This is a genomic window from Gilvimarinus chinensis DSM 19667 (genome assembly GCF_000377745.1).
In the GTDB taxonomy this organism is placed as follows: domain Bacteria; phylum Pseudomonadota; class Gammaproteobacteria; order Pseudomonadales; family Cellvibrionaceae; genus Gilvimarinus; species Gilvimarinus chinensis.
The window spans coordinates 178,015-235,685 of the sequence record NZ_KB898709.1; the positions used below are offsets into that span (position 1 = coordinate 178,015).

A 57,671-nucleotide genomic window follows, 5' to 3' on the forward strand; every position below is an offset into this window, starting at 1 on the left:
AGTGGGTCCAGCTCGGCAAGGCTTTCCAGTAAGCGTTTTACGGGTGCAGCCAAGCCGACATTTTCGGGTTGGCGCACGTTATACCAAAGTGCGCCGCCCGCTTCCATTACCGAATGAGGCGTATCGCCCAACTGCACCAGCACCGGCGTAATATCCAAGTGGTAATGACTAAAGGTGTGGCGATAACTATCCCAGTACTCCACCCATTGCGGGGCGGCGTAATGGTCGGAGCAATAGCTGCTCACATTCGCCCCCAGCGCTAATTCGGGGAAGCTCCACAGCCCCCCCCAAATACCGGTAGACGGCCTCTGCTGCAACAATAACTCCCCCACGGGCGAGCGTAGCATCAGCAGGTAAGTGGTTTTTACCGGTTTTTCCTTTTTCGGCTTTTTGCCCGGGTATGCCAACTGTTGCCCCGTCGCACGGGCAACGCAACCATCGCCCACTGGGCATACATCGCAAGCGGGGCGGGTGCGAGTACACAGCATCGCCCCCAAATCCATCATCGCCTGAGTGTAATGATTGCACCGCCGCTCTGGCGTATGTAAACGGGCTTTTTGCCAAAGATTTTTTAACGTGGTGGTGTGCCCTGGCCAACCTTCGATGGCGTGATAGCGGGCAAGCACCCGTTTAACATTGCCATCCAATATCGCGGCGTGCTTTTTAAACGCAATACTGACAATGGCACCCGCGGTAGACTCGCCAATACCGGGCAGCTCGGCAAGCTGCGCCACGGTATCGGGAAATTCGCCGCCGTGCTCGCTCACCACACGCTGCGCGCATTTGTGCAAATTGCGCGCACGAGCGTAGTAACCCAGGCCCGTCCACAGGTGCAGCACATCGTCGATAGGTGCGGCCGCCAGATCTTGCACCGAAGGGAATGCCTCGGTAAAACGCTCGAAGTAAGGGATTACCGTAGTCACTTGAGTTTGCTGCAGCATGATTTCCGACAGCCAAACCCGGTAGGGGGTAATATTTTTTTGCCAGGGAAGGTGTTTGCGGCCGTGCTCATCAAACCAGCGGAGCACGGCCGCCGCAAATGCATCTGTCATTCTTTGTCTTGATTCAGCAGGCGGTTGAGTATGTCCTCTACCGCCTTGGTTTTATCGTCTTTTTCGCCGTTGGCATCGTCGCCACCGAGTTTACGGGTCAGCTCTTTTTGCAGCTTGTACTTGGCGTAATCGCCGGTGAGCGACTCTAGCGCTTTGCTGTCCAGGCCGCAATCTTTGAGCGGCGAAAGGTTGTTCAGCGACCCCTTGCAGCGCAGCAGCGAAAGACTGCGATTAAGCCAGTAATTACTTTTTACCGTACACCCCTCGGCGCTAGTGGATTGTTCCTGCAGGGTGAGGGGTAGGCGAAAATCGTAAGTTTCAGCCGCCAGATTAAGCTGCCCCTGAGTGGCCAGTAATAATTGCTCTACCCCTGCCTCAAAGTTTTCCACCGTTAACACTTGGTTGCTGAGGCGAATGGTGCCTTCCAGCGCGCTCATTTCCGTAAACTCGGGCCAGCTGCGCTGCTCGCTGGTTTTGCCATCCGCGCTTTTGGCTTCATCTTGCGCCAAAGAGACAATTTTGCAAAAGTATTTTTCGACGTTAAGCGGCGCAACGGTTACCTCGGCCCCACTCAACTGCGCTTCGGCGTTCAGCTGTTTGAATAAATCAGAGGCAAATGCGCCGCTGGTATTGCCTTTGGCTTTCATGTTCAAGCCGCCGGTCAGTTGAATGTCTTGCTCTAGCTGCAAATCGTTCAGCAGCGGCTCAAGCTGTACCCCCGTCATATCGGCGGTAAACGACGCCTTGGCACGCTGGCCTCGGGCATCCAGCTGCCCCTGCGCCAGCAATTGGCCCTGATAAGTGTTTAAACTTGCTTCACTCAGCTGTACCACACCATTTTTCGCGGTGACGCGCAGGCGCAAGTTCTCAACGGTCAGTTTATTAACAATGGCCTTGCCAAAATCAAACTGCACAGTGGCATTCAGCGCACGAATGGCATCCAGGGGTAAAGGTTCTTCTTGCGCCTGGGGTTTCGTTTTGCCACCGCCGGGCGTCGTTGTAGCAGGTACCGAGCTTGCCACTTCATTCTCGGGCGCGGGTGGCGGCAGGTAATCGTCAATGTTAATGCTGTCACCCACCAAGGTTAGCTGTAGCGCTTGGGTGCTGATATCGGTAATCGACAGCTCACCGTTTAAATGGGTTTGGTCCAAGGTTGCCTCAATTGGCGCTAGCGTAAATGAATTCGGGCCACCGGTTACGTTTGCGTTCAGAGACAACTGAGTAAGTGCGTCAGGGTTTGCAGTTTCTGGGGCAGTAATACCCAAGCCTGCCAGCAGCTCTTTCAGGTTAAAGGGCTTTACAGCGAGCGATGCGCCGTAGCTCATTTCGCCCTGCAGACCTTGAGCGCTCGCGCTAAATTCACTGATCACGGTTGTTTTGTCCTGTCCCACCAACAGCTCTAGCTTGCCGTCTCGTAATTCAAATTGATCCAGGCTTTCATCCACCCGCATAGTAGCCACCAACTCGATATCCACGGGCAGAGTGCCGCCGGGGGCGGAAGCCGATTGCAACGTGAGAGTCGCTTCGGTGCTGAGGGCAAAAGGGTTATTGGCAAAGTTAAACCCTGTTAACTCGGCCGTTTTCAGCTGCGCACGAACCTCTTGCTCGGCCGCTAAGTCTTTGTAGTAGAAATCGCTATTGGTAATACTGATTTTATCCACCGCCAGTGACAGCGAGCGGCCCTCTTCGCTGGCCTCAGCGGGTGAGCTGTCAGCTTGCGCCTGCTGGGCTTTCAGGTCGCTTATTTGCTGCTCGGTTAATTCACCTGCTGCCTTGCGCTCTTGGGGCGTAAACTTCTGCCAGTTTTTACTGCCGGCCTTATCCGCCGTGAGAGTTACCTTGGCACCATCAACCAGTAAATGCTGCACCTGCAACTCGCCATTAAACAGCGGTTTGGTGGCCACCAAAAGACTGGCACTGTTTAAGCTCGCCAGAGGCTCGTCCGGGGTCTGCACGCTGGCAACACTAATGTCGTTGATATCGATACCCACACTCGGCCAGAAGCGCCAGCCAAGATCTCCGGCGATATCCAGGTGCACACCCTGCTGCGCCGCCAGTTTTTCAATGCGCGGCTTAAACACGTTCGGATCGAGGAACAACAACACAAACGCTACCGCCAAAATCACCAACAGCAGCAACAACATAAACAACTTTACAATCAGCTTCACAGCGCAGACTCCGTGTCGAGTGGATATTCAGCATAGCATGCCAAAGTCATGGAGACTGCCAAGCAAATTACAAGTTCAACGGGCAAATATTTAGGCCACCCTGGCACTGGTTATCCGGCGGCCGGTCGCCTAAAATGTCGCCTTTTGACCGGACGCACGTTATGGGACACAAAACACCGCTTTACCAAAGCCACATCGATGCCGGCGGCAAGATGGTGGACTTTGGCGGCTGGGATATGCCAATCAACTACGGCTCGCAAATCGAGGAGCACCACAAGGTGCGCCACAGCGCCGGGATGTTTGACGTATCCCACATGACCGTGGTTGACGTTACCGGAGCCGACGCCCGCGCTTATCTGCGCGCACTGCTGGCGAACGATGTGGCCAAACTTGATGGCAAACCCGGTAAAGCCTTGTACAGCGGCATGCTGAATGAAAAAGGCGGTGTTATTGACGATTTGATCGTCTACAACCTAGAGAGCGGGTACCGTGTGGTGGTCAACTGCGCCACCCGCGACAAAGACCTGGCGTGGATGGAAAAACAGGCTGCAGGTTTCGACATCAGCCTGACGGAGCAAGCCTCCCTCGCAATGATCGCCATCCAGGGCCCCGAGGCGATAGAGCGAACCAAACAGGCCGCTACCCCAGCACAAGCTGCCGTGATTGATGCATTAGCCGTATTTACCGGCCAGCCAACGGATGAGTGGTTTATCGGCCGCACCGGCTACACCGGTGAAGACGGCCTGGAAATTATGCTGCCGGGCGATCAGGCTCCCGCTTTTTGGCAAGCCCTGCTCGCCTCTGGCGTTGCCCCCTGTGGCTTGGGCGCACGAGACACTTTACGCCTTGAGGCAGGCATGAACCTGTACGGTCACGAAATGGATGAGACGACCCTGCCGCTGGCCGCCAACATGGGCTGGACCATCGCCTGGGAGCCGGCCGACCGCGACTTTATCGGCCGCGCTGCGCTTGCAAGTGCTCGCACTGCAGGCACCGATAAACTTGTGGGCTTAGTACTCAAAGAGCGCGGTGTACTGCGCGCCGGACAAACCGTTGTTATTCCCGGCTGCGATCAAGCCGGCGTTATTACCAGCGGGACATTTTCACCCACTTTGGGCTACTCTATTGCCATGGCCCGCGTTCCCGCTGCGGCAGGCAGCGACGCCACCGTCGAAGTACGTAACAAGCAGCTGCCAGTCAGCATCGTAAAACCTAATTTTGTCCGCCACGGACAGTCACTCATTTAAATTTTTACAGGACACAACCATGAGCGAAATTCGCAGCGAACTGAAATATCTGCCCAGCCACGAGTGGGCCCGTGTGGAAGAAGACGGTACCGTCACCATCGGCATTACCGACCACGCGCAAAGCAGTCTGGGCGATGTGGTTTACGTTGAGACACCGGAAGTGGGTGCCAGCGTATCGGCCGGCGAAGAAGCTGGTGTGGTTGAATCGGTAAAAGCCGCTTCCGACATTTACTCACCGGTATCCGGAGAGGTAATTGCCATCAATGATGCACTGGAAGACGAGCCCGAGCAGGTTAACAGCTCACCGTTCGACGACGGCTGGTTCTTTAAAGTCAAACCCAGCGACCTGTCCGAACTGGACGACGCCCTGGACGCCGACGGTTACCAAGCCGCCATCGAGGCAGACGAGTAAGTTTTGAAAAACGCCCTACGCAAGCTCGCCCGCCCGCTGCTCGCCCCGCTTGAGGCGGGCAGGGAGCCCTACCACTACAAACCGTTAAGCCGAAAAATTCTGATTTTTTTCGGCGCGGTGTTTACCTTCTTAGGCCTGTTGGCCGCCTGGTTAATTCCGCCGGGCGCCGACCCCGGCTATTATTTCCCGGTGGTCGTTTTCACTCTCGCAGGACTCTACGGATTGATTGTGGGCGCACTTGGCGCAGACCGCGCAGTAGCGCGGATTTGGGGGAATAAATAAAAGCCCTGGCACGTGCAAAAAGTAAAACCTAATAAAGGCGGGAAGTGGCCGGAGCCACACAAACACGCTCCGGCCCATTACTGAAATGAGCTTTAACCGCCGAAGAAAATTATGCCGAGAAAGTACCGCGAATGGGGTAATTATTTTCCGGGTCACGAATAAACTTTAACCCAGAGATAACCGATTTCAGATCCGGCCGGGAAAATGGCGCATTTGAAATATCAATAATCTGAATATTTCCTTCAGCATTAATCACAAAAAGCGCGGGCTCTGCAAAATTATGGTCTGTCTCTTCGGCATTGCGTGGAGTTGAAATATACAATCCTAATTGTAACATTTGCTCCTGAGAGAGCCCGTAAGCAATCGGGAAGTTAATATCCAACTTATCCATGTGCGCTTTTAGCTGTGCCTCACTATCGGCCGAAACAGCCACCAAGTCCACGCCCAGTTTTTTGAGATCACTTACGTAAGTTTCCAGCTCATTCAAGTACTTAGTACAAATGGGGCAGTGTTTGCCGCGATAAACGACTACCATTTTCCAGTCAGAGTCGCTATCCGTGGAGGCAAGATTCACGGTGTCCCCTGCTAAATTTTTTACTTGCAAAGCAGGAAATTCGCTACCAGCGTGCAGTTTCTGAGTGTACATAGATACTCCTTAATCAGGTTCAATAACTTGTATCGGTACAACTGCAGTTCCTGTTCCATCTTTGCACTAATCACATTTTAATTCGTAAGAGCATTCAGCCACATCAAAGCGAAAAGTGTTTGTATCCGAAATATTTCAGCGACCCACTGTAGCGAGGACGCATACATAACTAATTAAAAAAGGGAGAGGTCTTGTGGGGCTGATGAAGAACAAGCAACGAGTGCGCGCGCTGCAGTTGATATTTTAAAACGGTAGTGATACTTCGTGTCAGCTGCGTTCACACTGCAAGGTTGAAGAAACCGTATCGATAGGCTCAGTTTTATTCAGCGGAGTTTCAAACGATTGACGCAGCCATTTATCTCCAATTATACCGGCTTCAGCGGCAATTCTTACCGCGTTGCGAGTTCTTCTGAAGCAACAACCACACGCTAACCTGCTCAAGCGCCCATCAGGGCGCTGCACTCGCAACTTCGTTTACCGTCCCATTTGCACAATATCGTCGGCCATTAACTGCGCCAGGCGTTTTATATCGGCAAGCTCTTCATCGTTACCGCGCTTAAAGCCGGCAATTTTCATTTGATCGTAAATGCCGTACTCCAGAGTATAACTTTCAAGACCAAACACCGCCAATTCCTGCTCGCCGCGAGAAGCGATAACCTTATGGCTTACCTGGGGCGTGTTTAACGCTTTGCCACCCGTGTTGTACTTGCGCACAAAATCCACCACGATATTTAAATCGGCGTCCGCTGCTTCGGCATCGGCTAACGCACCATATTCTTGTAACGCCTGCGTTAGGGCTTGAGTGAACGTCTCGGTAATTTTCGCTTCAGTGTTAAAGCGGGTATCACCCTCGCGCGCACCATGGCCCAGAATCAAATTCACTTCTACCGACTCAATAGCATACTGGGTGCTTTCGGCTTTCAAGGGTGTGGGCTCTACCGCGTACTGGTATTTGGGGGCGCTGGCACAAGCGACCATAAGCGAGGCGAATAACATCAACAGACAAATGCGCATAACTGACTCCATTCAAACAAGGGGGTTTTGCAATCTACCCCATTCCTTCAACCGGCGCAAAACAAGGGGTTAATAAGGACATAAAAAAAAGAGCCGACACAAAGTGTCGGCTCTTTTTTCACAGCGAATAATATTTAACGATTATTCGAAGCTTTGCTCGATAACGTACACCGAGGTCGTACCACTGACTTCGTTGCCCACTACCAGTAAAGCGTCATCGGTGGGAGAGTCTTCGGCCGAGATAAACACCAAGCCCTCAGGTCCTAAATCGCCAGCGCTATCAAGTACGCTTTCGGTATCTTCGGTGGCCCAATCTTCGCGACTGTTTAAATAGTCCATAAACACAGGGGCTTCGGGGTCGGTCACGTCATACACTAAAACACCGCCCATACGCTCCAGGCCGATAAAGGCAAACGTCTTTTCACCGATGGTGCCGATGGTCACGCCTTCCGGCTCGGGGCCTTTGGCATCACTGCGGCTGTCAATCGCATCGCCTTCATCGTGACCACTGTTGAAATAGTCTGCGCAGGCAATAGTGCGCTCGCTGCCCAACATGCAGTCGTCACTCGCCAGGAATTGCTCGATGGCATCGCCCGAATCCCAAATCAGCTGACCCTCTTCGTCCCAAATAGAGAACGAACGCGCGCCGTAGCTGTAAAGGTTGTCGTACATGACACGGTCGCCATCGGCCGACTCGTTACCGGCGGCATCAAACATGACCGGTGAACCATCAACGTTGGTGCGATAACCCATAGTCCAGGTAATGTTTAAACGACCCAACACGTCGTCTTCGCGGCAATCGCCCGCATCACCGGCGCTTGCGCCACAGTAGGCGAAGGTATCGTGATTCAGCAAGCCGCCCGCAGCCAACTCGCGCAATTGTGGTGGCAGGTCGTCGCCCGCACGGCGATCAAAGCCGTCGGAGTGCACCAGGTGCTTCACACGAAATTCTTCTACAAAACCTTTGCTGGCGTCGCCGGCCCAGTAATCATCGTTATCCTCGCCCCAGGCGCGCGCATCGCCTTCGTTGGCGGTAATGAGGTAGGTCATACCGTCTACGTCGTAAGATGCCATGGCATCTGGCAGGTACAAGCCGCGCACACCGGGCCAGGTGGTAATCTCAACCGGGCCTTCATCGCTGGCGTCAATGGCGTTGCCAGAGCCGAAGTTATTGGACTCAAGACCATGGTCTTTGTAACCCAAGGCGACAATGCTCTCTACAGTGGCAGAGCGAATATCAATACGCGCGATGGCGTTGTTTTCCTGCAGCACGGCCCAGGCGGTCATGCTATCGGCCGATACCGCGATGTACTCAGGCTCTAAATCTTGCGATGCAGTAGCGTTGGGGCCGTAGATACGAACGCCTTGATTGCGCAGCTCGGCAATATCGCTGAAGGCGTTAAAGTCCGCTACGGCTACAGTGGGATTAGCCGCATCGGCAATATCAATAATGGCAATAGAGCCTTCCGGGTCAATCTGGTAGTCATCGCTGGGCTCACCTTCATTAGCCGCTAGCACATAATTACCGTCAGGAGTGAAGGTCAGCATATCCGGCTGAGCGCCAACACCAACGCTGGAAATCAAAGACAAGTTTTCGGCGTTAACTAAGGCCACAACGCCATTGTCGGTTTTGGGATCTGCCTCAATCGCGATAGCAACAATACCCTCATGAACAGCCACAGAGTTAACTTCGCCACCGGCTAGCACGCTGCTACCATCAAGGGTATCTACAAAACTGGGGTTAGCCGGGTCGGCCATGTCCAGCACATCCACCATGCCTTTTTCTGCGTTAACCACAAATAGGCGCTGACTCGCCGCGTCATAAGCGGGAATTTCAGCGGCGGATTCGTCAAACTGACCGGTTGTGTAGCGGCCTAAAAAGCTTAAAGAAATGGCCGAAGGGGTTTCCACCACCGGTGGATTACCGCCGTTTTCACCACTGCCATTGTCATCGTCGTCGCTGCCACAACCTACCAGGGCCAGCGCGCTGCATGCCGCCAGCATATACGGAAAACTTTTTTTCATTTGTTAGCTCCTGTCGATCTTGTAATAAGTCGCGCCAGAGCCTAGCGAGGCAATGTTACAGGTTCGTGTGCACAATATGACGGCTTGAGCTGAATTGCCCCTTTGCACTTGCCATTAAAAGCTAAAAGATTGAATTTACCCCCGCCTTTCGGTACCTTGCGCCTTTATTTCCAACCGGCCGAACCCGGCCATCTCCGCCCGCTGGCGGCCAGCACGAGGCAAGCTAAATGGCACAGTACGTTTTCACCATGAATCGGGTGGGCAAGGTCGTCCCCCCAAAACGCGAAATTCTCAAAGACATCTCCCTGTCCTTCTTTCCCGGCGCCAAAATCGGTGTGCTGGGTCTGAACGGTTCAGGTAAATCCACCCTGCTGCGGATTATGGCTGGCGTTGATACCGAATATAACGGTGAAGCCCGCCCCATGCCGGACATTAAAATTGGCTACCTGCCGCAAGAGCCAGAGCTAGACCCGGCCAAAGACGTGCGCGGCAATGTCGAAGACGGCGTGCGCGAAGCGGTAGACGCGCTGGCAGCGCTGGAACAAATTTACGCTGACTACGCCGAGCCCGATGCCGATTTTGACGAGCTGGCGAAAAAGCAGGCGCGCTGCGAAGACATCATTCAAGCGTGGGATGCCCACAACCTGGACCACACCCTGGAAGTGGCCGCCGACGCCCTGCGTTTACCCCCGTGGGATGCCGACGTCACCAAACTCTCCGGTGGTGAGCGCCGCCGTGTGGCCCTGTGCCGCCTGTTGCTGTCGCGCCCCGACATGCTGCTGCTGGACGAGCCCACCAACCACCTGGACGCCGAAAGTGTATTCTGGCTGGAGCAATTTCTGCAGAACTTCAGTGGTACCGTGGTTGCCATTACTCACGACCGCTACTTCCTGGACAATGCCGCCGGCTGGATTTTAGAACTGGATCGCGGTCACGGTATTCCCTACGAGGGCAACTACTCCGATTGGCTGGAGGCGAAAGAAAGTCGTCTGGAACAAGAAGCCAAAGCCGAAGCATCCCACCAAAAAGCCATTAAAGCGGAGCTTGAGTGGGTGCGCCAGAATCCAAAAGGGCGTCAGGCGAAAAGTAAGGCGCGTCTGGCCCGCTTTGATGAACTGCAAAGTCAGGAATTCCAAACCCGTAACGAAACCAACGAAATCTATATTCCACCGGGCGAACGCCTGGGCGATAAAGTGATTGAGCTGGAAAATGTGAGCAAAGGCTACGGCGACCGCTTGCTGATCGACAACCTGACCATGAGCGTGCCCAAAGGCGCGGTAGTGGGTATTGTGGGCGGTAACGGCGCGGGTAAATCTACCCTGTTCCGCATGATTTCCGGCACCGAGCAGCCCGACAGTGGCACCGTCACCCTGGGCGAGACGGTTAACGTCGCCTACGTAGAACAAAGCCGCGAAAACCTGCAGGACAACCAAACCGTGTGGGAGGCCATCTCAGGCGGGCAAGACATTTTGCGCATCGGCAGTTACGAAGTATCCAGCCGCTCTTACGTGGGCCGCTTTAACTTTAAAGGCTCCGATCAACAAAAACGCGTGGGCGAGCTGTCCGGTGGTGAGCGCGGCCGTTTGCACCTGGCCAACACCTTGAAGCAAGGCGCCAATGTGCTGCTGTTGGACGAACCGTCAAACGACCTGGACGTAGAAACTCTGCGCGCTCTGGAAGACGCTATTCTCGCCTTCCCCGGCTGCGTTATGGTGATCTCGCACGATCGCTGGTTCCTGGATCGTATCGCCACTCACATTCTCGCTTACGAGGGCGAATCGGAAGTGGTGTTCTTTGAAGGTAACTACACCGATTACCACGAAGACTTTATCAAACGCAAAGGGCAAGACGCTCAGCCCAAGCGGATGAAATACAAGCCGCTGAAATAAAATTAAAAACGCGCCTTCGGGCGCGTTTTGTTATGGTTTATTTTCTATACTTAGTCCATCAATGACAGGGGCTAACCGTGAGTAATGTCAAAGCGACGCAGGAGAAAAAACACCAAAACGTTACTGCAAACGTGTTGCCCCTATCTTTTATTAAACGCACCACTCAATCGCAGTCACAACGACACTTGCTTCAAGGCCCCTTACCGCCACAAACGCTGATTGATCTGATCGCTACCGTGTGCAACCTGTTTTTTTTGCCGCCGAGTGAACAGCGGCTTAGTGTAATCCCGTTAACGCCAACGCCTGAGCAATGATGCGACTTTTTCTCCTGAGCCTATTATTGCTCCCCCTATTAGCCCTGAGTAAAACCGAGGGTAAAACCTGTAACCAAGCGGTGAACCGGCCCTGCGTGGGTTTGGTGCTTGGCGGCGGCGGAGCGCGAGGCGGCGCACATATTGGCGTGCTTAAGGCGCTGCAAGAGCAGCAAGTACCCGTGGATATCGTGGTCGGCACCAGCATTGGTTCATTTGTTGGAGCCATGTACGCCAGCGGTAAAAGTGCCGACGACATCCAGCTCATTTTCTCCCACGCCAATTGGGACAGTGGATACAAAGACAGCTTATCACGCAGTCAAATTCCCAATCGCCGTAAGCGGCAATTGGATAATTTTCCAATCCATTTAGACCTTGGCTTCGATGGCCACTCAGTACGGGTTCCACAAGGTGTACTCCAAGGCCAGGGCATGAAAGATTTAATCGACCAGCTGGTAGGCACCCACACCACGTATGAGAGCTTTGATGACCTGCCCATTCCTTTTCGCGCCATCGCTGCAGACATCACCACCGGCGAGCAGGTCATTCTCTCGGACGGCGATCTCAGCACAGCGCTGCAAGCGTCTATGTCCATTCCAGGGGTTGTGCGGCCCATTGAGCATCAAGGGCATTTATTGGTGGACGGCGGTATCGCCAACAATCTTCCGATTAGCGTGGCCCGCGACATGGGCGCGGACATTATTATCGCGGTGGATATTGGCGCGGCGGCGATGGATCGCGACGAGTTAAATTCCAGCTTAAACATACTAAAGCAGCTCACCAGTTTTCTGACCCATAAAAATGTCAGTGAACAAAAAACCAGCCTGACGGATAACGATGTCTACCTCCACATCCAACTGGATGACATCGGTATGCTGGATTTTGACAAAGTCGCCACAGCGGCCAGCGAAGGCTACCACCAAGCCAAATCAGTTTTTGCCAGCAGCGAGACGATGGCGGCATTGGCTGGCCAGACCAACACCAAACGCGAAGAAGCCGCTCTTGCCACCGACAAACTCTTGCGCCTAGATCGAATTCGATTAGTGAATCACTCACGCCTGGGGGACGACTATATTCTCAGTCGCATGGAGCTGCGCGAAGGTGAGTCGTATACCACCGAGGATATCCACAAAGGCGTGCAACGACTTTACGGCCAAGGCACGATTGCTCGCGTGCGCACCACCATCAGCCACGACAAAAAAGGCAACACACTGAACACCATTGTGGATGAAAAAGAGTGGGGGCCGGGCTACCTGGATTTTAAAATCGCTCTGGAAGATAACCTGGAGTCGCAAAGCCGTTATCAGCTAGGCGTGAATTACCGCCGCACCAATTTATCGCCTTATGGGGCCGAATGGTATTCCACCATTGAACTGGGCACAGAAAAAATTGTTACCACCGAACTCTACTGGCCAATGGGCACCAGCAATTACTTCTGGCAGTTAAGTGCAGGCTATGAACGCGACATTTACAGCTACCGGGAAAACGGCATTGGTTTTGGCGAAATTACCGAAACCGAGGCGGGGCTTTTTGGCGCACTGGGCTACAACGTGTCGGATAAGTTTGACATTCTCTTAGGGCCATTTTTTGCCGACGGTGAGCTCACGCTACCCTCTCTGTTAGAGCAAACGACGAACCTCAGAAAAATCGACTACCAACAGCAAGGGGTTAACCTGCTGGTGGATTTTGACAACCTAAACCACCCAAGCTTTCCCAGCCGCGGCTGGAAATACCAACTGGGTCTTACCCGAGCACAGTTCGACATTATCAATGACACCACCGATACCACTCAGGTGGAGTCCACGTTAATTGGCGCGGCCTCTTATAAGCGCCACAGCCTGCGTGCCGAACTGGATTTTAACAGCACCTTCAATGATGACCCACTGGCAATAACCGGCGCGACCAGCTTAGGTGGTTTTTTAAAGTTGTCGGGTAATCCGGTGGATTTTATTTCAGGGCAGCACACACGGTTTACCAGCTTTGTGTATACCTACCGTCTCGCCGACGGCAACTATCGAATTCTCAACATTCCTCTGTACGCAGGCGGCTCACTCGAAGCCGGTAACGCCTGGGACGACCGCGAGGATATCGACTACGCCGATCTTATCTATTCCGGCAGCGTGTTTCTTGGCTGGGACAGCCCCATCGGCCCGGCCTATCTCGCCTGGGGCAAATCGGATACAGGCAACCAAAGTGCTTACCTGTTTATTGGGGTGACATTTTAGGCCAAAACTCTGACAAAACTTAACGCCTACAGCGGTGACCCTACGCCTTGAATTACCCATGTTTTCCCTACATATCTACGCCATACTCACCGTATTACATACTCTGTGGAGTTTCGTATGACCGATTTATTCAGCCCCATCACCATTGGCGATTTAACCTTACCCAACCGCATTATTATGGCGCCACTCACCCGCTGCCGCGCTGACGCAGGACGTGTACCCAACGCCCTGATGGCCGAGTACTACCGTCAGCGCACCAGTGCCGGAATGATTATCAGCGAAGCCACCAGCGTTACGCCTATGGGTGTGGGTTACCCGGATACCCCCGGTATTTGGTCTGACGAACAAGTCAAAGGCTGGCAACAGGTGACCCAAGCGGTACACGCCCAAGGCGGCAAAATACTGCTGCAGTTGTGGCACGTCGGGCGCATTTCCGATCCTATTTACCTGGACGGCAAGCTACCTGTCGCCCCCAGCGCGATTAAACCCGAAGGTCATGTGAGCCTGGTACGCCCGATAAAAGACTACGAAACTCCGCGCGCCTTAGAAACAGAAGAGATTGCTGGCGTCATCGAAGCATTCAGAGTGGGCGCTGAAAATGCAAAACGGGCAGGCTTTGACGGCGTAGAAATTCACGGCGCCAATGGCTATTTGCTGGATCAGTTTCTACAAAGCGGCACCAACCAACGCACCGATACCTACGGCGGCTCACTGGAAAACCGCGCTCGCTTAATACTGGAAGTTACCGACGCGGTGCTCAGTGTCTGGCCCGCCGGTCGCGTGGGCATGCACCTGGCGCCACGCGGCGACGGGCACGACATGAGCGACGCCAACCCTGCCGAAACTTTTGGCTATATCGCCCAAAAACTCGGCCAGCGCGGCCTGGCATTTATTTGCACCCGCGAACACGAAGCGGACGACAGTTTGGGGCCCCAACTCAAAGAACAGTTTGGTGGTGTGTACATCGCCAATGAAAAATTCGATAAAGCCAGTGCCAATCGCTGGCTGCAAGAAGGCAAAGCCGATGCAGTAGCCTTTGGCGTGCCCTTTATCGCCAACCCCGACCTACCCGCGCGTTTGCAAGAAAATACTGAGCTTAACACTCCCCGCCCGGAGCTATTTTACGGCGGCGGTGAAGAGGGCTATACCGATTACCCAACCCTGGAAACCGCTAGCGCCTAATAAGCGGGGCCGATGCATTTGCTCCGGCCCAGCACAGCCAATGCCGCGGTTATTTCCAGAGACAACTTACGCTATAATCGCGGCATGTTAAAAATCAGCAATACCGTCACCCTCGCCGACTGGGAAATCGATTTACAGTTTATTCGTGCTCAGGGCGCTGGGGGCCAAAACGTTAATAAAGTGTCGAGCGCTGTACACCTTCGCTTTGACATTAACCGCTCTACCCTGCCCACCTATTACAAAGAAAGGTTACTCAGCTTTAACGATCAGCGCATCAGTAAAGAAGGCGTTGTAGTCATTAAAGCGCAGCAGTTTCGCACTCAGGAAAAAAATATTGACGATGCATTAAACCGTTTAAAAGAGTTGATTATAAAAGCCGGGTACCAACCCAAAAAGCGCAGGCCTACCAAACCCAGTCGCAGCTCTCAGAATAAACGTATGGACAAAAAAACCCAACGCGGCCAAGTCAAACGGATGCGTGGCAAAGTCGACCTTTAGAGCCTTAACCTATACACCAAACCTTATAGCTCTCAAACACACTTAAAATCGGTGTGCATAAATCGCTGCATTTACCCGCGCAACCCGGCCTGCAGCAATTTACGCACACGAGTTCTTTGTTACCCGAAAAAAGAAACTTCAGCCTAGTGGTATAAGCGGCTGGCGTTTACCACACGCTTGCTTAAATCTGAGCTTTGACTATGGGCTGCAATATCACTCAGGCTGATGACCCCAACAAAGTCCTTATTGTTGGCATTATTCAAAACAACCAACCGCTGCACTCTTTGATCCTGCATATTTTGCAGCACAGTCTCCGGGCTGTCGTCTTCGTAGCAATAGAGTACCTTGCCGCTGGCTATTTTACCCACAGGCTCATCGGGCCCTTTACCTTCGGCAACTGCGCGAATGGCGATATCTCGGTCAGTGACAATGCCAACGATTTTTTCGTTGTGTGCAATAGGGGTGAAACCTCGCTGGGTGTCACGCATGCGCTCGGCGGCTTCACGAATGGTGGCCTCCTGCTCTAAGTATTCGGGGCGCTCTGTCATCATATCGCGTACTTTCATCTGTATTACCTCCTAACTCGGTAGAGTATTCAGGGTCTGGTCTACCAGCCCCTGTACTTCTACCACGCAACAGCTGTTCCAGTTGCGAGGCCCGTTCGCCCGTGCAATCCAGGCAGGCGTCCATTCACTTTATTGCAGAAATTGCACAGCACACGGCATGGCTGGGTAACTTTTTCAAAGGCTCAATAAAAATTCGCCTAGTATGTTAAAACACTGTGTGCATGCTTTATGCTTAACCCGTTAGGTAGTCTGGTTAAGATTGATTTTACTGCCATACTTAAAGGCCTGATGACACTCCAACATCGGCCCTCAGACCCATAAGCGAACAACAAAAGGATGACTTATGAGTTCTCTACACCAGCCCTCAGACGGCCGCCCGGTCTATTTAGTAGACGGCGTTCGCACCCCATTTATTAAAGCTCGAGGCAAACCCGGCCCATTCACTCCCGTTGACTTAGCCATTCAAGCCGGGCGCTCTCTATTGCTGCGCCAGCCTCTGCCTAAAGATGCTTTTGATCAAGTCATCCTCGGCTGTGTCAATGTGGTTGCCAGCGAAATGAACCCTGGGCGTATCGCCGCCTTGCGGTTAGGACTCGCGGAGACCATTCCCGCGTTTACCATGCAGATTAACTGCGGCTCTGGCATGCAATCGGTCGACACGGCTTACCGCTACATTCGCGAGGGCCGCCAGGACTTGATTCTGGCGGGCGGCGCCGAGGCGCTCAGCCACGCGCCACTCATGCTGACGCCCGCGGCCACCGAGTGGCTGGCGGAACTTGGGCTGGCCCGTTCGATGGGCGACAAACTTAAACACTTAGCGAAATTCAAACCCGGCTATATAAAGCCTGTACTCAGCCTGCAGCAGGGGCTTACTGATCCGGTAGTAGGTTTGAATATGGGGCAAACCGCCGAAGTGGTCGCCAACTTATTCGGCATTACCCGCGAGCAGGCTGATGACTACGCCGCCTCCAGCCACCTGCGCTTAGCCAAGGCCCAGGAAGAAGGCTGGCTGGATGATGAGGTCGTGCCGCTGTATGCCCCCGATGGCAAAGTCTACACCTTCGATGACGGTGTACGCCCCGACAGCAGCGCAGAGAAACTCGCCAAGCTCAAGCCCGTGTTTGAGCGCCCCTACGGCAAGGTCACCGCGGGTAACAGTTCGCAAATTACCGATGGCGCCAGCTGGCTGATTCTGGCCTCGGAAGAGGCGGTAGAAAAGTATGGCCTGACCCCCAAAGCGGTCATTAAAGACAGCGAGTGGTCGGGCCTTGAGCCCGAGATTATGGGCCTTGGGCCCGCCGTTAGCGCCGGGCGACTGGCGCAGCGCAATAAAATGACACTGGACGACATTGAGCTGCTGGAACTCAACGAGGCCTTCGCCGCTCAGGTGCTCGGCTGCCTGGCCGCCTGGGAGGACACCGACTTCTGCCGCGCGGTATTCGACTCGGAACCACTGGGAAGGTTTAACCGCGACCGCCTCAATATTGATGGCGGCGCGATCAGTCTGGGCCACCCGGTAGGCACCAGCGGTAACCGTATCGTGCTCCATTTAATGAATGCGCTGCACCGCCAAGGTTTAAAGCGCGGTATTGCCACCCAATGCATCGGCGGCGGCCAGGCTGGCGCCATGTTAATTGAAACCGTGTAGGAGGCCCTATGAACGGAATTATTCTCAACAGCTTACGCGGCCGCGAAAAAGCCATAGGTCCCTTTGCCGAAGCCAGCGAGTCACAACCTCAGGCGTGGAAGCACTGGTCTTTAAAAGTCGACAGTGAACAAATCGCCTGGTTAATGTTTGACTGCGAAGGCGCAGAGGTGAACGTGCTTTCTCAGCCCGCGCTGGAAGAGCTGGACGAAATCGTCATGACCCTGCAAGCGGACAAACCCAAGGCACTGGTACTGCGCTCGGCCAAAGCGTCTAACTTTTGCGTTGGTGCGGACATTAAAGAGTTTGGTCAGTTGGAAAGCCTGGACGCCGCCAAACAAAAGCTGGAGGCCGCGCACAATGTCGCCAATCGCTTCGCGGCCCTGCCTTTCACTAAAGTTGCCGTGGTGCACGGTCACTGCTTTGGTGGCGGTTTAGAGCTGGCCCTGACCTGCGACTATCGCATCGGCGTACAGGGCTCGGCCTATGGTTTTCCCGAAATTTTACTGGGGCTTCATCCGGGCCTGGGCGGCACCGCTCGCAGTATTGACCTGATCGACCCGATTCAAGCCATGACCATGATGCTCACCGGTAAAACCCAGCGCGACTACCGGGCGAAAAAATTAGGCCTGATCGACACCCTTGTGCCCGAGCGCCACGTGTATGGTGCCATTGAGGCGGCGGTCAGCGGCAAACTCAAACGCAGCAAGCGCGATATTAAATCGCGATTAATGTTGAGCGGCCCGGCGCGCAAATTCAGCGCGAAGAAAATGCGCGAACAAGCCGCCAGCAAAGCACCACCCCAGCACTACCCGGCACCGAACAAGCTAATCGAGCTTTGGGAAGCGTATGGCGGCGACACCAAAGCCATGCTGAAAGCGGAAATTGACTCTTTCTGCGAGCTTCTGCTGACAGAAACTTCGCGCAATTTGGTGCGGGTTTTCTTCCTGCAGGAAAACCTGAAAAAGCAAGCCAGCAGCGCGAATACCGATGCCAAGTTTAAGCATGTACATGTGATTGGCGCAGGCGCAATGGGTGGCGATATCGCAAGCTGGTGTGCCCTGCAGGGTATGACCGTTACGCTGTTTGATATGAAGCCCGAGATTATCGGCAAAGCCATTGGCCGCACGGCCGCTCTGTGCGATAAAAAACGCATGAACGCCGCCGCTAAACGCGCCGTACTGGACCGTTTAATTCCCGATCTCGACCATCGAGGGGTCAGCTCGGCCGATGTAATTATCGAAGCCGTGCCCGAGAAAATCGAGATTAAGCGGCAGGTATACAAAGACATTGAGCCGCGTATGAAGCCAGGCGCCATACTCGGTACCAACACGTCCAGCATTCCGCTGGACCAGTTGGCCGAAGAGCTGCAAAACCCCGAGCGTTTGGTGGGTCTGCACTTTTTTAATCCGGTCGCGCAAATGCAATTACTGGAAGTGGTTAAACACCAAAAACTCGCTGACGACACCTACCAAAAAGCACTGGCGTTTACCGGCACAATCAAACGCCTGCCCGTACCGGTTGCAGGTTCACCGGGCTTCTTGGTCAATCGCGCACTCACCCCTTATTTGCTAGAAGCAATTGTCTTACTCGATGAAGGCGTAAAACCCGAGCTTATCGATAAAGCCGCTGAAGACTTTGGCATGCCCATGGGCCCGGTAGAGCTGGCCGACGTCGTAGGGCTGGATATTTGTCTGGGTGTTGCCGACATGCTTCGCTCATCGCTCGACAATGCTATGCCCGCGGCCCCCGAGTGGATGAAACAAAAAGTGCAAAAAGGCGAGCTGGGCAAAAAAACCGGCAAAGGTTTGTACGAATGGAAAAATGGCAAACCTGAAAAAGATAATGACCCGGGCAATGTTCCCGAAGGCTTAACCGATCGACTGTTGCTGCCCATGCTCAACACCTGCAAAGCCTGTTTGCGCGAAGGTGTTATAGCCGATGAAAAGCTGCTGGACGGAGCGATGATATTCGGCACCGGCTTTGCGCCTTTCAAAGGGGGGCCAATGCAATACAGTCATACCCGTGGTGAGGCCGATATTAAACAGGCCCTACAAGAGCTTGCAGATAAACACGGCGAGCGCTTCACCCCGGATTCCAGCTGGGATAATGGCTGAGCCTCAACGATATACCGACTGTGAGAGCGCCGCCCGAGACATCGTGGCGGCCGTAGGCAAGCACATTGTGCTTGCCCTTCCACTGGGTATTGGTAAAGCGAACCGCCTTGCCAATGCCCTGTTCACCCTGGCCCAGCAAGACCCCAGCATTAACCTCCATATTTATACGGCACTGACGCTACAAGTACCTAAAGCTCAAGGCCATTTCGCCCGTGCATTTTTAACGCCGTTAACCGAGCGCTTTTTCGCGGGCTACCCGCCTCTGCTGTACGCGAAAGCACTGCGACAAAACTCACTGCCCGGCAACATCAAGGTTACCGAATTTTTCATTCAACCTGCTGCCTGGCTTGGCGAGCCCGTCATGCAACAAAACTACGCGGCGATTAACTACACCCACGCCCTTAATTTTTTACTTGAGGCGGGCATCAACCTTGTGCTGCAGTTAGTGGCGCCCGATGAGACTGATCAGTCATTAAACTTAAGCAGCAATCCGGATATTACCCCTGATTTACTTAAGGCCAGGCGCGACGGACGGGCGGATTTCTTACTCGCGGGGGAAGTCAATCGCACACTTCCAATCATGGCGGGTAAAGCGCACTGCGAACGCGATGAATTTGCGCTACTACTGGACAACAAGGACACACAATACCCGTTGTTTATGCCGCCGCGCAAACCGGCAAGCTTGACCGATCACGCCATTGCCTTACACACCGCAAGCCTGATCCAAGACGGTGGCACACTGCAAATCGGCATTGGCTCCATCAGCGATGCGATCAGTCACGCGTTAATTCTTCGCCAGACGAAAAACGAGTCGTTCCTCGATTTAATGCAAGCGTTGGGTCAAGCGCCGCAAGACAAACATGCAGCCCCTTTGCAAAGGCACACGGCCAAGTTTGAGCAAGGGCTGTATGGTTTAAGCGAAATGTTGGTAGAAGGCTTTCTACCACTGCTACAACATGACGTTATTCAACGGGAAGTTGATGGAGCACGGTTACACGCGGGATTTTTTATGGGTAGCCCCGGGTTTTACCGCGCTTTAGAGGACTTACCCGAAAACGTACGACAGAAAATAAAAATGATGCCGGTATCGTTTATTAACGAGTTGTACGGCGATGAAAAAAACAAACGTAATGCCCGCCGTCACGCACGGTTTATCAATTGCGCCATCATGGTAACCCTTACCGGCTCGGTAGTAGCTGACGGCTTAGACAACGGCCAGGTAATTAGCGGCGTGGGTGGACAGTACAATTTTGTTGCGCAATCCCATGCATTGGGTGCTGACTCCCGCTCCATTATAACGTTGCGCGCCACAAGAACTCACAACGGCAAAACCTCTTCAAACATCGTTTTTAGCTATGGCCACTGCACCATTCCCCGCCATTTGCGCGATGTGGTTGTTAGTGAATACGGCATTGCCGATTTACGAGGAAAAAGCGACGCCGACGTTATTGCTGCCATGCTTAACATCACGGACTCTCGCTTTCAACATAAGCTACTGCAGCAAGCGAAAGAGGCCGGAAAAATCGACCCAGACTATAAAATCCCAAGTAAATACCGCCGCAATACGCCACAGGAGTTACGCAAACGACTCAAAGCGGGAGCCGATCAGGGCCTGCTTCCGCCCTTCCCTTTGGGCAGCGATCTAACCGAGTGTGAGCAAGCATTAAGTCAGGCGCTCACACGGCTGAAAGAAGCGGGCCAATCCACTCGGCTATTGACCCTTTTTTTAAAAGGCTTAGGAAAACGTAACAATTTTTCTGACGCGCTTGCAAGAATGAACCTTAGCGGGCGCAAGTTATCGTCGCAGGTTATGGGAACACTGTTGTGCGGTGCCTTAGTCGATAGCAAAGAAAACCTTTAGGCACCGTTCACATCAGACAACCCCCGCAATCCCTACAGAAATTTATTCCAACCGCCATACTCGCCTTTTACCGAGAGCCTTACAAAAGACAATCCGATGAGCAGCAAGCCGCAAATAACAGCGTTTACCATAGAAACCAAAGGCGCACCGCTAAACACGATAGCGGCAGGCAATAACACACCCAACAAAGCCAGTAGCCAACGTACGGGCCGTGCCACTTCAGCAAAGGCGCACACCGCAACGGTTATCACCAAAGAGCCCACAATATGATCCCAGTTGGCTACCGCACCTTCGGCCCCTAATGTTAAGCGTGTCAACATCAGCCAAGTGCCCACAGCAATAGCCACCAACATAGACCACGGCAGAGTAACACCACCGGCGAACATGTCTTTTAACACCACTGTCGGTGCGCGCTCAAAATCATCGACTACCGTGTCATTCGGACCATCGTCCGTGTCGCCGGTAAAAAAGATTTTTAACACCGGTCTGCCTGCTTTATGCCGGCGCTTTAAAAATTGGAAGGTTGCCACCAGCTCATCCAAAGAATAAGGAATTTGCAAAAGCATGGCGGCAGCACCGATTAAACACAGGGTGCACCAAGTGCCGATCACGATAGGCTGAATAATAATAAAGGTGATGGACACCACCCCCAAGGGCACAATCATAAAGCCGAATAAGGTAACCAACCAGGGCATGGTTCGCCAACGGCGATTAGAACCCAGCAGGCCAGTTAGAATTTCCAAGGCATAAGTCATAGCGCCAATGCCCGCATCGGGAACGGGCCACGCCTCGGAAACCTCAGAGGTAATGATCTCTTCTGTTCCGTTTTTCGGATTGGCGCTGCCCGTAAAGAAGGGCTCCCACACACTATCGATGTGACCGAGCTGATACGCGGTTAAGTATCGCGAGACAAAAAAGCCGACAAAGGCCAGAATTATAATAGGCGCCCGTTGAAACCAACTGGAAGGGTTCACATCCCACCCGGGCGGTATGGTTGGCCCTGTCATTTGTGCTGCGGGAGAAATACCCGGGGTCGGTGGCACCAAGGTAGAAAAGCCGATCGCTAAAATGCCGATTACCGTTGAATTTAAATACCCCGCGGCACTGGGCGTCCACAAGGCGAGCGGTGCGAACAGTAACCACAAGCCAACAAAGGTACTGCCCCAGCGTGCCCAACTGGCGCGATAACTCAGTGACAAAAAGGCAAATACCAGCAACAACGCACCACTGGCGTAGTCACTCACCGCTAAGTTTTGATTCGCATACCCCATTACCGGCGGCGAGGTAATCAGCCAAGCGCCCAGGCCCATAGTGATAAAAGGCGCCCATAAATATTGACGGTGTTGGCGACGGCGCTCACGATCAAAGCGTTGTAATACCGAATCTGGGTTCTGCTTTTTTTCAGCAGCGGCGAGCATGTCATCGGTAGGCGTAATGCCGTTGGCCTTATACCAACCTAAAGGATCTTTTTTTAAATTTTTTATTAATACAGGCAGTACTGCGTCCAGGCGGTGCTGAGCGTTCCACTGCAGGTCTTCCTTCGCTTTAGCGCAATCAAGTTCGTAGTGGTCCGACGCCATATCCACCATAAAGGGACGTATAAATGGCTTTTCGCCCTTGTCGAAATCATCCGGCACCACAGGCTCTGATTTCGCCTCCAGCCAGGCGCCCGCTTTAGCGATAGACTGGGGCACCTGTGTGGTGTGCCACTCTCGCTCGCCGTGCAGCAACTCGCCAATGCGATTTTGCAGCGCTTCGTAGCTTAGCGTGATCTCTTCTCCGGCGAGCAGAATATGCTCATCTGGCAGAGTTGTTCTTTCCGCCAAGGTACGTACGAACAAGCTCTGCATATCTTCTTTATGCAAAAACGCCTGCCCGGCACCGGTGTTTCCCGAATACAAATGGCTTTTAAAGCCTTGCTCATAAATGCGGGCGATTTGATGCGCTAACGTCGGTACGCAGGTTTGTTCGTCGTACAAGCCAGCCAAACGCAGGATGCTAAAGGGCATGCTGGCTTCGGAGGCGATCACGCTCTCTACCTCGGCTTTGGACATTGGGTACGCCCAACCGGGTTTTATCGGGGACTGTTCGTTAATTTTATGTCCGGGAACGCCCGGCTCATGAACCAACATCGTACTGGCGTAGATAAACCGCTCAACAGAAAAGTCTTGTAACGCCCGCAACAGATGGCGCGTGCCATCAACATTCACCTTTTGGTAAAGCGGTGACGCCTCGCCAGTAAAATCAAAGTAAGCGGCTAAGTGGATTACCGCCGCCACCTGATGACCAAACTCCTGGCGACATTGGGAAAGTGCCAGAGCCACAGATTCTTCCGAGGTTAAATCAAGGGTAAAACTAGCCTCAGCTTCAGCAGCGGGCTCTTGATCCAAGCCAACGACGGTGTACTCAGAACGAAGAGCTTTGGCCAAAGAGGCCCCGAGATTACCAGCACCTCCGGTAATGAGAAGCAAAGGCTTTTTACGTTGATCCATGGTGTATTCCCCACAACAGACATTGAAGAGTAATGGCGATTGGCAGGGAAAGATTGCAAAAATTGATCCGGGTAAAAAAGGCGGTAAACTCTGATCGAACCTAAAAATGTTTGTAAAAGCTGCAATAATTTCGGGTTAGTGATCTTGAATGTGCAAAATTTTTTCAATGTCCACGCCTAAGGTCAGCACCCCCAAACGCCTACCCGAGATTTCCAAAGGCATGCTCATTTGTGATTGAAACCGACGGGTAGATTGATCGTACACCACTTCATCAAAAAACCATTCACCTGCAGGCTGTATAAAGCCCTGCCTGTACTTGACCTCATCACCCTGCCAATAGTCAGAGGTGAAGGGCACTGCGGCCACATTGCGCCCCTGTGTATCCATCACAATAACCTCATTAATTGCAGGTATTTGTGCTTGCCAGGGCAACAGGGCAGCCATTAAGTTCGAATCTAATAGAACCCTTAACGCTTCACTGTTGAAGTCCCGATAATGGCTACGCCACTGAAAATCCAAACGCTGTATCAATTGCTCACTTAATGGTTCTTGCGCAGCGCGGCGCAGCAGTGCATCGTCCAGCGCGCCCATATCCAACAGTGTTGAAATGTCTGGCCGCAAACGCTGCACTATTTTTTCCTGTTCTGCGGCATTCAGAGCAAAGCCTTCAGCAGCACACAGGTGTACATGGCGATTAAACTGCGCTAAAAAATCTGGGTGACGCTCTGTAAATTCCCGGCCGAAATAAACCCCCAAGGGGAGATAACGATCAAATCGGGCATGATAGCGCTCTGGCGGTATATTCAGAGAATGCGCGGCTTTTTCGAAGTGTTGGCGATCGGCAAGAATGACATCCACCCGTCCGGCATAAAGCATTTTGATCATTTGAGGTAAATCCTGCGCCGACAGATAATCGGTCTGCCCATTCAGGTCGAACCACAGTTGTTGATGGCTGCCAAGAATGGCTCCTTTACGCATAGTTGCCGGGTCTGAAGCAAACTCTGTGTCGTCGCGGGTAAACCAGTACCACTTTTGTAAAATCAGTGGATCTGAGAGAGTGGCAAACGCGTCCAGCTCCGGATCTGGCATGGCAGTGAAAAAACCATCTATGGTGCCGATTCGAACTTCCTGTTGAGCTCGACGCCAAGGCTGGTAATGTATTTTCGGCTGGTAAGGGAGGTGAGAAAAAATACAGTCTATATGGGTTAATATTCCCATTTGCGCACGGGGTTTATAATCTGCCGAATAGGCCGATTGCACATTGGTACCCAGAATAACCTGCGCAACCGCCGCCTGTTTGTCAGAGGGTACATCCGCGATTACGACAGTCGGCAAAAGAAGCATGAAAGCCGTTATGAGCCGGCGCACTATCGATTACCTCATAAGGGTTATTATTTCCTTACGAGTATAGCAGCGCATTCGCAAACGGCAGGGCAAACTTTCCGCTGGCTTTAATCCAACTCTACGCGAGGGTAAAACGCTTCAACGAGAACGTTTAATTTGTGGCAAGAAGTGCCACTCATCCAGCCCTACAGGCAAATCGGAAGGCAGGCTCAACAAATACAGCGCCATGTCTTTTACCCGCCCACTCACATTTACCTCAACACTGCCATTGAGTAATGCGCTTTTAAACGAGCCGGGCTTACAAATATCCACCAAAACCGTATTCTCGCCCCGTTGATCGGTATAGCGTAATGCCAACTGCAAAGGCCGGGTGGCCCCCTGAGGTAAGCGTAACCAGACTGCCAGATCGTACACTCCGCTCCACGGGCCAGAAGGCTTCCAATTTCCATGATTGCTCAGCACCGATAGCGAAATGTCGGCTACCCGCTTATCCCGTATTTTTGCTGAAGGCACGGCCTTAACGCCAGGGACGGCGCTACTACCAGAATGTCGCAGTGTTTCTGTTGCAGCCTGAACGGATTTACGATTAAACATCATGTTGTGCTCCGGTATTCAATCGCTTTAAAACTAAGCGAGTTACAGTTGGTTCAAGCACCTTAGCATTGCAGGGGAAAACAAAAGTGTGACTTATGCGGCAATGTCTGCGTCTGAAACCCCAGTTGCGGTATTGAATGACAAGGGATATCGGGAGCGTGAATGGTAGCGCTATCAATATCATCATTTAGGTGGTTATGACTTATTAATGACACTTTGCAATTGTTTACGCTTTAGCGGGGTATGTTAGAATACGCGCCCTCTGGGCTCCTGCTTAAGGACCTACAAGAATCGGCGCAGACCGATCATGAACGGAGCCGCCCCAGAGTTACTGCCACACTAACTATCACGGAAATTACATGTCTACCATCACCTATCGCGCTAGCGCGCTGCTTGGGGTGTGTCTGCTTTTGCTGTCCGGACAAACCCTCGCCGCCACAGGCACCATCAATTTAACCACGAGCGGCATTGGCTATTTCGCTCTGATCCTGTTCGCGATTGCCTATATCGTGGTAATGCTGGAAGAAAAGCTGCACTTAAGAAAATCAAAACCTGTACTGGTGGCTGCCGGTGTTATCTGGATGTGCATTGGCTGGGTTTACACGCAGGCCGGTCAGCCCCATGACGCCGAGCACGCTTTTCGCCACACCCTGCTTGAGTTTGCAGAACTTATGCTGTTTCTGCTGGTGGCCATGACGTACATTAACGCCTTGGAAGAGCGTCGCTTATTCGATGTACTGCGCGCCTGGATGGTACGAAAAGGCTTCAACTATAAAACGCTTTTTTGGTTAACAGGCTTTTTATCCTTTTTCATTTCCCCTATTGCCGATAACTTAACAACGGCGCTTTTAATGTGTGCCGTTATCGTCAAAGTGGCCGGAGACGATACTCGTTTTATCAACCTTTGCTGTATTAACGTTGTGGTCGCGGCTAATGCCGGTGGCGCGTTCAGCCCCTTTGGCGATATCACAACATTGATGGTATGGCAGGCAGGGATTGTCGAGTTCCAAGAGTTTCTGGCACTTTTCCTACCTTCTATGGTGAATTTTTTAATTCCAGCAGCCATCATGAGCTTCTTTATCGAAAACCGCAAACCGGTAGCCGTCGAGGAAGAAGTCGAGCTCAAGCGCGGTGCCCTGCGGATTATGTGTCTGTTTTTGCTCACCATCGCCACCGCGGTTATGTGCCATTTGCTGCTCCACCTACCTCCGGTTCTGGGGATGATGACCGGCTTAGGTTATTTACAGTTTTTTGGCTATTTCCTACGTCGCACCTTACCTGGCTCGCTGGCTCGCAAAAGAGCTTTGGCAGAGCGCGCCGGAGATCAACAGGCGCTGGAGCGCTTAGGCGGTGTAGTACCTTTTGATGTCTTCAGCAAAGTGGCGCGCGCCGAGTGGGACACCTTGCTGTTCTTTTATGGCGTGGTGATGTGTGTTGGCGGCTTGGGTTACATGGGTTATCTGGCGTATATGTCCGAGCTTCTTTACACCGGTCTGGGAGCGACTCAAACCAACATTATCCTCGGGGTGGCCTCAGCCATTATTGATAACATTCCAGTAATGTTCGCCGTTTTAACCATGGAGCCCGAAATGTCTCACGGGCACTGGCTGTTAATAACTCTGACCGCCGGAACCGGCGGCAGCCTGCTTTCCATTGGTTCGGCCGCAGGGGTTGCACTGATGGGCCAGGCCCGGGGTAAATACACCTTTTTCGGCCACCTGAAATGGACCCCCGTCATCGCCATTGGCTATGCCGCCAGTGTGGCCGTCCACCTTTGGCTAAATGCAGAAATGTTTACCCATTAAGCACACACTAAAAAGGGTGCACAATGTGCACCCTTTTTTCTAGCCGCTTCAGCCAGCGCCTCGCGGTTTCACAGCCGTTAACATTTACACCAATTGCATGGGAATAGTATTGGTGGTGCGCTCGACCTTATTTTTTTCATCCAGATACACCAGCCGCGGCTTATAATTTTCCAGCTGCTCCTCTGTGTATTGGCCATAGGCACCAATAATAACTCGATCACCTACCTGCACCTTACGCGCAGCAGCACCGTTCATGGAAATCGTGCCCGAGCCACGCTCGGCAAGAATCACATAAGTGGTAAAGCGTTCGCCGTTATTGACGTTATAAATGTCAATCTGTTCAAACTCGCGCAGTCCGGCCAGATCTACCAGATCAGCATCAATGGCGCAGGAGCCGTCATACCACAGCTCTGCCTGGGTAACGGCTGCCATGTGTAATTTGCCTTTAAGCATGGTAGAGAGCATGGGCTCCTCCTCAGTGTTAACTTATGGCACCTGCGGCACCAGCACCGGAATTTTAGTCAATTTCCAGTGATATATTATCAATCAATCGGGCCCCTTCCGTATACATGGCCCCAAGGACGGTCATCTCCCTGTCATCGTCCGCCGCCGGTTTAAGGGTGCGGCTGTTGCAGATTTCAAGGTAGTCCACCTTAAAACCCACCTCTTCAATTTGCGTGCGCCCTTCGTCTTGCAGCGCTAAAAAATCCCGGCGACCACGTTTAATCTGCTCGCCCACCCAATTCAAGGTGTGGTTTAACTGACTGACACGCGGGCGCTCGTCTTCGGTAATAAAGCCGTTGCGCGAGCTGAGCGCTAATCCGTCATCTTCGCGGTAGATTTCCCCTGCACTAATCTGTACTGGCATGCACAAGTCTTCCACCATGCGGCGAATAACCGCCAATTGCTGAAAGTCTTTTATACCGAACACAGCCTCATCAGGCTGCACAATATTAAACAGCTTAGTTACCACCGTGGTCACCCCTTCAAAGTGACCGGGGCGGCTGGCGCCACACAACACGTCGGTCATCGCCGGGACGATCACCCGGGTCTGCTCATCCATGCCGTTGGGGTACATCTCGGTCTCTTCCGGGCAGAACAGGAAATCGCAGTTAACGCCCTCAAGCTTTGCTGCATCGGCGGCCAAGGTGCGGGGGTACTTGTCCCAATCCTCATTAAGGCCAAACTGCAAACGATTCACAAAAATGCTCGCCACCACCACATCGCAGCTTCGCCGGGCCTGCTGAACCAACGCAAGGTGAGCGTTGTGCAGATTTCCCATAGTGGGCACAAAACCAATGCGCTTACCCTCGCGCCGCGCTTTGGCAAGCTCTGCGCGCAGGGAGCTGATGTGATGAAATACCTGCATAACGCCCTCGTGGTACCCGTTATTTACGGGGGGCGGATAATACACCCTTCGGCCGTTTATGTACATTTTTTGGGCGTAGAGAACGAGGCAATAGAAGGGACTTGGATAACAAAGTCCACCCGCAGAATATGCGCTCAGCCGTTAAATAGAGAACCTTGCGGTGGAGCGGAGATGTCCGTCTCGCGAGGCAGACGTACCACAGCATCCCCCACCGCCAACCGGCCTCCCTGAACAACTTTAGCGCACAGACCACCATAGCCATACATAGCGGCGGCCCCGCCGGGGCCAAGGTTTTGATTCATGCGCGAACACGGGTGGCAGAGCGCCGCAGGCTCTAGAATCACTTCGCCAATTTGTACCCGCTGGTGGCGCAGCAAGTTAAGGTTTAGCCCCCTGACCACAAGATTGCGACGCAATAGCACAGGGTCAATATCCGCCGTGCCAGTATGCAGACAAATTTGTTGAATAAATTCGTGACTTATAAGCGTCACCTGACGACCTGAACCGGGGGTTTTACGGCTGCGGTGATCGCCCGCCAGCCCTCTATCCACCACCGCCTCGGCGGACTCCACCACGTGAATTTGACCGCGATGCGCACTGCGCAGGCCAATCCACTCTAAACGGCCGGGCTTTAGGTCTTTAGCGAGCTTATCGAGTAGGCGAGCTTGGGAGTTCATATCAGCACAGGCAAATTTATACAGGCTAAGGGTTAGTAATCATCCTGCTGCGAGAAATACTCTGGCGCAAGGTTATCAAACCGCGTGTATTTACCCACAAACGCCGCGCGTACTGTGCCTACCTCACCGTTACGCTGCTTACCCACAATCAGTTCTGAGACACCTTTATCCGGACTGTCTTCGTTGTAATATTCGTCGCGGTAAATAAACAGAATCACGTCGGCGTCCTGCTCGATGGCGCCCGATTCACGCAGGTCGGAGTTCATGGGACGCTTGTTAGGACGCTGCTCCACACTCCGGTTAAGCTGCGACAAAGCGATCACTGGGCAATCGAATTCTTTGGCCAAGGCTTTCAAGGCGCGGGAGATTTCAGAAATTTCCTGGGTACGCCCCTCGGTGGAACCTGCCACCTGCATCAGCTGCAGGTAATCCACCATGATCATGCCAGGGTTGCCGTGCTCACGGGCAATGCGCCGGGTGCGCGCGCGCATTTCTTGCGGCGTAAGGCCCGGAGTGTCGTCGATAAACAGCGGCTTGTCTTTCATTTTACTCACCGCCGCCGACAACTTAGGCCAGTCCTCTTCGGTCAGTTTGCCGTTGCGCATGTGGCCCTGATCGATGCGGCCGATGGAGGACATCATCCGCATGACCAGTGCCGCCGAGGGCATTTCCATACTGAACACCAGCACCGGACGCTCTTGGGTAAAAATGGCGGACTCGACAAAATTGAGCGCCAAAGCGGTCTTACCCATAGAGGGACGAGCGGCGAGAATGATCAATTCCCCCGGCTGCCAGCCCGAGGTTTTGGTGTCCAAGTCTGTAAGGCCGGTGGTCACCCCGGTAACGTCGTCGCCAGAGCGAAACAGCTCGTCGATGCGCTCAACGGTCTCTTTCAGCAGGCCGTTAACGTCCCGCAACCCACCCTCTTTAGGGCGGTCTTCGGCGATTTGCGCAACGCGTTTTTCCGCCAGCTGCAGCAAGTCATCCGAGTCGAGACCCGCGGGGTTAAAGCTGGACTGGCTGATGTCCTGCGCCGCCGCAATCAGTTGGCGCAAGGTTGAGCGCTCGCGCACAATGCGCGCGTAGGCAGTAATATTGGCCGCGCTTGGGGTATTGGCCGCCAGCTCTACCAGGTACCCCAGGCCACCGGCACGCTCCAGCTCGCCGTGGCGCTCAAGCGCCTCAGACAAAGTCACCGGGTCGAGAGGCTGCGCATCTTCCTGCAACTCGACCATCATGCGTAAGATCAGCTTGTGATCTTCGCGGTAAAAGTCCACTTCCGAGGCGACTTCCAGCACCGCGTCCAGGCGGCTGTTTTCCAGCATCAGACCACCCAGCACCGCCTGCTCGGCCTCTACCGAGCTGGGTAATCCAGGCCTGCCTGTATCGTTATCAGTGTTGTAGTTTGATAAAGCCTCGGAGGACATAGTGCGTGCGGTATTCCTTGTAATTTGTGCGGGCAAAAAAAACGGGCACCCGACAGCCAAGCTGTCGATAGTGCCCGATTTTCGTCAGTTTGTCAGCGCTTGTAAACGCTTAGCCACTCAACCTATAGAGCGGCTAAACAGAATTACTCGGCAACAACAGACAGTTTGATCGCTTGAATCACTTCAGCGTGTACCTGAACGTCGATGTCGTATTCGCCAACTTCGCGAATCACACCTTCGGGCAGGCGCACTTCTGATTTAGCCACTTCAACACCGGCAGCGGTGATGGCGTCAGCGATATCGCGAGTACCGATAGAACCGAACAGTTTACCTTCGTCGCCAGCGTTGGCTTCGATGGTAACCGCCAGATCCGCCAGCTTCTCGGCACGCTTTTCAGCTTCAGCTTTCTTCTCTGCAGCAGCAGCTTCCAGCTCGGCGCGACGCGCTTCAAACTCAGCGATGTTAGACTCAGTAGCCGGAACCGCTTTGCCCTGGGGAACCAGGAAGTTGCGGCCAAAGCCTGATTTAACGGTAACTTTGTCGCCAATGGCGCCCAGTTTACCTACTTTCTCGAGCAGAATAACTTCCATCTCGTTAACCCTCTAGTTTCAATTTTGCCTGCGGGCTCAGGCCTGTTTAGGCTTGATACGTCCGCGTATATCCAACCACGTGTCACCAAAGGCGACGATCACTAACAGAATCTTAAACGGCTGCAGCAATATCAGCGCTATGTAAAACAACACCAGCCACTGCACACCCATGCCCTTTTTAGCCACCAGAGCGTGTACCAGAGCAATACCGGCAAACAGCAAAGGCTGGGCAAACACCAGCGCCCACACTTTGGTGGTGGCTGGCTGCTGGTAGCAGTACACCGCCGCAATCATGCACACCAAAGCGGCGACAGGCGTTAAGCGCAAGGCACGAAACTCAGTGCCAAACCCACCCGGGTTGTACAATACTGCCTGCCACCAGCGCCCCAGTATCAACCCCATGGCACCACTTAACGTGGTCATGGCGGCCAACAGCCCCAGCACCATAGTGGCATTGGGTTCGGGCAACACCAGAGGCGGCTCAGCCTCAGCGGTTATAGCGGCCATAATCTCTGCCAGGGCGGCTACGGCCTTATCGACCAGCTCCGGCAATGTCACCCCCAGAACAACCGCTCCAAGAGTGTTACAGGCCACCAACCCCATCAAGGCATGCTGCCAGGATGCGCTTTGCCGCAATACCTGCGCGGCGGTAAAAATACTCACAGCGCCGATAATTGCCAGGGCGGCGTTTTGCTGCCCCATCGCCATAAACACTATGGCTGGCAGCAGTGCCCAGGCCAGTACCATTGCACCATCGGCAAGGCCTCGCCTGAGTGTTACCAGGGCAACGGTGGCCGGACTCAGTAGCGGAATCCAGTGCCCTAACAGGGCGACCGCTGCAGCCTGAGCGCGGCCGCGCATAATAAATTCAGCCAGCGCGCGCACAACTGTTAGTCTTACTCGTGGCTGTCCGTGTACGGCAGCAGTGCCAGGTAGCGTGCACGCTTAACAGCGGTAGACAGCTGACGCTGGTACTTGGCTTTAGTACCCGTGATACGGCTGGGTACGATTTTACCGGTTTCAGTGATGTAGGCTTTTAAAGTTTCCAGATCTTTATAGTCGATCTGCTTTACGCCTTCAGCGGTGAAACGGCAGAACTTACGGCGACGAAAAAAACGAGCCATGGATTATTCCCCCTCTTTCTCAGTGGTCTGCTCTTCTGCATTCTCTTCGGCATTTTCCTCAGAGTTGTCAGAAGACTTTTCAGACTCTTCGCGACGCGGGGCGCGCGGCTGCTTGCGCTCGCGGCTCTCTTTGTCAGCCTTAGCAATCGGAGACTCTTCGGTAACAGCCTCGTCAGTGCGGATAACCATGTTACGCAATACAGCGTCGTTATAGCGGAAGTTAGTGGTCAGCTCTTCGAGTGCCTCTTCGCTACATTCAACGTTCATCAGAACATAGTGTGCTTTGTGAATCTTGTTGATGGAGTAAGCCAGTTGACGGCGGCCCCAATCTTCCAGGCGATGTACCTGGCCACCACCGTTAGTAACGGTAGCAGTGTAGCGCTCGATCATGCCGGGCACTTGTTCGCTCTGGTCCGGGTGGACCATAAATACGATTTCGTAATGACGCATTAATAGCTCCTTACGGGTGAAAGTCTCCCAGCGAATACCGGTAAGACAAGGAGTAGCCCGACGCTTACACGCGAGGCCGGTTATACCTGCACCCCACGGGGTACAAGGGCGCGGTATTTTAGGGAGTTTGCTGGCGGAACGCAAGGTTAAATTTTGGACAACGCCTGTTGACCCGAGTACAGGGCAGCCGCCCGAACAAGGCACGCATGAAAACCTTGCTCTCGACCCAGACCTTGCCGCCCTTTGCACTACAGCGATGAGCCCATCCGCAATAAGATCATCAGCCACAAAGCCACCAAAAAAGGCGACCCTCTTCAGGGCCGCCTTTTGCGGTATTACCTTTTACACTGCCGGAGGCCTAACTTGGCACCTCAAAGACGTCAGTGCTTAGCCGTAAACGGGGAACTTCGCACACACGTCCAGCACTTTTTGCTTCACGCTGGCGATGGCCTCATCGGCATTGCCTTTTTCCAAACCGTCCAGCACGTCGCACATCCAATGGGCCAGATCCGTACACTCACTTTCACCAAAACCACGGGTAGTGATAGCCGGGGTACCTACACGCAGGCCCGAGGTTACAAACGGCGAACGCGGATCGTTAGGCACGGCGTTCTTATTCACAGTGATATTGGCCTGCCCCAGAGCGGCATCGGCATCTTTACCCGAGTACTCTTTGCCAATCAGGCTCACCAGCATCAGGTGGTTTTCAGTGCCGCCAGACACCACATCCAGACCGCGCTCCAAAAACACCTTAGCCATGGCCTTAGCGTTTTTCACAACCTGCTGCTGGTAAGTTTTGTACTCGTCGCTCATGGCCTCTTTAAAGCTGATGGCCTTGGCAGCGATCACGTGCATCAGAGGACCACCCTGACCACCGGGAAATACCGCCGAGTTGAGCTTTTTCTCAATCTCTTCGTTGGCCTTGGCCAGGATAATGCCGCCGCGCGGACCGCGCAGAGTTTTGTGGGTGGTCGAAGTCACCACATGGGCGTGAGGGATGGGGCTGGGGTAAACGCCCGCTGCCACCAAACCGGCCACGTGTGCCATATCAACCAGTAAGTAAGCGCCAACTTTATCGGCGATTTCGCGGAAACGAGCCCAGTCCATCACCTGCGAATAGGCCGAAAAACCCGCGACAATCATGGTGGGCTTATGCTCTACCGCCAAACGCTCTACTTCATCCATGTCCACCAGACCCGTATCCGGGTTCAGGCCGTACTGCACAGAGTTGTAGGTTTTGCCCGAAAAGTTGGGCTTGGCACCGTGGGTTAAGTGACCGCCGGCGTCCAGGCTCATACCTAAAATGGTATCGCCCGGCTTACACAGCGCCTGATAAACGGCACCATTGGCCTGTGAGCCAGAGTGGGGCTGGACGTTGGCGTAATCAGCACCGAACAATTCGCAGGCGCGCTCAATGGCCAGCGCTTCACTTTTATCCACATACTCACAACCGCCATAGTAGCGCTTGCCCGGATAACCTTCGGCGTATTTGTTGGTCAGTTTGGTGCCCTGGGCCGCCATAACCAGCGGGCTGGTGTAGTTTTCAGAGGCAATCAGTTCGATGTGCTCTTCCTGACGACGGCTTTCGTTCTCGATGGAATCCCAGATTTCTGGGTCAAACGAGGCGATTGTTTGGCTTTTATCAAACATGGACAATTCCTACACTAACGGGCAGCGCTGGCACTACCGGATTGTTGAAAGGGGATAGGTTGTAAATCAAGAAAGGCCGCGATTGTACACCAAACGTTCAGCATTTCGCCACGGCAAATTGGGCCACAGGTTCGCATGCCTGGGACCCTGACGCCAAACCCAGCCCCGCCCCAGAAAGCTGGCATGCAGCGCTTAGGTTACAAAGGTTGGCCCGCTGCGCTCGCCGCTGGCAAACGCATCAAGATTCTCACCAGTTACCCGAGCAATTTGCGCCAGCGCTTCGCGGGTAAAAAAGCCCTGATGGCCAGTCACAATAACATTGGCGAAAGTGAATAAACGGGCGAAAACGTCGTCCTGCAAAATCGCATCGGACTTATCTTCAAAAAACAGATCGGCCTCTTCCTCATAGACATCAATACCGAGATACCCCACCTGCCCCGTTTTCAGCCCGTCGATAACCGCACGGGTATCAATCAGGCCACCGCGACTGGTGTTAATCAGCATCACGCCGGGCTTCATTTGCGCGATACTGTCAGCGTTGATCAAGTGATGGGTAGACTCCAGCAGCGGGCAGTGCAGCGAGATAATATCCGCCTCTTGCCATAGCTGCTCGCGAGGGACGTATTCGGCCATCGCGGCCATAGTGTCGTTGGGGTAAGGGTCGCTCACCAACAGGCGGCAGCCGAAACCCTGCATAATACGGGCGAAAGCGCAGCCAATTTTGCCACTGCCCACAATGCCCACGGTTTTGCCGTGCAGATCGAACCCCAGCAAGCCGTCCAGCGAATAATCCTGCTCGCGCATGCGATTGTAGGCCCGTCGCATGCGGCGGTTTAAATCGAGAATAAGGGCGGTGGCAAATTCAGCCACCGCATAAGGTGAATACTCGGGCACCCGGCATACGGCAATACCCAAATGCTTGGCAGCGGCTACATCCACATTATTAAAACCGGCGCAACGCATGGCGACCATGCGCACCCCGGCTGCGGATAACTGCATTAATACCGGCTCGCTCAGCACATCGTTCACAAAGCAGCAAACCGCCTCAAAGCCCGCAGCCAGAGGCGCCGTTTGCGCATTGAGATGGGCATCGATAAACGTCAACTCATGTCCTGCAATCTGCGCCAAGTTTTCCCGGTCGTAGCGTTTGGTATTGAACACCGCCACTTTCATGAACGTCAGTCCTGCTTCTCGATGGAGTCATCGGCCTTTACGTCGGCCGCTACCGCCGCATTGGGGTCGACCTTAAAAAACGGAATGGTGATGGGATAATTTTGAATCACGCCGTCCTTTGCACGGATAGCGCCCAGTACAATAAAAATAATGGACACAATACCGAGCACCGGCAGCAGGATTAAACCAATGCCAATAAACACCAAAAAGAGGCAAATCCAGAAATAAATGAACGAGCTGATAATCCAGTTAAAAACGACCTTACCCTGCTCGTTGATGTAGGGGTCTTCACGCTTAAGCAGCCACATCACCAAAGGGACAATCCAACCACACATGGGGATGATATACCCGCACAACTGAGCAAAGTGCAAAATCATACTGAAGGTTCGATTATCCACATCGCCAATTACATCACTGGCACCAGACCCACCGAGAATTTTCGCTTTGGCCTTGTTGTACTCCTCATCCGAAATCATGCCTTTTTCTTTCAGCTCATTCAGCTTTTCAATTTTATCTAAGTCCATCTGTGCCTCCTAATGATCCGATATCAGTAAGTAATAATCTGTGGTGATATTCAGCCTGCATCTCACCGTTAAACTTTCAGTGATGACATCATTCTTTATAAGTATTTGGCCACTGTATTGCTTTTACTGCAACAGCTTACCCGCATCGAAAAAATCCTTCATTAAACAGGGCTGCGCCTCTGGCCAAAAACGATTTGTTCTAAACGGCTTTCAAAACCAGGCGCGGCGTCGTACAACTCTACCCGCCCCTCCATAAGCAATTGCGCCAATTCATCCCGACGCCATTCGGCCACTTTGCGCTGAAACTTGTCGTAAAAGAGGTACTTTTGCGTCGATGGCATAATCATGCCCAAATGACAGCGCTCACGCTCCGGCTCACCTAAGGGTATATCCGCAAAAGCCCCCACTTGCAGCTTATCAATTTGCGCCAGAGCACTCTGCCTGCGCTGCTCCTGTAACGCTTCACGGGCTTGGCGCTCGGCAGCCTCGCGGCTTCGTTTTAACGCCTCGTGGCGCGCCTGCTCTGCAGCCAACGCCTGTTGACGCGCTAATGCATCGGCCTGACGACGCGCCGCTAAGATACGCTCGCTTTCAATGCGGACTTGTTCTTCCCTTTCACGCTTTTGTTGCGCTAAGACTTCCTGCAACTCACACTCAGCCTTAATGTCCCCATGGTAGTAACGCAGACGCGAAGTGGCTTTGTTAACCGCCGTACTGTATACCCTGATATTAACCATAGGTTGTGCATCGCGCCTATCCAGTGCCTCCAAAAACTTTCCCACCGACAACTGCATTACTTTATGCCCTTGTCGATTGACGAACATTAACTCACCACTGACAGGTGACTGCAGAAGGTACTGACAACGTAGCTGCCCTTCCAGCGGCGAATGAAATATCAACCAATCACCACACTCTAATTGATGGGGCTCGCCATCTCGTCGGTGGCCACGCACTTTTAAAGGCTCACGTTTTTGTGCGATAGGCGGTGCAATCACCGTGTCCAACGTGTTGCCCAACAACAGCGCATCAATACCCAGCACCACATCACTGACAAACTGATTGTAAGCTTCTGGATCACAGGTGGCAGGAGTTTCAGCAGCGCTCAGGCTGGCTGTCAATTGAGGCGCCGTTCGATGCAACATCGTTTGCGCCTCAAGCGTTTTATTAGGCTCAAAGGCTCGGCACAACTGCTGCAGCATTTCTGCCCAGAAATCCCACTGCTTATGCTGCTCGTTAATCAAAAAATAGCGCAGCGCTGGGCCGATGGATTGGTGGATATACTGATAAATGGCATCTGGCAGACTGCATCCAGCCATCCATTGATTTAGGCTGGTCTCTACCTGGTGCGCCGCCTGCTGAACTTTTAACTGGCCTTGCTCCAACTCATTAATTCGACCAGCCAATCGTGCTGCACGATCCAGCTCACGGTCGGCCTGCTGATTAAATTGCCCGATAGCGGTTTGACAGGCTGCCGCATTACCGAGGTTTGCCTCTAATTGTTGCAGTAATTCATCACAGCGGGCGAGAAATTTATCCCCCGCACTGCCCAGGCCCGGATACCAGCTCTGCCAGTGAAACAATAACGTATCCCAGACATCCACCCACTGTGGCTGTTGCCACAGATCATCGTCGGCGTGATGAAACACAAGGTGTAATAAACAATGCAGGAGGTTTTCTACGCGGGGGGCGAGCATGGCATCGCCCTGTAAATTGTCGCGCGTACCGCGCACGACCCACGCGGCCAGCAGCCAGGCTGGGTCCGCGCCAGGAGCGAGGCGCTGAAAGTCCTCAACAGCCAGGCGACTTGACGCCAGCAACGCCTTTTCGTCGATTGCAGCGTTACTCTTTTGCGTCCAGCGGCGCAAATCTTTGAGAACCCCACCTATAGCAGCGGAACAAGCGTGAGTGTCTTCCATCCGTTGTACAACCACCCCAAAGCCAAGACAAAGAACCCGCGAAGCCACTGCGATGGCAACGCGGGTTCAATGATCTTAGCAAAATTGAGGCCTGTATTCTCTGCTTAAATTCAAGCGTGAATTCAGCTCACTGAGCGCTAGCGCATCGCTTCTAAAGCTCAGTGATCGTGGCCGTGATCATGCTCTTCGTCTTCACCTGTATACCCCAGCCACACTGCCGCTGATGGCGTAAACTCCAAGCTCCAGGGCTCTTCAGCTGCCAATGCCTCAATATCCACTTCGACCAAGGACTGTGCACCAGGGTTAACAACGTACACATGATGCCCGGTAGGGGGCACAACCAGCTTCAAGCTTTGCCCCTCGGCAAGAACACTGGCGTCGGTAACATTTAACTCACCGTGAATTTCCCAATCGTGGCTGTCCAGCACCACCAGCGAACCTTCGCTGGTCAAAGCGACGAAGAACTCTCCGCCTGCTGCAAAGTCACTGGCAACCACGGAGTCCTCTTCGTGCAAAGGCTCAGGCAATGCCTGTAGCTCGGCCTGGCCGGGGACAACACGCACCAGTTTGCCCGAGACAATTCCAATTGCTTCATCTATATGGTGATGAGCACGCAGGCTGCCCACGCGAGTCCCTTCGGTCAGAGCTGAACCGTTTGCGACTTTAGCCGCAGAAAAATCTGCGCCTTCGTCAATAACCAGTACACCGTCGGTACAGCCAAAGAAAATGTGGTCTTCGTTTTGTGCACTGCCGTGCAAACCCGGACAGGTTTCGGCAAACACGGTTTCCAGCTCATACTCGGTATCATGCAAGTGATACAAACCCACTTGATCAGGCAAAATGCTGGCGCTGTCTGCATCGCGAATGGTTGCCAGCAAGTGCTCGCCACGAACCTGAGCAGCACCGTGCATGTAAGTGTCAAACATCAACGTGTTCGCCATGCCATTGTCTGCCACCGCAGCCGTATCAAAGGTGGCAACACCAGCGACATCGCCCGTCTCACTATTGCCATCATAAAACACGGCAACTTGTTCATCGTTAAAGGTGTAGTGGGTAGGCTTGACACCATCCAGATAAAAATCTTGGATGGCCGGCGCTTCGGCATAAGGGTGATCATGATCACCATGATCCTCAACCCAAACGCCACCATCGACAAAGCTCACCCAGTTGTCGTCGCGGTGCACAAACGCAGCGTAGCGGTAGCCGGGCACCGGGTAAGCGTAACCAATGGGTGCGGGCAAGCTCAGCTCAGACACTTCATCTCCATCGCCTGCTTCGAAAATGTGTACCATTTCAGAGCCATCTTCTACCAACAACAGCCGTGCCGCACTGGTTTCTTCATCATGATCATGGTCATGATCGTCTTCATCACCGTGGTCGTGATCTTCATGACCCGGCTCAGCTACATCCTGGGCGTAGATATTGGTTTCACTGTCACCACAAGCGCTCAGCATTAAGGCTAAAAAAATGGCCGATAATGGTTTCATTTTACTTTCTAACAACATGAATAAACTCCTTAGTAAGCCTTAAAAGCTCGCACGAATACCGGCAGAAACCGAACGGCCTGCACGGGGTGCAATATCTTTAATAAATGAACTATGAACGCGCGCGGTTTCATCCAAAAGGTTATCGCCGCGAAGATAAAGTTTGGTTTCACCCCACACCGGCAGCGTGTAACTGACTTCAGCATCTACCCAGGTGTATTCGTCCGTCGGGGTTTCAAACTCGGCCGTGTCATCGGCTTCAAAATAATGTGTTGCGCTGGCATTAATAGCCCAGGGGCCCAACTCATATTCGGCGATCACACCAGCACGCAGCGGTGGAATGCGGGGCAAGTTGCCACCATCTCGCAAAGTCGCGCGAATATAGTCGGTGGTAAAACTCAGCATTAACGTGTCGCTAGCCTGCCAGTGAACCTCACCCTCAAAACCGTAAAGCTCGGCATCGGCGGCGGTAAATTGATAGACCGGAAGCAACTCGTCTTCGTGCTCACCCTCATGGTCATGCTCTTCTGCATGGTCATGGTCATGATCGTGGTCATGGTCATGGCCACTTTCAGCCTCTAACCCAGTGGCACGGGCGTAATAAAAATCATCTACCTGATTGTAAAAAGCGCCCACTACAAAGCCCACGTCTCCGGCAAACTTACGCAGTGAAATATCAATATTATTGGAAGTTTCAAGCTCTACCGGATCGCTTGAAAAGTTCACCACCCAATCACCATCCTCATTGGCCAGAATGTCGAAGATGGAGCCCACCTCGAAGCTACCGGCGCCGATGTGGGGTCCATAAGAAAACACCTCACTGGCGGACGGCGCGCGCTGGGCATGGACTAAATTAACACCCAGGTTATAACCCTCGGCGAAATCCCAGACGGTTCCAAACGAGAAACTGTAGGGAGTGAACTCTTGCTCCAGACGATAGGTACCGCGCTCGGCTTCTGAATCCAAGATTACATCGTGAGCATCGACTTCAACCCACTCGATACGACCACCTACCTGCACCAGAAAGTCGCCAAAGTGCCTCTCTTCCATCAGGGCAAGGGCGTAGGACTCTGTCAGCGAAGGCGGGGTAAAGGCCTCTTCACCTTGAGCCGCGTTTTCCTGACGTTTGGCGTGCAAACTAACTGCCCCGCGCCACTCCGCGAAAGGCTGGTGAAACAGCTCAAGCCGGGCTTCGTGAAGCTCATTTTCAAAGGTAGTGCCAATAGCATCGCCTTCCAACTCGCGGTGCTCATAATCGGTATAACCGTAACGTAACCGCGCCTCGGCAAGAATATCGTGATCGAAGCTGTACTCACTGACAAACTGCAAACGATCTTGCTCCAGCTCAGCTTCAACCATAATGCCATCGTGGCTATGGCCGGGAATACCGTAGGTGCGCTCCAGGCGACCCACACTGATACCAGCAAAGCCATTATCGCTGATGTAGCTACCCCCTAAGGTGGCCCCCTGACTGTCATAACCGGAGTTTTCTAAAGTGCCATAGCTGGCGTCTTCATCCGGCTCAACCTCGGCGTAACCCGGAATTTCAAGGTCATCGGCTTCGCGCCAAAAACCGTCAACGTGCACCGCAAAACTATCGCCCAGGCCAACGTTCGCACTGCCCTCAATCACAGGTTCGTTGTTGGCGCTGTTGTACTCCAACTGCCACTGACCAAAGGTCTCCGTGTCTTGTGGTACGCGATCGTCCACCACGTTGACCACACCACCAATAGCGCCGTTGCCGTAAAATAACGTGGCGGGGCCGCGCAGGATCTCTACCTGGCGGGCGGTGGTGGCTTCACCGGTTACCGCATGGTCTGGTCCGCTGCGTGAAACATCACCAACATCCAAACCATTTTGCGCCACCAGCACTCGCGGCCCTGACAAGCCCCGGATAATCGGCGTGCCCGCCACCGGACCATAGTAGCTTGAATGAACACCAACCTGTTTATTCAGGGTGTCTCCCAACGTAGCCGATTGCTGATCACGCAGGGCGTCACCGCTTAACACCGACACTGGCGTGGCCGACTCCAACTGCGAAATGTGCCAGGGCATGCCCGTCACATCCACAATTTCCATAACCGTGTCGGTGAGGGTAATGCGCAGCGACTCACTGCCATCGTGCACGTGAACATTCTTGTGCATAAAGCGCGGCGCGCGAACATGCAGCTCTACATCGTCACTGGACAAATCATCCAACAGGAACTGCCCCTGCGCATCGGTAGCGGCTTTCTCGCGCGACCCCACCACTTCAACAACCGCGTTACCGACTGGCTGACCCGCACTATCAAGCACTACACCTCGAATAGTATCGGCACTGACAAAGCCGGGAACCGTTAAAATTCCGAACCCCAAATACATTAAAGACCGCTTCAACACGCAACCCCCTCGTGGTTGAGACAGATAAAACAAAAGCGCTATAGCGCGCCAGAATAAACTTATGTTATAACATAACAATACGAAAGAGCAACATTATAACGTTCTGCATATCACAAAGGTTTTTCGCCGGGCTTTTTCAGTTCATATACAACAGGCATAATCACGCCCTCACCCTTGCACACATAACCGACATCCAATGAAACCAATTTCAACTAATATCATCACCGGCTTTCTCGGCGTGGGAAAAACCACCACCATTCGACACCTGCTGAGCCAAAAACCCAAACAGGAAAACTGGGCAATATTGGTCAATGAATTTGGGGAGGTAGGCATAGACGGCGCGCTTATGCGTGAACATGAGGCGCGCGAAGGTGGAATTAGCGTTAAAGAAATTCCCGGCGGCTGCATGTGCTGTACGGCAGGCCTGCCTATGCGCATAGGTCTTACGCAATTATTACGCAGCCGTCAGTTTGACCGCCTGATTATCGAGCCCACGGGGCTGGGACATCCAGTGGAAGTTCTGCAAACTCTGAAACACGACTTTGCTGATGTTGTGCACATCAAAGCTTGCCTGACACTGGTAAATCCGCAGCATTTTATCAGTGAGCGACATTTACAAAACGACACCTTCGGCCAACAGCTTCAAATGGCCGACGCGCTGATTATCAACAAGATGGATTTAGCCAGCGAGCCCTTGCTGACAGCAATGGATAAACATTTGCAATCGCTCGAATTGGCGCAGCGCCCACAAGCCCACATTGAGCACGGCAGGCTTCCTAAAAGGTGGCTTGAACTTGAGCATCAGGCCAGCATACCGCTGCCAGAAACTCATGCGCATCACAGCTCTAATTTTCCGGCTGAAACGTTACCCACACCATCTGCCGACCAACCTATTAACCGCAAGGGACATGCAGGGCAAGGCTATTTCAGCATAGGCTGGGTAATTCACCCCGGCAAAACCTTTTCACTGTCATCTCTATTAAGTTGGCTGCACGGGCTTGAGTGTGATCGATTAAAAGCGGTATTAATTACCGATGAAGGCGTCATCGCATTAAATTTAGCCGACAGCGTCGTTAAAATGCTGGAGCTGGATGAGTGCAACGACAGTCGTTTAGAAATCATTAGCCACCAACCTTTGGATGAAATGACACTGGAGCAAGAGCTAAAGCAACATATCATTGAGCCAATGTAATTACTTAACCTTTGCTAAAGGCAGGCGAATAAAAAACTCACTGCCTTTACCCAGCTCAGACTCAAACCCAATAGAACCCCGCATTTTCTCCACCAGAGCTTTCGCAATATATAAGCCCAAACCCGTACCACTTCTCTCGCGCTTGTCTGATGAGTCAGCCTGTGAGAACTTCTGGAAAATCTGTTTACGAAAGTACTCTGGCATTCCACGACCAAAATCTTTTACCGAAATTACGAGCGACTCATCATCTTTGGTTAAAGACAAAATAACGGTTCCACCGGAATTTGAGTATTTAATCGCATTGGAGAGCAAGTTAGTTAAGACCTGTGCCAACCGGTGAGCATCCGCCGAAACACAATCTTCTTTTGTCAGCGTCTCAGCCCATTCCAGACTCAAGGTCACCTCAAAGCCATCGGCGTAGGCCTGCATTTGCCTCATCACATGCCTTACCGCCGGTATAACCGCAACAGGAGCAATCTCAATTTTAAGCTGATCGAAATCCAGTTTTTCAATGTCGAGAATATCGTTCACCAGCACACTCAAACGCTCGGCGTTATCAGTCGCTATGGTGACTAAATTGGCCGTTTTTTCACTGATATCACCGACAACGCCTGAAGACACCAGTTTTAGCGAGCCAATAATGGAGGTCAGCGGTGTGCGCAACTCGTGACTTACGGTACTGATAAACTCGCTTTTGAGTTTCTCCGTTTTCTTATGCTCAGTAATATTGTGCAGCATTAATACATAGCGCGGATCTTCACCAAACTGCATTTGGCTAATGCCAACTTCAACGGCATGACGCTGCCCCTCTAGAGTCGTCAGGGTGGTTTCAAACGTACCGTTGAGACGATTATTCAAGACATCGTCAACGCCCTTACCCGCAGCGGTAAAAATATCCAGCCAGGTATCAATAGTAGAACCTTGCAGCTGCTCACCCGAAGCGGCAAACAGAGTTAACGCGGCCGGGTTATATCGCTCCACCGCCCCAAGGGAGTTCACAGTCAAAATAGCGTCGGCAGCGCTGTTTAGAATGGAAGACAGCTCGGTGGTTCTCTCTTCAACAAGCTCATGGATTCTCTCTGAGCGCACACTAAGAGACAGTAAAAATCCGCCCAGCAAAGCACAGAACAAAAAGCCTCCGGCTAAAACCGTCCAAGTCAAAGGGCTATGGTATTTCCGCACAAAAGCATCATTTGGGGTCAGGGTAAGCCGAATAGCCGCACCAGCGAACGGGTAGGTTTGCTCAAAGCGCAGTAATGACGCCAGCTCAGATTTAGCAACACCACCTACAGTGGCTAAGGTGTCCGTATGCTCACCAATATAATCCACCGCCACCACAAAGTTCGGCGGCACACCATACCCAGTATTCATTCGGCTTATGAGCTGCTCCATGATGACCACTGCCGTAGCAAAACCTTTGATGTTCTCCCATCGGTTTTCCTTTGTGCCCTTAAAATAAACGGGGTAGAACACCAATAACGCTTTGCTGGTTATGGTGTCCTGAACCAGCTTTATAGGAGCTGTCATACGAGCCTCCCCGCTACTGGCACTGCGCTCCAGGGCGGCTCGACGGTTAGGTAACGCTCCGATATTAAAATTCTGCGCCTTATTATTCCCCTCTGCCGGGATGATGTATTTGATGTACACATACTCGTCCCGCTTAGGCGCTGAGAGCAATTCCCCTTCAGCTGAACGCTCAGTAATTACCCCAGGTAACCCCTGCTGCATTAGTTGTCGCTCTTCGGCCTCACGCTGAGTTCCACTGATACGAGCATTCCACGAGACAGCGTGCAGAACCTCGTTCCCCTCGAGGGTGTGCTCATTAAACCGCTGAAAATCATCAAAAGAGACAGACTCCGACGCCTGAAAAAGGCCATCAATGCTCTTTAATATCGCCAGCTTATGGTCCAAACCCGATGCAAAGTTTGCGGCATAAGGCACAGCAAGCTGCTGAAACGACTTGTCCAATCGCTCTAGCTCCGCTCGATTAATGCGCACAAATACAACAACCATTACCCCTGTCGCGATCACAATTGGCAGGCCAACGCTCAGTATTCGTCCGCGCCAAACCCCGGCAGGCTGGGCAAAAAACACATACATCATTGGCAAAGCCAGCATTACCCCGATACTGTCGCCAAGCCACCAGGTCCACCAAGTGGTAGAAAAGTCCCGCCCCTCGATAATCCCACACAGCAACAGCATTAGTGTGCATAGCGTCGCACTCACCAAGCAGGCCACCGGCCCACACGCCACCAGCAAGCTTGCGATATCACCTTCACGCGCGAAAGCCCGCCTCCCGCGTAAAATAAACCTCGCCAACCCCCAGGCCACTATCACACTCAAACTTGACCCCAAACCGATGCCAACCGCTAAGACACCGCCCACCATGGTTAAACCTTGAGCACTCTGAGCACTGACCATCAGACTTAAGAAGAGCGAACCAAGAAAAACCCCTGGCAGAAGCCTTACACCGAACAGCAGCACCGCCCCTATTGCCATTCCCATTGGCGGAAACAGGGCACTGGCAAACCCAGAGGGTATCGCCATCAATAAAGCCAGCGACCCAACCCCCCAGTAACTAAAGGCCAAATAAATAATTTTACGAAGAGTATCCAACTCGAGCTGCCCCACTTATTAACCGATGCTCGCCTATTGTAGCCTGATCTTGTCTGGATACTGAGCGTTCCACCTTGATTAATCCATGCAACGAGCCCCCTACCACATCACCGCACAGTGACGATAGATCTTGACTATTCACCCCCTTCTGAATTACGTTATGTTATAACATTGCACAAAACGAGATTGACCATGAAAGACGAAACCGCGGCTTTTCTCTCAGGCCTGTGTTTAATCCACTGCCTTGCCACGCCGTTATTAATGACGGCAGGGGGGCTGGGAGTACTGGGAAGCCTGTTCTCCGCCGAATGGGTGCACATTGCCCTCATTATTCCCATTGCCGCCTTAGCGCTCATCAGCCTCCCCCAAGGCCGCAAACGACATGGGCGCACCTACCCCGCGCTGACTGGTCTGGGTGGGCTACTGTTATTAATTGCTGCTTTTTTTGTCCCACATGACACCGAAGCACTTTTTTCTGTCAGCGGGGGCTTACTACTTATGGGTGCCCATCTCGCTAATCGTCTGCATTGTCATGAAAAGGCAACCGTCGAGACCACCGCATGATTACCGAACAAGAACTTCGGCTCGCGCCCGACACCGAGTACATGAGCGACGAACAGCAGTATTTTTTTAAACAGTTACTGTTGGCACAAAAACAACACACCCAGAATCATTTGGAGCAAATCAAACAGCAACTGGCAAACCCACCGGAATGCAATGACGAAGCCGACCGCGCGCAACTGGAAGACGATATGGCCATCAAACTCCGGTTAGCGGACAGGGAATACCGTTTGTTACGGAAAATTGACAGCGCCTTGCGCCGACTTCATACCGGTGAGTACGGATTCTGCCAAGAGACAGGTGAGCCTATTGGTATCGAGCGTTTACTTATCAGACCGACCGCAGAGTTCGGCACCGATGTCAAAGTGATTAGCGAGGAGAAAGAGAAATTTTATGCCAGCTAACAGCGCCCACCCCACAATCAAAAAACTGCCAGTGACCGTGCTTTCCGGCTTTCTTGGTGCCGGAAAAACCACTGTGCTAAATCATATTTTGCACAACCGGGATAACCGCCGTGTAGCCGTCATTGTCAACGACATGAGCGAAGTAAACATCGACGCCGATTCGGTGAAAAATGATATCAGCCTTAATCGCAGTGAAGAAAAACTGGTCGAGATGAGTAATGGCTGTATCTGCTGCACTTTGCGCGAAGACTTATTACTCGAGGTAAGATCGCTCGCGGAATCGGGAAAGTTTGATTACCTGTTGATCGAGTCCACCGGCATTTCCGAACCACTGCCGGTTGCCGAAACCTTCACCTTTGCCGATGAAGACGGCACTAGCCTGTCAGACATTGCGCAACTGGACACCATGGTCACCGTGGTGGACGCGGTTAATTTTATGGCCGAGTACCAACAGGCCAAAGACTTACGTGATTCCGACGAAAGTCTGGGCGAAGAAGACGAGCGCAGCGTCACCGATCTACTGGTTGAACAGGTTGAGTTTGCCGATGTTATCTTAATCAGCAAAACCGATCTTGTGGATGAACAACAACTGCGAACCCTGACGGGTTTATTGCGCGGCCTGAATCACGATGCGCAACTCATCTCCATAGAGCATGGCAAGGTACCTTTGAATCGCGTACTGGGTACCGGACTGTTCGATTTTTCTCGCGCCCAGCAATCACCCCTTTGGCTGAAAGAAATGCGCGGCGAGCACACCCCAGAAACGCAAGAGTACGGCATCAGCAGCTTTGTGTATCGAGCACGCCGACCTTTTCATCCGCGGAAATTTTTTAACTTTATCCAAAGCCCGGTTTCGAATGGACGACTGATTCGCTCGAAGGGTTACTTCTGGCTGGCTTCACGCCCTGAATTTGCCGGCCAATGGAGCCAGGCGGGAGGTATTGCCCGACACGGTGCCGCTGGCATGTTCTGGCGGGCTGTGCCCGAGCGCCACTGGCCCACCGATGAAGAAACCCTCAGCTTTATCCAGGAAAAATGGGAAGAGCCCTTTGGTGACATGCGCCAGGAGCTGGTGTTTATCGGCCAGGGTTTAGATGAAGCAAGCATTACCGAGTCTTTAGATGCCTGCCTTTTAGATGATGATGAACTTGTGGCGGGCAAAGATTACTGGAAAAAATTATCCGACCCCTTCCCAAGCTGGAGTAACCCCTGATGCACAGCGCTGCCACAGTCATAACAGCCCCTTCAGGTTTAAGCCAAAGCACCGATCCTGCTGTGTTTACATCACTGTATAACAGCGAGGTTAACCTGTGCGTTTGGCAACGAGAACTGGCTGATGAAGTCACGCAGTACAGCGAATACCTTTTGCAACAATACCCGCACGCTACCGAAATACGATTGTCTGCTACGCTGCAAGAATTGAGCTTAGCGCTGGAAAAACAATTGCCAGCGCACCCCCAGCGCCAGGCCTTTATCGACAACGTGATGATTCTTGCCGATATGCTCATCTGTCTTTTAGGGGCAAAAGCCGTTGGCTTACGCTTGTGCGTCACCGGTACGGCAACCTGCCCACGCTTTCACGTGGACAAACTCGGCTGCCGCTTAATTACCACGTACAGTGGGCCAGCCACTGAATGGCTGGATAACGCCGACATTGACCGCAGCAAACTCGGGCCTGGCGCCGAAGGGAAAGCAGACGAAAATTCTGGCCTGTATACGAAATACAATTGCATTCATCAATTAAAACACGGCGATGTAGCACTGCTGAAGGGCGAGCTTTGGCCAGGCAACGAAGGCAAGGGCATAGTGCATCGCTCGCCAGCGCTCAAGCTCACACAACGCCGGCTGTTTGTCACCATGGATGCCATTACATGAATCATTTTCACACGACAGTTCCATATTTCTCGCACGCACGCGCTGCAGTGCGTGCGCTATTGTATGCCACACTACTAGGCGGCGCGCCCTGGGCCGTTGGGGCCGGCATCTCGGCCCATACTCACGGAGAGGCCACGCTCACCATTGCCTCGGCCGACAACTCTCTGGAAGTGGAACTCACGACCCCCGCCGTCAATTTGCTGGGCTTTGAACACAAAGCAAGCAGCGCCGAAGAAAAAGCCTTACTGGTTAAAACCGAGCAGCAGCTGCAACAACCCGGCACAGTTCTGGAGTTTGAAAATCAGCAGTGCGAGCTGGTGGGTTTCAGCGTGGATGTATCGGCGCTGCAAGCAGAGACAGAAGACAGCGATCACCACGAACACGAACACGAACACGAACACGAACACGAACACGAACACGAACACGAACACGAACACGAACACGAACACAGTGAGCATACCCACCAAGCGGAGCACAGTGAGATCAGCGCTCGCTACCATTACCGCTGTGAAGCGCAATCTTATCCCAAACAGGCCGAAGTGAAATTGTTCGCACACTATGCCGGTTTGAATAAAGTTGAACTCATGTGGGTAACCCCGTCCTCCCAAGGGGGCGCAACACTAACGCCAACGAAAACTACTGCAATTTTAAAATAATAATGAGCAAGCGCATCGAAACACTCATCGCCCAGGCGGATAAAAACTGCACGGCACGCGGGACCCGCTTAACAGCTAAACGTAAGCAGGTTTTGGCGGGGCTGCTTAATTGCAAGCGCGCGCTGTCCGCCTATGAATTGGTCGACTACTGTGAACAAGAGTTCGGTGAAACCTTTTCAGCCATGTCGGTGTATCGAATTTTAGAGTTTCTGGAGCAGGAGCAGTTGGCACACCGGCTTAATCTGGCGAATAAGTACGTCGCCTGCTCGCACATTTGCGAGCACCACAGCCACGACGCACCGCAGTTTTTAATCTGCCAATCCTGTCATAAAGTCAGCGAAATTATTATTCCGCCCAACACCGTTTCGGCATTAAAACAAACGGTGGCCGATGCTGGCTTTGAATTAAAAAGCCCACAAATCGAAATGAACTGTATATGCAATGACTGTAAAACAAAGGCGTTAGGCCGAGACCACCGTAACAAGCAGCACTCGGTTGCTCATTCTCAAAGCACCACCGCAATGACAACCCAAGCAGGCACATAAAGCTTTTCTCTACTTATGGAATCGAATCACGTGAAATCCGCACAAGCATTGACCGACAAACTGGCCATTACCCTATCGCTCGCATGCGCTATCCATTGTTTGGCGCTGCCGTTAGTACTGGCCTTGCTACCCAGCCTTGCCGCACTGTCGCTGGACCATGAGTCCTTTCATTTTTGGATGGTGGTAGCCGTTATTCCCAGCAGTCTTTACGCTTTAACTCTGGGCTGCAAAAAACATCGCCGCGTGCGTGTTCTACTATTGGGCACGATCGGCTTAACCCTGTTAGTACTGGCGGTTGCACTGGGCGAAGCACGCATTGGTGAAGCTGGCGAGAAGCTCCTGACGCTGGCGGGCGCAGCCTGTGTCGCTCTGGGGCACTGGATGAACTTCCGCCTGTGCCGCACGCACGAAAGCAAAGCCTGCCCTTGCCCCAGCCAAAAGCCAGCCGAGGCTTCATGAAGCGCTCCTACTTTATCGCCCTTGAAAATGGGCACGAGCCATTGCCCTTAAACGAAGTGCTTGATCAGCTGGCGTTTGATGAAAAGGGTTTAATACCCGTCATTACCCAAGATGCCAACAGCGGCGAGGTGTTAATGTTTGCCTGGATGAATCGCACTGCGCTGGAGCACACCATTACCCACCAGCGCATGACTTACTGGTCGCGCAGCCGACAACAGCTATGGCGCAAGGGGGAGAGCAGCGGGCATGTACAACAGCTTATTCAAATGTCCTTTGACTGCGACGGCGACGCCATTTTGTGCAAGGTGGAGCAACACGGCGCGGCCTGTCATACCGGACGCCCATCGTGCTTTTACTTAGAGGTCGATACGCAGGAAGAACGCGTTCGAGTAACCGGCACCCCGGCATGACTTTACCCGCCTATCTGACAACATCAAAAAGTTAACTTTTTATGCAACAAAACAAACAACTGCCCGACATCGCCAACACCCGCACGCCTTCCGTCACCAACGGTTTGCGCTGGGTGGGCATGGAGGCAATTGCCGTTCCTGTGACATTCTCAAGCGATGCGGGCAATGAACAAACCGTCGCGGCCAAGGCCAATCTTTATGTCAGTCTGGACGACCCCGGCGCCAAGGGCATACACATGTCGCGACTGCATCGGCGCCTGAACCAGCTGAAAGGCAAGCTGTGTGACAAAGCGCAACTCGACGCACTACTGAACGACATGGTGTCGTCCCAGGGACCTATCAGCAAAAGCGCTAAGTTCGATTTAAGTTTTGATCTCTGCCTGGCGAAAGGCTCTCTGCTAAGCAACGAGACGGGTTTTCAATCTTACGAAGTGACAATTACCGGTGAACATCATCACGGCGTAAACAGCTACCGGCTGGCGCTGACGGTTCCCTATTCCAGTACCTGCCCTTGCTCGGCTGCGCTATCGCGCCAGCTGCTGGCGGGGGCCATTGACTCGCAGTTTTCCGGGGAGCAGATAGACAAACAAGATTTGCTGGCCTGGGTAGAGGCCACCAGTATCGCCACGCCCCATAGCCAGCGCTCTTACGCGTATCTGGATTTAGTATTGCGCGACCAAAACTGGCCCTCACTGCCATCATTGATCACTCAAATTGAAGCTACTTTAGCGACGCCAGTGCAAACCATGGTTAAGCGCAGTGACGAGCAGGAGTTTGCAAGACTCAACGCCGAAAACCTAATGTTCTGCGAAGACGCCGCGCGCAAACTAAAAACCATGCTGGAGCAGTGCAACTGGGTTGCGGATTACGCGTTTAAAGTCGAGCACCAGGAAAGTTTACACGCCCACAATGCCGTGGTTATTGATACGAAATACAACCCTATTGCCGAGAGAGTTTTTGACTTATGAACACTGAACAATATTCCAACGACGACTCCACACAAGATTCCGGTTCTTGCTGCGCCAGCGCCAGTTGTTGCGCGCCGCAGGCACCGATAAAACGCGACCAGCCTAAAGTGGGGCGAAACTCGCCCTGCCCCTGTGGCAATGGCAAAAAATTCAAAAAATGCTGCGGCCGCCAGGCGTAAAAAGACGGCGCTCGCCCCAGCCATATTACTTTGAACGGAATAAGTTATGACTGATTCAATCGTACCCCAAACCTACGAGCAATGGCGTCACTGCATTACTGAGATTTGCCAGATACCGCTGACCGCCGAATACATTGAAAAGCGCCTGCAATCGCTGAACAACCCCAACGACCACACGACCGCACAGTTCGTTCAGCTTTACGGTGAGAAACAGCGAATACATACCTTGCAATGGTTCGAGCAGGCCAAAGCAGAGCTACCAACGCAGTAAATAAAAGCCAGACGAGCGCTGCGCTTAGCCCGCTTGCTCGTCCGCAAATTTTATTACGCTCCGTAGGCCACCATCATTAGTATTTAACAAAGATTGCATCGCCATGACCCAAGCTACACCACACCGCCCCCCTCAATCCGTTACCCTCACCCTGCCCGATGGTTCGGAGCGGACATTTCCCACCGGCACCTCAGTTCTGGATGTAGCCAGCGCCATCGGCCCCGGGCTTGCAAAAAGTACCCTCGCCGGCAAGGTGGACGGCAAACTCGTGGATGCCTGCGACCCGATTGATCAGAGCGCTTCGCTGCAAATTATCACCCCCAAAGATGACGAAGGACTGGAAATTATTCGCCACTCCTGCGCGCACCTGATCGGCCATGCGGTTAAGCAGCTCTACCCCGAGGCAAAAATGGTTATAGGCCCGGTGATCGACGACGGCTTTTATTACGACATCGCTTACGAGCGGCCGTTTACCCCGGAGGATTTAACCGCGATTGAAAATCGCATGCGTGAGTTGATCGACTCAGACTACGACGTCATCAAACGCGTACTGCCGCGCAATGAGGTGATCGACACTTTCCGCCAGCGCGATGAAACCTATAAGTTGCGTTTGGTGGAAGATATGCCCGACGAACAACACATGGGCTTGTATTTTCATCAGGAATACGTGGACATGTGTCGCGGCCCGCACGTGCCTAACACACGCTTTCTGAAACATTTTAAGCTCACCAAGCTCTCTGGCGCCTATTGGCGAGGCGACGCTAAAAATGAGCAGTTGCAACGAATATACGGCACCGCCTGGGCGGACAAAAAAGCCCTCAAGGCTTATTTGCAACGCATTGAAGAGGCGCAAAAACGCGACCACCGAAAACTGGGGCGCGAGTTGGATCTGTTTCACTTTCACGACGACGCCCCCGGCGCGGTGTTTTGGCACCCACACGGCTGGACGGTGTTTCAAGAGCTGATTCACTATATGCGCCGCCGCCAACAAAGTGCGGGCTACGTGGAGGTTAACTCCCCCGATGCCATGGACCGCACCCTGTGGGAAATTTCCGGCCACTGGCAAAACTATCGCGACAATATGTTTACAACCGAGACAGAAGACGGTCGCGTGCTGGCACTCAAACCCATGAGCTGCCCAGGCAGCGTATTGCTTTATCGTCACGGTTTAAAAAGTTATCGGGACCTGCCCATCCGCATGGCCGAGTTTGGCAAGGTGCATCGCTACGAACCCTCGGGGGCGCTGCACGGGCTGTTGCGCGTACGCCACTTTACCCAGGACGATGCGCATATTTACTGCACGCCAGAGCAAATGGACAGCGAGTGCCGCGAGATTGTCGCGCTGGTGCTGGATATTTACCGTGAGTTTGGTTTTGACGATATTCACCTTAAGCTCTCTACCCGTCCAGACAACCGCATGGGCGATGACGCCACCTGGAACTTGTTAGAAGGCGCGCTCGTGAAATCGTTGGAAGATATGAACCTGAGCTATCAGCTCAACCCAGGCGAAGGTGCGTTTTACGGCCCCAAATTGGAATTTGTGTTGCGTGATGCCATTGGCCGCGACTGGCAATGCGGCACTTTGCAGGTGGATATGAACCTGCCCGAGCGCTTCGGCATTGAGTATGTCGCCGAAGATGGCGAACGCAAACGTCCTGTGCTTTTGCACCGCGCTCTGTTCGGATCGCTGGAGCGCTTTACCGGTATTTTGATCGAACACTTTGCCGGCAAGTTGCCCGCTTGGCTCGCGCCAGTGCAAGTGGCCGTGCTGTCGATTACCGACGACCACGCCGCCTACGCGCAGGACGTAGCCGAGTTACTGCGCGGTGCCGGCCTGCGCGCCGAAACGGACACGCGCAACGAAAAAATTGGCTACAAAATTCGTGAACAAACTCTGGCGCGGGTGCCCTTTCTGCTGGTCGCAGGCGGCCGCGAGCGCGACGCTGGCACCGTGGCAGTACGCAGCCGCGATGGCGACGATCTGGGTGTGCTGCCTATAGAGCAGGCGCTTGAGCGGTTGCTGGATGAAGCCAAAGCGCCGGACCAGGACGCTCGCGCAGACGGGCTTCGGGCTTTATGGCAACGCCTGGGAAGCCACTCGGCATGAGTCAAACGCCGGATCTATCGCAAAAACTCGCCACCAAACACGCCGACTTACTGGTGTATGGCGGCACCGCAATAACGCCCAATGGCGCCGAGCCTATCGATCTGGCGTGCATCGACGGCAGACTGGTCGCGCTGGGTGAACTGCACCGCGCCTGGACGGCAGAAGAGTATATCGACGCCACCGGCCTGCATGTTCTACCGGGGGTCATCGACAGCCAGGTGCATTTTCGCGAACCGGGTTTAACCCACAAAGAAGATTTAGAAGCGGGCACCCGCGGCGCCGTACTCGGTGGCGTGACCGGGGTATTTGAAATGCCCAATACCAACCCGCTCACCCTGTGGGAGTCCGACTTAAAAGCCAAACTGGATGCGGCCGACGGGCGCGCCTGGTGCGACTATGCGTTTTACATTGGCGGGTCGGCTACCAATGCCGAGGATTTACATACGCTTGAAACTTTGCCCGGCTGCGCGGGCGTTAAAGTATTTATGGGCAGCTCGTTTGGCGATTTACTGGCCGATGAAGACGAAGTGCTGCGTCGCATTTTGACAAATGGCAAACGCCGCATGTCGGTCCACGCCGAGGACGAAGCGCGGCTGATCGAGCGAAAAATGCTTGCCGAGGCCAGTGGCGACGTCTGCGATCATCCGCACTGGCGCGATGTGGAAAGCGCGTTTAAAGCCACCCGTCGTATTGTCAGCATCGCTTGCGAAACCGGTCGCCGCCTCCATGTGCTACACGTCACCACGGCCGAAGAAATGGCATTTCTGGCGCAGCACAAAGGCCGGGTTACTGTAGAGACCACGCCGCATCACCTCACTATGCACGCGCCCGACTGCTACGAGCGCTTGGGCAGCTTGGCGCAAATGAATCCACCGGTGCGCGAGCGGCATCATCAGCAAGCACTTTGGCAAGCCATACGCGATGGCGTGGTGGATGTAATCGGCAGTGACCACGCACCCCATACACTGGAAGAAAAAGCCAAGCCCTATCCGCAAAGCCCCAGCGGTATGACCGGGGTGCAAACCCTGCTCCCCACCATGCTCAATCATGTTAACGCCGGTCGACTAAGCCTGCAGCGCCTCGTGGACTTAACCAGTGCGGGGCCAGCGCGAGTTTTTGGCATCGAGGGTAAAGGACGTATCGCGCTGGGCTATGATGCGGATTTAACTCTGGTGGATATGAACGCCGAGCGTGTTATCCGCAACGACTGGATCACCAGCAAAAGCGGCTGGACACCTTACGATGGCATGCCCGTTACCGGCTGGCCCATTCATACGGTGATACGCGGCAAAGCCGTCGTGCGCGATGAACAGTTAACCGGAACCCCACAGGGTAAAAGTATTCGCTTTTTGGAAACCAAGACAAACCACACTTAGCCGATTTTTCGCCTTCAAGACGAGGACACACAATGACTCAGCCAACTCCCCGAGAAATTTTGGACCAGTGGATGCAAGCGGTGAACAACGCCGACGTAGAAGCGCTGCTGAACCTTTACGATGCCAACGCGGTTTTGATTCCCACTTTTTCCAACCGCACCCGCAACACACCGGAAAAACTGCGCGAGTATTTTGAACAGTTGGGCAGCCGGCCGGAGCTGAGCATTGCGCTGCATGAGAAAACCTTGATCGTTCAGGATTTATCAAACCAGCTCTATACCCTGGGCGGCATTTACAACTGGCGCTTTGCCGTCGACGGTGAAGTACTCAACTTTGAGGCGCGCTTTAGCTACGTAATGAATTTGTCCAAACCCAACCCCATTGTGCACCATCACTCCTCGCAAATCCCTCGCACACTGTAAAACCAAAGGGGAGCTAAACCGCATGAGCGACATCATTAAACACGTCGCCGTCACCGGCGGCACACACGGCAACGAGTCAACCGGTGTCTATCTGGTGAAACACTGGCAATCGCATCCCGAGGAAGTTAAGCGCGATAGCTTTGCCACCGAGCTTCACCTGACCAACCCGGCGGCCATTAAGGCTATGCGGCGCTATGTGGATCAAGACCTGAACCGACAGTTCAACCTTAAAGATTTGCAAAACCCGGCCCTGCAAGGCAGTGAACAACAACAAGCCAAGGTGATCAACGAGCAACTGGGCCCCAAAGAAAACCCGCGGGTGGATTTTGTGATTGATATGCACACCACCACCGCCAATATGGGCATGACCGTGGTGTTTAACTCCGATCACCCGCTGGTGATCGGGGCCGCCTTTTACATTAAGCAAAAAATGCCAGACGCGCATTTATTTTTTCAACCCAGCGACCGGCTGGAAGACAATTTTTTGCGCTCCATGGGGCGTTATGGCGGATTGGTGATCGAAGTGGGGCCCATTCCCCAGGGGCTGTTAAAGCACCAGGTGTACGCCGATACGCACGAGGCTGTGATGCACGCATTGGATTACCTTGAGCAATACAACCAAGGCCAGAAACCAGAGATACCCGCCGAAACAACCGGCTACCGGTTTATCGAAAAAATCCCTTTCCCGGTCGATGAACACGGCGAAATCGCCGGTATGATTCACCCTGACCGGCAAGATCGGGACTATCAACCCATTGCCCCCGGCGACCCGCTGTTTATCACCCTGGCCGGCGAGACAATTACCTACCAGGGCGAGCAAACCGTGTACGGTGCGTTTATCAATGAGGCGGCCTATTACGATCGCAGTATTGGCCTAAGCCTTATGGAAAAAGTACGTATCGCTTACCCCCATAGCAAGGGGAACGATTTGAGTTAGAGCCAGAATTTTCAGGCTCAAGATGAACAACTGTAGTGGGATACCCCGCCGGCCAGAAAAAACTCCGGCGGCCTGAGCCGGTAATACTTTTCCTCGACTTGCGGCGATTGTTCATCATAGGGCCGGGTTAACACATCCTGTAGTTCGCGCACTAAAGAGTAATCGCCCTGCTTCGCTTTCTCGTAGGCGGGCACTACCAACCACTCGCGCCAGGTGTATTTCGGGTTAATCTGCAACATTTTCTGTGACAGCTCGGCGGTATTACTCTTATCAATCAGCGAACGCCATTTTTCCAGCCAGCTCGACCATTGAGCCTCAAGCGTGGCTGACGGCTCTTGATAAAAGCTCCGGCGCAAAGGCTTCAGGCTCTCAGGTATATAGGAGAGCTCGCGGAAGAAGATAGTGTAATCCACCGGCGTTTTCATCATTAACGCCAACAGCTCGTTAAGCAACTCGGCATTATAGGTTTGTAGGCCCAGTTTTGCGGCGAACATATTCTGAAGCTTTTGCTGCATGACAGCGCCAAACCCCTTTTGTAGCTCTTCAAATGCCTGT

The 57,671-nt window shown here is 53.2% G+C and carries 52 protein-coding genes (2 of these 52 only partly in view); 27 read left to right on the top strand and 25 right to left on the bottom strand.

The window, feature by feature from the left end; all coding sequences use genetic code 11:
- Both mutY and D568_RS0112320 read right to left on the bottom strand, forming a co-directional pair.
- Nucleotides 1–1,052, bottom strand: the 5' portion of a protein-coding gene (mutY, locus tag D568_RS0112315; RefSeq protein ID WP_020209910.1) for an A/G-specific adenine glycosylase. Its footprint begins 19 nt before the window's first position; 1,052 of the gene's 1,071 nt are visible here — the first part of the coding sequence; the start codon lies at nt 1,050–1,052; its stop codon lies off the left edge, out of view.
- Entirely contained in the window at nt 1,049–3,220 is a 2,172-nt protein-coding gene (locus tag D568_RS0112320) for an AsmA family protein (protein ID WP_020209911.1), read from the bottom strand. The genes mutY and D568_RS0112320 overlap by 4 nt, the downstream gene beginning before the upstream one ends.
- A 161-nt stretch (nt 3,221–3,381) precedes the next feature.
- On the opposite strand from D568_RS0112320, the gene gcvT reads away from it, so the two are divergent.
- Genes gcvT through D568_RS0112335 form a run of 3 tightly spaced genes read left to right on the top strand, consistent with a single transcriptional unit; the run spans nt 3,382 to nt 5,161 of the window.
- Nucleotides 3,382–4,467 carry a glycine cleavage system aminomethyltransferase GcvT gene (gcvT, locus tag D568_RS0112325; RefSeq protein ID WP_020209912.1) on the top strand — a complete coding sequence of 362 codons (1,086 nt, stop codon included), beginning with the start codon at nt 3,382–3,384 and terminating at the stop codon, nt 4,465–4,467.
- Nucleotides 4,468–4,486: 19 nt separating this feature from the next.
- Entirely contained in the window at nt 4,487–4,879 is a 393-nt protein-coding gene (gene gcvH / locus D568_RS0112330) for a glycine cleavage system protein GcvH (RefSeq protein ID WP_020209913.1), read from the top strand.
- Between the two features lie 3 nt (nt 4,880–4,882).
- Entirely contained in the window at nt 4,883–5,161 is a 279-nt protein-coding gene (locus D568_RS0112335) for a hypothetical protein (protein WP_020209914.1), read from the top strand.
- A 109-nt stretch (nt 5,162–5,270) separates the two neighbouring features.
- Here the strand turns inward: D568_RS0112335 and D568_RS0112340 are convergent, their stop codons facing one another.
- From D568_RS0112340 to D568_RS0112350, 3 genes are all read right to left on the bottom strand, one after another.
- Nucleotides 5,271–5,807 carry a peroxiredoxin-like family protein gene (locus D568_RS0112340; protein WP_020209915.1) on the bottom strand — a complete coding sequence of 179 codons (537 nt, stop codon included), beginning with the start codon at nt 5,805–5,807 and terminating at the stop codon, nt 5,271–5,273.
- 474 nt (nt 5,808–6,281) lie between these two features.
- Complete coding sequence (locus tag D568_RS20070) at nt 6,282–6,821, bottom strand: hypothetical protein (protein WP_020209916.1); 540 nt, start codon at nt 6,819–6,821, stop codon at nt 6,282–6,284.
- Nucleotides 6,822–6,962: 141 nt separating this feature from the next.
- Complete coding sequence (locus tag D568_RS0112350; protein ID WP_020209917.1) at nt 6,963–8,846, bottom strand: choice-of-anchor I family protein; 1,884 nt, start codon at nt 8,844–8,846, stop codon at nt 6,963–6,965.
- A 227-nt stretch (nt 8,847–9,073) separates the two neighbouring features.
- On the opposite strand from D568_RS0112350, the gene ettA reads away from it, so the two are divergent.
- The 4 genes from ettA (at nt 9,074) to arfB (ending at nt 14,951) form a co-directional block, all read left to right on the top strand.
- Nucleotides 9,074–10,735 carry an energy-dependent translational throttle protein EttA gene (gene ettA / locus D568_RS0112355; protein WP_020209918.1) on the top strand — a complete coding sequence of 554 codons (1,662 nt, stop codon included), beginning with the start codon at nt 9,074–9,076 and terminating at the stop codon, nt 10,733–10,735.
- Nucleotides 10,736–11,075: 340 nt separating this feature from the next.
- Nucleotides 11,076–13,271 carry a patatin-like phospholipase family protein gene (locus tag D568_RS0112365; protein ID WP_169334799.1) on the top strand — a complete coding sequence of 732 codons (2,196 nt, stop codon included), beginning with the start codon at nt 11,076–11,078 and terminating at the stop codon, nt 13,269–13,271.
- Between the two features lie 117 nt (nt 13,272–13,388).
- Nucleotides 13,389–14,453 (top strand): alkene reductase, encoded by a 1,065-nt coding sequence (locus tag D568_RS0112370; RefSeq protein ID WP_020209921.1) that lies wholly within the window; start codon nt 13,389–13,391, stop codon nt 14,451–14,453.
- A gap of 84 nt (nt 14,454–14,537) precedes the next feature.
- On the top strand, nt 14,538–14,951 hold the full coding sequence (gene arfB, locus D568_RS0112375) for an alternative ribosome rescue aminoacyl-tRNA hydrolase ArfB (RefSeq protein ID WP_026287028.1): 414 nt from the start codon (nt 14,538–14,540) through the stop codon (nt 14,949–14,951).
- Nucleotides 14,952–15,094: 143 nt separating this feature from the next.
- Here arfB and D568_RS0112380 read toward each other — a convergent pair whose 3' ends face one another.
- A complete protein-coding gene (locus D568_RS0112380) occupies nt 15,095–15,517 on the bottom strand; it encodes a CBS domain-containing protein (RefSeq protein ID WP_020209923.1) in 423 nt (140 codons plus the stop codon).
- A 343-nt stretch (nt 15,518–15,860) separates the two neighbouring features.
- On the opposite strand from D568_RS0112380, the gene D568_RS0112385 reads away from it, so the two are divergent.
- Genes D568_RS0112385 through D568_RS0112395 form a run of 3 tightly spaced genes read left to right on the top strand, consistent with a single transcriptional unit; the run spans nt 15,861 to nt 21,140 of the window.
- Nucleotides 15,861–17,165 carry an acetyl-CoA C-acetyltransferase gene (locus D568_RS0112385; protein WP_020209924.1) on the top strand — a complete coding sequence of 435 codons (1,305 nt, stop codon included), beginning with the start codon at nt 15,861–15,863 and terminating at the stop codon, nt 17,163–17,165.
- An 8-nt stretch (nt 17,166–17,173) separates the two neighbouring features.
- Complete coding sequence (locus D568_RS0112390) at nt 17,174–19,279, top strand: 3-hydroxyacyl-CoA dehydrogenase NAD-binding domain-containing protein (protein WP_020209925.1); 2,106 nt, start codon at nt 17,174–17,176, stop codon at nt 19,277–19,279.
- Nucleotides 19,272–21,140 carry an acetyl-CoA hydrolase/transferase C-terminal domain-containing protein gene (locus D568_RS0112395; protein ID WP_020209926.1) on the top strand — a complete coding sequence of 623 codons (1,869 nt, stop codon included), beginning with the start codon at nt 19,272–19,274 and terminating at the stop codon, nt 21,138–21,140. Before D568_RS0112390 ends, D568_RS0112395 begins: the two co-directional genes overlap by 8 nt.
- Before the next feature lie 32 nt (nt 21,141–21,172).
- Here the strand turns inward: D568_RS0112395 and D568_RS0112400 are convergent, their stop codons facing one another.
- The 3 genes from D568_RS0112400 to D568_RS0112410 all read right to left on the bottom strand — a co-directional run bounded on the left by D568_RS0112400 (nt 21,173) and on the right by D568_RS0112410 (nt 25,573).
- The gene (locus D568_RS0112400) at nt 21,173–23,632 is read right to left on the bottom strand and encodes a vitamin K epoxide reductase family protein (protein ID WP_020209927.1); all 2,460 of its coding nucleotides are present in this window, start codon (nt 23,630–23,632) and stop codon (nt 21,173–21,175) included.
- A 135-nt stretch (nt 23,633–23,767) separates the two neighbouring features.
- On the bottom strand, nt 23,768–24,976 hold the full coding sequence (locus tag D568_RS20075; RefSeq protein ID WP_020209928.1) for a substrate-binding periplasmic protein: 1,209 nt from the start codon (nt 24,974–24,976) through the stop codon (nt 23,768–23,770).
- 138 nt (nt 24,977–25,114) lie between these two features.
- Complete coding sequence (locus D568_RS0112410; RefSeq protein WP_020209929.1) at nt 25,115–25,573, bottom strand: hypothetical protein; 459 nt, start codon at nt 25,571–25,573, stop codon at nt 25,115–25,117.
- A gap of 356 nt (nt 25,574–25,929) precedes the next feature.
- Between D568_RS0112410 and nhaD the strand changes: the two genes are divergently transcribed.
- Complete coding sequence (gene nhaD / locus D568_RS0112415) at nt 25,930–27,375, top strand: sodium:proton antiporter NhaD (protein ID WP_020209930.1); 1,446 nt, start codon at nt 25,930–25,932, stop codon at nt 27,373–27,375.
- Nucleotides 27,376–27,459: 84 nt separating this feature from the next.
- Here nhaD and panD read toward each other — a convergent pair whose 3' ends face one another.
- The 14 genes from panD to D568_RS0112485 form a co-directional block, all read right to left on the bottom strand.
- Nucleotides 27,460–27,840, bottom strand: a complete 381-nt coding sequence (panD, locus tag D568_RS0112420) for an aspartate 1-decarboxylase (protein WP_020209931.1) — start codon at nt 27,838–27,840, stop codon at nt 27,460–27,462.
- 52 nt (nt 27,841–27,892) lie between these two features.
- Nucleotides 27,893–28,744, bottom strand: a complete 852-nt coding sequence (gene panC / locus D568_RS0112425; RefSeq protein ID WP_020209932.1) for a pantoate--beta-alanine ligase — start codon at nt 28,742–28,744, stop codon at nt 27,893–27,895.
- A gap of 134 nt (nt 28,745–28,878) precedes the next feature.
- Complete coding sequence (locus tag D568_RS0112430) at nt 28,879–29,421, bottom strand: MOSC domain-containing protein (RefSeq protein WP_020209933.1); 543 nt, start codon at nt 29,419–29,421, stop codon at nt 28,879–28,881.
- 32 nt (nt 29,422–29,453) lie between these two features.
- Nucleotides 29,454–30,848 carry a replicative DNA helicase gene (gene dnaB, locus D568_RS0112435; RefSeq protein ID WP_020209934.1) on the bottom strand — a complete coding sequence of 465 codons (1,395 nt, stop codon included), beginning with the start codon at nt 30,846–30,848 and terminating at the stop codon, nt 29,454–29,456.
- A 143-nt stretch (nt 30,849–30,991) separates the two neighbouring features.
- Nucleotides 30,992–31,438, bottom strand: a complete 447-nt coding sequence (gene rplI / locus D568_RS0112440) for a 50S ribosomal protein L9 (RefSeq protein ID WP_020209935.1) — start codon at nt 31,436–31,438, stop codon at nt 30,992–30,994.
- A 36-nt stretch (nt 31,439–31,474) separates the two neighbouring features.
- The gene (locus tag D568_RS0112445) at nt 31,475–32,323 is read right to left on the bottom strand and encodes a YybS family protein (RefSeq protein WP_020209936.1); all 849 of its coding nucleotides are present in this window, start codon (nt 32,321–32,323) and stop codon (nt 31,475–31,477) included.
- 11 nt (nt 32,324–32,334) lie between these two features.
- Complete coding sequence (gene rpsR, locus D568_RS0112450) at nt 32,335–32,562, bottom strand: 30S ribosomal protein S18 (RefSeq protein ID WP_020209937.1); 228 nt, start codon at nt 32,560–32,562, stop codon at nt 32,335–32,337.
- A 3-nt stretch (nt 32,563–32,565) separates the two neighbouring features.
- On the bottom strand, nt 32,566–33,012 hold the full coding sequence (gene rpsF, locus D568_RS0112455; protein WP_020209938.1) for a 30S ribosomal protein S6: 447 nt from the start codon (nt 33,010–33,012) through the stop codon (nt 32,566–32,568).
- Nucleotides 33,013–33,399: 387 nt separating this feature from the next.
- Nucleotides 33,400–34,662, bottom strand: coding sequence for a serine hydroxymethyltransferase (gene glyA, locus D568_RS0112460; protein ID WP_020209939.1), 1,263 nt, complete (start codon nt 34,660–34,662; stop codon nt 33,400–33,402).
- Between the two features lie 192 nt (nt 34,663–34,854).
- On the bottom strand, nt 34,855–35,835 hold the full coding sequence (locus D568_RS0112465; RefSeq protein ID WP_020209940.1) for a 2-hydroxyacid dehydrogenase: 981 nt from the start codon (nt 35,833–35,835) through the stop codon (nt 34,855–34,857).
- Between the two features lie 5 nt (nt 35,836–35,840).
- Complete coding sequence (locus tag D568_RS0112470; protein WP_020209941.1) at nt 35,841–36,359, bottom strand: magnetosome magnetite crystal formation protein family; 519 nt, start codon at nt 36,357–36,359, stop codon at nt 35,841–35,843.
- 161 nt (nt 36,360–36,520) lie between these two features.
- Nucleotides 36,521–38,275: a DUF1631 family protein gene (locus tag D568_RS0112475; RefSeq protein ID WP_020209942.1), complete on the bottom strand. Its 1,755-nt coding sequence runs from the start codon at nt 38,273–38,275 to the stop codon at nt 36,521–36,523.
- A 158-nt stretch (nt 38,276–38,433) separates the two neighbouring features.
- Nucleotides 38,434–39,780 carry a hypothetical protein gene (locus D568_RS20080; protein ID WP_020209943.1) on the bottom strand — a complete coding sequence of 449 codons (1,347 nt, stop codon included), beginning with the start codon at nt 39,778–39,780 and terminating at the stop codon, nt 38,434–38,436.
- A gap of 21 nt (nt 39,781–39,801) precedes the next feature.
- Entirely contained in the window at nt 39,802–42,138 is a 2,337-nt protein-coding gene (locus D568_RS0112485) for a TonB-dependent receptor (RefSeq protein WP_342661973.1), read from the bottom strand.
- A gap of 196 nt (nt 42,139–42,334) precedes the next feature.
- Here D568_RS0112485 and D568_RS0112490 point away from each other — a divergent pair, with 196 nt between their 5' ends.
- Nucleotides 42,335–43,330, top strand: a complete 996-nt coding sequence (locus D568_RS0112490; RefSeq protein WP_020209945.1) for a CobW family GTP-binding protein — start codon at nt 42,335–42,337, stop codon at nt 43,328–43,330.
- Here D568_RS0112490 and D568_RS0112495 read toward each other — a convergent pair whose 3' ends face one another.
- Nucleotides 43,331–45,961 (bottom strand): CHASE domain-containing protein, encoded by a 2,631-nt coding sequence (locus tag D568_RS0112495; RefSeq protein ID WP_020209946.1) that lies wholly within the window; start codon nt 45,959–45,961, stop codon nt 43,331–43,333. It lies immediately after the preceding gene.
- A 177-nt stretch (nt 45,962–46,138) separates the two neighbouring features.
- On the opposite strand from D568_RS0112495, the gene D568_RS0112500 reads away from it, so the two are divergent.
- From D568_RS0112500 to D568_RS0112565, 15 genes are all read left to right on the top strand, one after another.
- Nucleotides 46,139–46,510, top strand: coding sequence for a MerC domain-containing protein (locus tag D568_RS0112500; RefSeq protein ID WP_020209947.1), 372 nt, complete (start codon nt 46,139–46,141; stop codon nt 46,508–46,510).
- Nucleotides 46,507–46,911 (top strand): TraR/DksA C4-type zinc finger protein, encoded by a 405-nt coding sequence (locus tag D568_RS0112505; RefSeq protein ID WP_020209948.1) that lies wholly within the window; start codon nt 46,507–46,509, stop codon nt 46,909–46,911. Before D568_RS0112500 ends, D568_RS0112505 begins: the two co-directional genes overlap by 4 nt.
- The gene (zigA, locus tag D568_RS0112510) at nt 46,901–48,124 is read left to right on the top strand and encodes a zinc metallochaperone GTPase ZigA (protein ID WP_020209949.1); all 1,224 of its coding nucleotides are present in this window, start codon (nt 46,901–46,903) and stop codon (nt 48,122–48,124) included. Before D568_RS0112505 ends, zigA begins: the two co-directional genes overlap by 11 nt.
- Complete coding sequence (locus tag D568_RS0112515; RefSeq protein WP_020209950.1) at nt 48,124–48,786, top strand: DUF1826 domain-containing protein; 663 nt, start codon at nt 48,124–48,126, stop codon at nt 48,784–48,786. Before zigA ends, D568_RS0112515 begins: the two co-directional genes overlap by 1 nt.
- Nucleotides 48,783–49,442, top strand: coding sequence for a ZrgA family zinc uptake protein (locus D568_RS21135; protein ID WP_020209951.1), 660 nt, complete (start codon nt 48,783–48,785; stop codon nt 49,440–49,442). The genes D568_RS0112515 and D568_RS21135 overlap by 4 nt, the downstream gene beginning before the upstream one ends.
- 2 nt (nt 49,443–49,444) lie before the next feature.
- Entirely contained in the window at nt 49,445–49,987 is a 543-nt protein-coding gene (locus D568_RS20090) for a Fur family transcriptional regulator (protein ID WP_020209952.1), read from the top strand.
- A 30-nt stretch (nt 49,988–50,017) separates the two neighbouring features.
- Nucleotides 50,018–50,446 (top strand): MerC domain-containing protein, encoded by a 429-nt coding sequence (locus D568_RS0112530; protein WP_020209953.1) that lies wholly within the window; start codon nt 50,018–50,020, stop codon nt 50,444–50,446.
- Nucleotides 50,443–50,856: a phosphoribosyl-AMP cyclohydrolase gene (gene hisI / locus D568_RS0112535; protein WP_020209954.1), complete on the top strand. Its 414-nt coding sequence runs from the start codon at nt 50,443–50,445 to the stop codon at nt 50,854–50,856. Before D568_RS0112530 ends, hisI begins: the two co-directional genes overlap by 4 nt.
- 41 nt (nt 50,857–50,897) lie before the next feature.
- Entirely contained in the window at nt 50,898–51,824 is a 927-nt protein-coding gene (folE2, locus tag D568_RS0112540; protein WP_020209955.1) for a GTP cyclohydrolase FolE2, read from the top strand.
- A complete protein-coding gene (locus D568_RS22160) occupies nt 51,821–52,003 on the top strand; it encodes an SEC-C metal-binding domain-containing protein (protein ID WP_083915359.1) in 183 nt (60 codons plus the stop codon). Before folE2 ends, D568_RS22160 begins: the two co-directional genes overlap by 4 nt.
- Before the next feature lie 46 nt (nt 52,004–52,049).
- The gene (locus tag D568_RS0112545; protein ID WP_020209956.1) at nt 52,050–52,274 is read left to right on the top strand and encodes a hypothetical protein; all 225 of its coding nucleotides are present in this window, start codon (nt 52,050–52,052) and stop codon (nt 52,272–52,274) included.
- A gap of 103 nt (nt 52,275–52,377) precedes the next feature.
- A complete protein-coding gene (gene thrS, locus D568_RS0112550) occupies nt 52,378–54,381 on the top strand; it encodes a threonine--tRNA ligase (RefSeq protein ID WP_020209957.1) in 2,004 nt (667 codons plus the stop codon).
- On the top strand, nt 54,378–55,757 hold the full coding sequence (locus tag D568_RS0112555; protein WP_020209958.1) for a dihydroorotase: 1,380 nt from the start codon (nt 54,378–54,380) through the stop codon (nt 55,755–55,757). Before thrS ends, D568_RS0112555 begins: the two co-directional genes overlap by 4 nt.
- Nucleotides 55,758–55,789: 32 nt before the next feature.
- Entirely contained in the window at nt 55,790–56,179 is a 390-nt protein-coding gene (locus tag D568_RS0112560) for a nuclear transport factor 2 family protein (RefSeq protein WP_020209959.1), read from the top strand.
- Nucleotides 56,180–56,201: 22 nt separating this feature from the next.
- Nucleotides 56,202–57,116, top strand: a complete 915-nt coding sequence (locus D568_RS0112565; protein ID WP_020209960.1) for an aspartoacylase — start codon at nt 56,202–56,204, stop codon at nt 57,114–57,116.
- Nucleotides 57,117–57,133: 17 nt separating this feature from the next.
- On the opposite strand, the gene D568_RS0112570 is transcribed toward D568_RS0112565, so the two are convergent.
- Nucleotides 57,134–57,671, bottom strand: partial view of a protein adenylyltransferase SelO gene (locus D568_RS0112570; RefSeq protein WP_020209961.1) — the final stretch only. The gene runs 1,163 nt beyond the window's last position; 538 of the gene's 1,701 nt are visible here — the last part of the coding sequence; the start codon falls outside the window, past its right edge; the stop codon is at nt 57,134–57,136.

Excerpts from the sequence above, each read along its gene's own strand:
- gcvT (WP_020209912.1), top strand. The coding sequence starts at position 3,382 with ATGGGACACAAAACACCGCTTTACCAAAGCCACATCGATGCCGGCGGC.
- gcvH (WP_020209913.1), top strand. The coding sequence starts at position 4,487 with ATGAGCGAAATTCGCAGCGAACTGAAATATCTGCCCAGCCACGAGTGG.
- D568_RS0112340 (WP_020209915.1), bottom strand. The coding sequence starts at position 5,807 with ATGTACACTCAGAAACTGCACGCTGGTAGCGAATTTCCTGCTTTGCAA.
- D568_RS20070 (WP_020209916.1), bottom strand. The coding sequence starts at position 6,821 with ATGCGCATTTGTCTGTTGATGTTATTCGCCTCGCTTATGGTCGCTTGT.
- D568_RS0112350 (WP_020209917.1), bottom strand. The coding sequence starts at position 8,846 with ATGAAAAAAAGTTTTCCGTATATGCTGGCGGCATGCAGCGCGCTGGCC.
- ettA (WP_020209918.1), top strand. The coding sequence starts at position 9,074 with ATGGCACAGTACGTTTTCACCATGAATCGGGTGGGCAAGGTCGTCCCC.
- D568_RS0112370 (WP_020209921.1), top strand. The coding sequence starts at position 13,389 with ATGACCGATTTATTCAGCCCCATCACCATTGGCGATTTAACCTTACCC.
- arfB (WP_026287028.1), top strand. The coding sequence starts at position 14,538 with ATGTTAAAAATCAGCAATACCGTCACCCTCGCCGACTGGGAAATCGAT.
- D568_RS0112380 (WP_020209923.1), bottom strand. The coding sequence starts at position 15,517 with ATGAAAGTACGCGATATGATGACAGAGCGCCCCGAATACTTAGAGCAG.
- D568_RS0112385 (WP_020209924.1), top strand. The coding sequence starts at position 15,861 with ATGAGTTCTCTACACCAGCCCTCAGACGGCCGCCCGGTCTATTTAGTA.
- D568_RS0112390 (WP_020209925.1), top strand. The coding sequence starts at position 17,174 with ATGAACGGAATTATTCTCAACAGCTTACGCGGCCGCGAAAAAGCCATA.
- D568_RS0112395 (WP_020209926.1), top strand. The coding sequence starts at position 19,272 with ATGGCTGAGCCTCAACGATATACCGACTGTGAGAGCGCCGCCCGAGAC.
- D568_RS0112400 (WP_020209927.1), bottom strand. The coding sequence starts at position 23,632 with ATGGATCAACGTAAAAAGCCTTTGCTTCTCATTACCGGAGGTGCTGGT.
- D568_RS20075 (WP_020209928.1), bottom strand. The coding sequence starts at position 24,976 with ATGCTTCTTTTGCCGACTGTCGTAATCGCGGATGTACCCTCTGACAAA.
- D568_RS0112410 (WP_020209929.1), bottom strand. The coding sequence starts at position 25,573 with ATGATGTTTAATCGTAAATCCGTTCAGGCTGCAACAGAAACACTGCGA.
- nhaD (WP_020209930.1), top strand. The coding sequence starts at position 25,930 with ATGTCTACCATCACCTATCGCGCTAGCGCGCTGCTTGGGGTGTGTCTG.
- panD (WP_020209931.1), bottom strand. The coding sequence starts at position 27,840 with ATGCTCTCTACCATGCTTAAAGGCAAATTACACATGGCAGCCGTTACC.
- panC (WP_020209932.1), bottom strand. The coding sequence starts at position 28,744 with ATGCAGGTATTTCATCACATCAGCTCCCTGCGCGCAGAGCTTGCCAAA.
- D568_RS0112430 (WP_020209933.1), bottom strand. The coding sequence starts at position 29,421 with ATGAACTCCCAAGCTCGCCTACTCGATAAGCTCGCTAAAGACCTAAAG.
- dnaB (WP_020209934.1), bottom strand. The coding sequence starts at position 30,848 with ATGTCCTCCGAGGCTTTATCAAACTACAACACTGATAACGATACAGGC.
- rplI (WP_020209935.1), bottom strand. The coding sequence starts at position 31,438 with ATGGAAGTTATTCTGCTCGAGAAAGTAGGTAAACTGGGCGCCATTGGC.
- rpsR (WP_020209937.1), bottom strand. The coding sequence starts at position 32,562 with ATGGCTCGTTTTTTTCGTCGCCGTAAGTTCTGCCGTTTCACCGCTGAA.
- rpsF (WP_020209938.1), bottom strand. The coding sequence starts at position 33,012 with ATGCGTCATTACGAAATCGTATTTATGGTCCACCCGGACCAGAGCGAA.
- glyA (WP_020209939.1), bottom strand. The coding sequence starts at position 34,662 with ATGTTTGATAAAAGCCAAACAATCGCCTCGTTTGACCCAGAAATCTGG.
- D568_RS0112465 (WP_020209940.1), bottom strand. The coding sequence starts at position 35,835 with ATGAAAGTGGCGGTGTTCAATACCAAACGCTACGACCGGGAAAACTTG.
- D568_RS0112470 (WP_020209941.1), bottom strand. The coding sequence starts at position 36,359 with ATGGACTTAGATAAAATTGAAAAGCTGAATGAGCTGAAAGAAAAAGGC.
- D568_RS0112475 (WP_020209942.1), bottom strand. The coding sequence starts at position 38,275 with ATGGAAGACACTCACGCTTGTTCCGCTGCTATAGGTGGGGTTCTCAAA.
- D568_RS20080 (WP_020209943.1), bottom strand. The coding sequence starts at position 39,780 with ATGTTGTTAGAAAGTAAAATGAAACCATTATCGGCCATTTTTTTAGCC.
- D568_RS0112490 (WP_020209945.1), top strand. The coding sequence starts at position 42,335 with ATGAAACCAATTTCAACTAATATCATCACCGGCTTTCTCGGCGTGGGA.
- D568_RS0112500 (WP_020209947.1), top strand. The coding sequence starts at position 46,139 with ATGAAAGACGAAACCGCGGCTTTTCTCTCAGGCCTGTGTTTAATCCAC.
- D568_RS0112505 (WP_020209948.1), top strand. The coding sequence starts at position 46,507 with ATGATTACCGAACAAGAACTTCGGCTCGCGCCCGACACCGAGTACATG.
- zigA (WP_020209949.1), top strand. The coding sequence starts at position 46,901 with ATGCCAGCTAACAGCGCCCACCCCACAATCAAAAAACTGCCAGTGACC.
- D568_RS0112515 (WP_020209950.1), top strand. The coding sequence starts at position 48,124 with ATGCACAGCGCTGCCACAGTCATAACAGCCCCTTCAGGTTTAAGCCAA.
- D568_RS21135 (WP_020209951.1), top strand. The coding sequence starts at position 48,783 with ATGAATCATTTTCACACGACAGTTCCATATTTCTCGCACGCACGCGCT.
- D568_RS20090 (WP_020209952.1), top strand. The coding sequence starts at position 49,445 with ATGAGCAAGCGCATCGAAACACTCATCGCCCAGGCGGATAAAAACTGC.
- hisI (WP_020209954.1), top strand. The coding sequence starts at position 50,443 with ATGAAGCGCTCCTACTTTATCGCCCTTGAAAATGGGCACGAGCCATTG.
- folE2 (WP_020209955.1), top strand. The coding sequence starts at position 50,898 with ATGCAACAAAACAAACAACTGCCCGACATCGCCAACACCCGCACGCCT.
- D568_RS22160 (WP_083915359.1), top strand. The coding sequence starts at position 51,821 with ATGAACACTGAACAATATTCCAACGACGACTCCACACAAGATTCCGGT.
- D568_RS0112545 (WP_020209956.1), top strand. The coding sequence starts at position 52,050 with ATGACTGATTCAATCGTACCCCAAACCTACGAGCAATGGCGTCACTGC.
- thrS (WP_020209957.1), top strand. The coding sequence starts at position 52,378 with ATGACCCAAGCTACACCACACCGCCCCCCTCAATCCGTTACCCTCACC.
- D568_RS0112555 (WP_020209958.1), top strand. The coding sequence starts at position 54,378 with ATGAGTCAAACGCCGGATCTATCGCAAAAACTCGCCACCAAACACGCC.
- D568_RS0112560 (WP_020209959.1), top strand. The coding sequence starts at position 55,790 with ATGACTCAGCCAACTCCCCGAGAAATTTTGGACCAGTGGATGCAAGCG.
- D568_RS0112565 (WP_020209960.1), top strand. The coding sequence starts at position 56,202 with ATGAGCGACATCATTAAACACGTCGCCGTCACCGGCGGCACACACGGC.